This is a genomic window from Aeromonas sp. Prich7-2, from assembly GCF_017939255.1.
Classification (GTDB): Bacteria; Pseudomonadota; Gammaproteobacteria; order Enterobacterales; family Aeromonadaceae; genus Aeromonas; species Aeromonas caviae.
Genome location: NZ_JAGKRI010000220.1, coordinates 1 through 44,973 on the forward strand (window position 1 = coordinate 1; position 44,973 = coordinate 44,973).

General features: G+C 63.7%; 39 protein-coding genes and 1 pseudogene. 18 read left to right on the forward strand and 22 right to left on the reverse strand.

The window, feature by feature from the left end; translation table 11 throughout:
* Window positions 1-139: transposase (locus J9892_RS21050; RefSeq protein WP_210537942.1), on the forward strand; the 139-nt coding region annotated here is incomplete at its 5' end.
* An 86-nt stretch (window positions 140-225) separates the two neighbouring features.
* Window positions 226-1,506 (forward strand): L-methionine/branched-chain amino acid transporter, encoded by a 1,281-nt coding sequence (yjeH, locus tag J9892_RS21055; protein WP_041211297.1) that lies wholly within the window; start codon window positions 226-228, stop codon window positions 1,504-1,506.
* A gap of 260 nt (window positions 1,507-1,766) precedes the next feature.
* Here yjeH and J9892_RS21060 read toward each other — a convergent pair whose 3' ends face one another.
* The 4 genes from J9892_RS21060 to J9892_RS21075 form a co-directional block, all read right to left on the reverse strand.
* Window positions 1,767-2,303 (reverse strand): GNAT family N-acetyltransferase, encoded by a 537-nt coding sequence (locus J9892_RS21060; protein WP_113069825.1) that lies wholly within the window; start codon window positions 2,301-2,303, stop codon window positions 1,767-1,769.
* A 72-nt stretch (window positions 2,304-2,375) separates the two neighbouring features.
* Window positions 2,376-4,103, reverse strand: coding sequence for an ABC-F family ATP-binding cassette domain-containing protein (locus tag J9892_RS21065; protein ID WP_171865023.1), 1,728 nt, complete (start codon window positions 4,101-4,103; stop codon window positions 2,376-2,378).
* Between the two features lie 349 nt (window positions 4,104-4,452).
* The gene (locus J9892_RS21070) at window positions 4,453-4,890 is read right to left on the reverse strand and encodes a PliI family lysozyme inhibitor of I-type lysozyme (protein ID WP_200164400.1); all 438 of its coding nucleotides are present in this window, start codon (window positions 4,888-4,890) and stop codon (window positions 4,453-4,455) included.
* A 112-nt stretch (window positions 4,891-5,002) separates the two neighbouring features.
* On the reverse strand, window positions 5,003-7,033 hold the full coding sequence (locus J9892_RS21075; RefSeq protein ID WP_210538896.1) for a M13 family metallopeptidase: 2,031 nt from the start codon (window positions 7,031-7,033) through the stop codon (window positions 5,003-5,005).
* A 129-nt stretch (window positions 7,034-7,162) separates the two neighbouring features.
* On the opposite strand from J9892_RS21075, the gene tilS reads away from it, so the two are divergent.
* Window positions 7,163-8,497 carry a tRNA lysidine(34) synthetase TilS gene (gene tilS / locus J9892_RS21080; RefSeq protein ID WP_113977723.1) on the forward strand — a complete coding sequence of 445 codons (1,335 nt, stop codon included), beginning with the start codon at window positions 7,163-7,165 and terminating at the stop codon, window positions 8,495-8,497.
* Between the two features lie 42 nt (window positions 8,498-8,539).
* Here the strand turns inward: tilS and J9892_RS21085 are convergent, their stop codons facing one another.
* Complete coding sequence (locus tag J9892_RS21085; protein WP_039039444.1) at window positions 8,540-9,466, reverse strand: GGDEF domain-containing protein; 927 nt, start codon at window positions 9,464-9,466, stop codon at window positions 8,540-8,542.
* 187 nt (window positions 9,467-9,653) lie between these two features.
* Between J9892_RS21085 and J9892_RS21090 the strand changes: the two genes are divergently transcribed.
* A complete protein-coding gene (locus J9892_RS21090) occupies window positions 9,654-11,606 on the forward strand; it encodes a monovalent cation:proton antiporter family protein (RefSeq protein WP_210538898.1) in 1,953 nt (650 codons plus the stop codon).
* A gap of 27 nt (window positions 11,607-11,633) precedes the next feature.
* Here the strand turns inward: J9892_RS21090 and J9892_RS21095 are convergent, their stop codons facing one another.
* From J9892_RS21095 to J9892_RS21110, 5 genes and pseudogenes are all read right to left on the reverse strand, one after another.
* Window positions 11,634-12,794 (reverse strand): patatin-like phospholipase family protein, encoded by a 1,161-nt coding sequence (locus J9892_RS21095; RefSeq protein ID WP_201996187.1) that lies wholly within the window; start codon window positions 12,792-12,794, stop codon window positions 11,634-11,636.
* Between the two features lie 116 nt (window positions 12,795-12,910).
* On the reverse strand, window positions 12,911-13,768 hold the full coding sequence (locus J9892_RS21100) for an alpha/beta fold hydrolase (protein ID WP_210538900.1): 858 nt from the start codon (window positions 13,766-13,768) through the stop codon (window positions 12,911-12,913).
* A 72-nt stretch (window positions 13,769-13,840) separates the two neighbouring features.
* Complete coding sequence (locus tag J9892_RS21105) at window positions 13,841-14,422, reverse strand: helix-turn-helix domain-containing protein (protein WP_048208163.1); 582 nt, start codon at window positions 14,420-14,422, stop codon at window positions 13,841-13,843.
* A 264-nt stretch (window positions 14,423-14,686) separates the two neighbouring features.
* Window positions 14,687-14,767 (reverse strand): annotated as a pseudogene (locus J9892_RS25225) (DNA-binding response regulator); the annotation flags it as partial.
* 30 nt (window positions 14,768-14,797) lie between these two features.
* Window positions 14,798-15,442: a response regulator transcription factor gene (locus J9892_RS21110; protein ID WP_041214700.1), complete on the reverse strand. Its 645-nt coding sequence runs from the start codon at window positions 15,440-15,442 to the stop codon at window positions 14,798-14,800.
* 158 nt (window positions 15,443-15,600) lie between these two features.
* On the opposite strand from J9892_RS21110, the gene J9892_RS21115 reads away from it, so the two are divergent.
* Window positions 15,601-16,227 (forward strand): glutathione S-transferase, encoded by a 627-nt coding sequence (locus tag J9892_RS21115; RefSeq protein ID WP_049636285.1) that lies wholly within the window; start codon window positions 15,601-15,603, stop codon window positions 16,225-16,227.
* Window positions 16,228-16,290: 63 nt separating this feature from the next.
* Here J9892_RS21115 and J9892_RS21120 read toward each other — a convergent pair whose 3' ends face one another.
* The 5 genes from J9892_RS21120 to J9892_RS21140 all read right to left on the reverse strand — a co-directional run bounded on the left by J9892_RS21120 (window position 16,291) and on the right by J9892_RS21140 (window position 21,817).
* Complete coding sequence (locus tag J9892_RS21120) at window positions 16,291-18,414, reverse strand: alpha-amylase (RefSeq protein ID WP_052814339.1); 2,124 nt, start codon at window positions 18,412-18,414, stop codon at window positions 16,291-16,293.
* Window positions 18,415-18,621: 207 nt separating this feature from the next.
* Complete coding sequence (locus J9892_RS21125) at window positions 18,622-19,788, reverse strand: membrane protein (protein ID WP_029313951.1); 1,167 nt, start codon at window positions 19,786-19,788, stop codon at window positions 18,622-18,624.
* Complete coding sequence (locus tag J9892_RS21130; RefSeq protein WP_010673439.1) at window positions 19,788-20,159, reverse strand: GtrA family protein; 372 nt, start codon at window positions 20,157-20,159, stop codon at window positions 19,788-19,790. Before J9892_RS21130 ends, J9892_RS21125 begins: the two co-directional genes overlap by 1 nt.
* Window positions 20,156-21,214: a glycosyltransferase family 2 protein gene (locus J9892_RS21135; protein ID WP_041214702.1), complete on the reverse strand. Its 1,059-nt coding sequence runs from the start codon at window positions 21,212-21,214 to the stop codon at window positions 20,156-20,158. The genes J9892_RS21130 and J9892_RS21135 overlap by 4 nt, the downstream gene beginning before the upstream one ends.
* Before the next feature lie 57 nt (window positions 21,215-21,271).
* Window positions 21,272-21,817, reverse strand: a complete 546-nt coding sequence (locus J9892_RS21140; protein ID WP_104454569.1) for a hypothetical protein — start codon at window positions 21,815-21,817, stop codon at window positions 21,272-21,274.
* A 309-nt stretch (window positions 21,818-22,126) separates the two neighbouring features.
* Between J9892_RS21140 and J9892_RS21145 the strand changes: the two genes are divergently transcribed.
* From J9892_RS21145 to J9892_RS21160, 4 genes are all read left to right on the forward strand, one after another.
* Complete coding sequence (locus J9892_RS21145) at window positions 22,127-22,894, forward strand: transporter substrate-binding domain-containing protein (protein WP_052814336.1); 768 nt, start codon at window positions 22,127-22,129, stop codon at window positions 22,892-22,894.
* Between the two features lie 91 nt (window positions 22,895-22,985).
* Window positions 22,986-24,467 carry a L,D-transpeptidase family protein gene (locus tag J9892_RS21150; protein ID WP_052814335.1) on the forward strand — a complete coding sequence of 494 codons (1,482 nt, stop codon included), beginning with the start codon at window positions 22,986-22,988 and terminating at the stop codon, window positions 24,465-24,467.
* Between the two features lie 366 nt (window positions 24,468-24,833).
* Window positions 24,834-25,379, forward strand: a complete 546-nt coding sequence (locus tag J9892_RS21155) for a DUF882 domain-containing protein (RefSeq protein WP_052814334.1) — start codon at window positions 24,834-24,836, stop codon at window positions 25,377-25,379.
* 103 nt (window positions 25,380-25,482) lie between these two features.
* Window positions 25,483-25,734 carry a hypothetical protein gene (locus tag J9892_RS21160; RefSeq protein WP_010673445.1) on the forward strand — a complete coding sequence of 84 codons (252 nt, stop codon included), beginning with the start codon at window positions 25,483-25,485 and terminating at the stop codon, window positions 25,732-25,734.
* A 102-nt stretch (window positions 25,735-25,836) separates the two neighbouring features.
* Here the strand turns inward: J9892_RS21160 and J9892_RS21165 are convergent, their stop codons facing one another.
* Both J9892_RS21165 and cysZ read right to left on the reverse strand, forming a co-directional pair.
* On the reverse strand, window positions 25,837-26,451 hold the full coding sequence (locus J9892_RS21165) for a trimeric intracellular cation channel family protein (RefSeq protein ID WP_010673446.1): 615 nt from the start codon (window positions 26,449-26,451) through the stop codon (window positions 25,837-25,839).
* Between the two features lie 134 nt (window positions 26,452-26,585).
* The gene (gene cysZ / locus J9892_RS21170) at window positions 26,586-27,350 is read right to left on the reverse strand and encodes a sulfate transporter CysZ (RefSeq protein WP_052814897.1); all 765 of its coding nucleotides are present in this window, start codon (window positions 27,348-27,350) and stop codon (window positions 26,586-26,588) included.
* A gap of 110 nt (window positions 27,351-27,460) precedes the next feature.
* Between cysZ and J9892_RS21175 the strand changes: the two genes are divergently transcribed.
* From J9892_RS21175 to ligA, 3 genes are all read left to right on the forward strand, one after another.
* A complete protein-coding gene (locus J9892_RS21175; protein WP_113977727.1) occupies window positions 27,461-30,835 on the forward strand; it encodes an AAA family ATPase in 3,375 nt (1,124 codons plus the stop codon).
* Window positions 30,836-30,850: 15 nt separating this feature from the next.
* Window positions 30,851-31,981, forward strand: coding sequence for a cell division protein ZipA (zipA, locus tag J9892_RS21180; protein ID WP_210538902.1), 1,131 nt, complete (start codon window positions 30,851-30,853; stop codon window positions 31,979-31,981).
* A 99-nt stretch (window positions 31,982-32,080) separates the two neighbouring features.
* A complete protein-coding gene (ligA, locus tag J9892_RS21185; protein ID WP_210538904.1) occupies window positions 32,081-34,087 on the forward strand; it encodes an NAD-dependent DNA ligase LigA in 2,007 nt (668 codons plus the stop codon).
* A 57-nt stretch (window positions 34,088-34,144) separates the two neighbouring features.
* Here ligA and J9892_RS21190 read toward each other — a convergent pair whose 3' ends face one another.
* Window positions 34,145-35,113, reverse strand: a complete 969-nt coding sequence (locus J9892_RS21190) for an ABC transporter substrate binding protein (RefSeq protein WP_124814191.1) — start codon at window positions 35,111-35,113, stop codon at window positions 34,145-34,147.
* Between the two features lie 439 nt (window positions 35,114-35,552).
* Between J9892_RS21190 and nrdD the strand changes: the two genes are divergently transcribed.
* From nrdD to J9892_RS21210, 4 genes are all read left to right on the forward strand, one after another.
* Window positions 35,553-37,670 (forward strand): anaerobic ribonucleoside-triphosphate reductase, encoded by a 2,118-nt coding sequence (gene nrdD / locus J9892_RS21195; RefSeq protein ID WP_210538906.1) that lies wholly within the window; start codon window positions 35,553-35,555, stop codon window positions 37,668-37,670.
* A gap of 113 nt (window positions 37,671-37,783) precedes the next feature.
* Window positions 37,784-38,293, forward strand: coding sequence for an anaerobic ribonucleoside-triphosphate reductase-activating protein (gene nrdG, locus J9892_RS21200; RefSeq protein ID WP_052815464.1), 510 nt, complete (start codon window positions 37,784-37,786; stop codon window positions 38,291-38,293).
* Window positions 38,294-38,350: 57 nt separating this feature from the next.
* Window positions 38,351-38,521, forward strand: a complete 171-nt coding sequence (locus J9892_RS21205; protein ID WP_010673454.1) for a YqaE/Pmp3 family membrane protein — start codon at window positions 38,351-38,353, stop codon at window positions 38,519-38,521.
* Window positions 38,522-38,667: 146 nt separating this feature from the next.
* Window positions 38,668-39,048: an energy transducer TonB gene (locus J9892_RS21210; protein WP_349237054.1), complete on the forward strand. Its 381-nt coding sequence runs from the start codon at window positions 38,668-38,670 to the stop codon at window positions 39,046-39,048.
* Window positions 39,049-39,106: 58 nt separating this feature from the next.
* Here J9892_RS21210 and J9892_RS21215 read toward each other — a convergent pair whose 3' ends face one another.
* The 4 genes from J9892_RS21215 to slyA all read right to left on the reverse strand — a co-directional run bounded on the left by J9892_RS21215 (window position 39,107) and on the right by slyA (window position 42,219).
* The gene (locus tag J9892_RS21215) at window positions 39,107-39,466 is read right to left on the reverse strand and encodes an MliC family protein (protein WP_010673456.1); all 360 of its coding nucleotides are present in this window, start codon (window positions 39,464-39,466) and stop codon (window positions 39,107-39,109) included.
* A 183-nt stretch (window positions 39,467-39,649) separates the two neighbouring features.
* Entirely contained in the window at window positions 39,650-40,678 is a 1,029-nt protein-coding gene (locus J9892_RS21220) for a DUF2955 domain-containing protein (protein WP_010673457.1), read from the reverse strand.
* 10 nt (window positions 40,679-40,688) lie between these two features.
* On the reverse strand, window positions 40,689-41,744 hold the full coding sequence (locus J9892_RS21225; RefSeq protein WP_103857897.1) for an HlyD family secretion protein: 1,056 nt from the start codon (window positions 41,742-41,744) through the stop codon (window positions 40,689-40,691).
* Between the two features lies 1 nt (window position 41,745).
* On the reverse strand, window positions 41,746-42,219 hold the full coding sequence (gene slyA, locus J9892_RS21230) for a transcriptional regulator SlyA (RefSeq protein WP_010673459.1): 474 nt from the start codon (window positions 42,217-42,219) through the stop codon (window positions 41,746-41,748).
* A gap of 258 nt (window positions 42,220-42,477) precedes the next feature.
* Between slyA and J9892_RS21235 the strand changes: the two genes are divergently transcribed.
* Together J9892_RS21235 and J9892_RS21240 are read left to right on the forward strand one after the other, a co-directional pair.
* The gene (locus J9892_RS21235) at window positions 42,478-44,043 is read left to right on the forward strand and encodes a sensor histidine kinase (protein WP_010673460.1); all 1,566 of its coding nucleotides are present in this window, start codon (window positions 42,478-42,480) and stop codon (window positions 44,041-44,043) included.
* Between the two features lie 3 nt (window positions 44,044-44,046).
* Entirely contained in the window at window positions 44,047-44,739 is a 693-nt protein-coding gene (locus J9892_RS21240; RefSeq protein ID WP_010673461.1) for a response regulator, read from the forward strand.
* The last annotated feature ends 234 nt before the right edge of the window (window positions 44,740-44,973 follow it).

The window sequence follows — 44,973 nt, forward strand, 5'->3', positions numbered from 1 at the left end:
AAACTACCCGATGCACACGAGTGTGCTGGAAGGGGTGAACAACAAGATCAAAGTGATAAAGCGCATGGCATATGGATTTAGGGACTCAGAATACTTTTTTCTGAAAATCAAGGCGGCCTTCCCCGGAAAGCCGCGATGAACCTTTTTTTATGGGCACAAATGCTTAACAAAGCGGTGGTGGCGGCCTAACATGGCGGGATGTTTTTCTAGACGGGACAACAGGATATGTCTGGGTTGAAAAAGGATCTCGGGCTCTGGCAGGGGATGGGGCTGCTCGCCACCTCCCTGCTCGGTACCGGGATCTTCGTGGTACCGGCCACCGCCGCCTCGCTGGCGGGAGGGGCGTCGCTGTGGGCCTGGCTGCTGCTGATTGCCCTGGTGCTGCCCATCGCCTTTACCTTCGCCCGCCTTGGGCGGCGTTATCCCCACGCGGGGGGCGCCCCCCATCTGATTGGCCTCGCTTTTGGCAACGGCGCCGAGCGCTTCTCCGCTTTCCTGTTTCTGGCGGTGCTGCCGGTGGGCCTGCCTGCCGCCCTCACCATCGCCGCCGGTTTCTGGCACGCCCTGTTCGACATGGGGGAGTGGACCCTCTGGGGCATCCAGCTGCTTACCCTGCTCGGGGTCTTTCTGCTGGGGCTGCGGGGAGCGCGCTCCTCCGGCAATCTGCAACTGCTCATTGCCCTGGCTATCCTGGGGCTCACCCTGCTTATCTGGGTCAAGGGGGATCTCAGCTGGCGCGATGCCGCCCAGCCTCTGCCAACGGCGAGCGAGTGGCCCGCCATGGGCTCGGCGCTGGCGGTGATGTTCTGGTGTTTCGTGGGGCTCGAGGCCTTCGCTCACATGGGGGAGGAGTTCAAGCGGCCAGAGCGGGACTACCCCCTTGCCCTGCTGGGGGGCGTGCTGCTGGCGGGGCTCATCTACTGGGTTCACTCGCTGGTGGTGCTCAAATATGACCTCTACGGGGACGAGGCGACCAATGCCACCGCCATTCCGGCCCTGCTCTCCCTGCTGTTCGGCCCCACCGCCAAGTGGCTGGTGGCGGTGCTGGGCTATCTCTCCTGCTTCGCCAGCATCAACATCTACCTGCAAGGTTTTGCGCGCCTTATCTGGAGCATGGCGCGGGAGGGCAAACTGCCGGTCTCCCTCTCTCGCCTCTCGGCCCGGGGCGCTCCCCTGCATGCCCTTGCCTGGGTGCTCGCCATCTGTTTCGTCTCCATCACCCTGATCCTCTGGCTGCGTCTGCCCCTCGATGCGCTGATCCGCTACGCCAATGGCAACTTCGTGCTGGTCTATCTGCTCTGCATGGCGGCCGGCTGGCGCTTGCTGTCGGGGACCGGCAAGGGGCTGGCGGGCCTCAGCGTGCTGCTCTGCACCCTGGTGCTGCTGGCCCTCGCTACCCAGGTGCTCTATGCCGTCGTGCTGAGCTTGGGGTATGGCGGCTTCTCCCTGTGGCGGCGCAGACGCCGCCGCTCGGCGTCCGATGAGGGTGTCTGCGCCATCAAGTAACTCCCGAAAAAAAGCCCCGCAGTGCGGCAATGCTGTTCACTTAAGAGAATTTGAGTTCCAGTCTACGTAGTATCAGGACAAAAAATCGAGGGAGGCATGATGCCTCCCTCTTTCTATTGCAAGCCCCGCTGGATAAAGGCTGGAGGAAGATCGACTGGACACAGCCTTGCCCCCTCAACTCAAATCCAATTTATGAATAATCAGTCAAAAAAGTGCTTATCTGAACAGCATTGCCGCAGTGCGGGGCTTGTTGTTGCGGGTCACAGGCTGGCGGGCAGGTCGCTGCGCAAGATGGCGTAGTGGCGCAGGGAGATGAAGCCATCCCCCTTGCGCTCGCACTCACGCGCCGTGCCCTCGTAGTGAAAACCGGCCCGCTCCAGCAGGCGGGCGGAGGGGAGGTTGGGCTCCTCCACCACCGCCAGCAGCCGGTGCAGGTCGGTGGTGCGGTAAGTGAGCGGGAGCCAGAGTTGCAGCGCCGCGCTCATCACCCCCTTGCCCCAGTGTTCGGGATAGAGCCAGTAGCCCAGCTCGGCACACCGGTGAGTCGGGTCGGCATCGTTGTAGCCGATGGCCCCCAGCGGCTCGCCCGTGTGCCGGTCGCGAATGAGGTGCCAGGCGCCACGGCCGGTACGGGTCAGCTCGGCATACCAATCCATCTGTGCCCGGCATGCCGCCAGGCTGTCGTAGCTGACGCCGTAGTAGGCGACGACCCGGGGATCGGAGAGGCCGCGATAGATGTGAGGCAGGTCGGTGTCGGTGACGGGATCCAGCCTGATGTGGGGTGGTGCTGATGTCATGATGACTCCTTGCGGCCAGCCGTGGCTGGCCGCGTGTGTTGCGTCATAAGAGATGGATGAGCCGGGCTGGCGTCAGGCAAACCCGAGCCGCTCGGCAAGGCGCGCCAGCTCGTCACGCCACTGCTGCTGCAGGCGCGGGGTCTGGTGCCTGGGCTTGCGGGCCAGATCGGCGGCGAGCAGGGCATCGAGCTCATACCAGCGCGCCAGCAGCGCCTCTTCGTCATCCCCCGTGGCGGCCGCGGTCTGCGGGTCACCTGATCGAGCCGGGCTGCCCGCCTGCGGCAAGGGGGCATCGCCCAGCAGCTCGGCATAGGCCCGCTCGGCACTGTGGGCCTCCTGGATGCGCCCGTCCTGTATCAGCCAGAAGCGGTTGCAACTGCGCTCGATCAGCTCCCGGTCGTGGGAGACCAGCAGCACGCCCCCGGGGAAGGCCGCAATGGCGTCGGCCAGCTCCTCCTTGCCCGCCAGATCCAGGTGATTGGTGGGTTCGTCGAGCCAGAGCATGTGGTGGCTGCCGAGGGACAGGGCGAGGAACAGCAACCGTGCCCGCTCGCCCCCGCTCAGGGTGTGCACCTGCTGGCCGTGGCGGGCATAGGGGAAGCCCGCCCGGATCAGCGCCTGTCGCCGCGTCACCTCAGGCAGAGGGGCCAGGGGGTACAGCGCGTCGCTCAGGGTGGCGTCGTCAGCCAGCTGCTGCAGGGACTGATCGTAATAGGCGATGCTGGCGCCGGGGTGGCAGTACCAGCCCGCCTGCGGACTCTGCATGGTCAGTTCGCGCCAGCACTGGCGCAGCAGGGAGGACTTGCCGGTGCCGTTGGCACCGAGTAGGGCAACCCTGTCCCCCGCTCGCAGCCAGAGCCCCTCGGCACGCAGCAGCGGCGGCAGTGCCGGTGCCGGCGATACGTCGAGGGCCTCCAGTCGCAGCAGGGTGTCGGCAGGCAGGCTCACTCCGCGCAGCTCGAGCCGCCAGGGGGCCAGCGCCGCCACCTGGCTCTGCTCCTCCTGCAGGCGGGCGATGCGCTTTTCCATGGACTTGGCCTGGCGCACCAGCTTCTCGTTGTCATGCTCCCGCCCCCAGATGGCGAGGCGCTTGCTGCTGGCGCTCAGGCGGTCGATCTCCTTTTGCTCATCCGCCCGGCGCAGGCGGGCCTGCTCATCCTCGGCAGCCAGCGCCGCCCTGGCCTGGCTGCAGGGCAGGGCGAAGCGGTGCAACTGGCCATCTCGCAGGATCAGGGTCTGATCCGTAACGCGGTCCAGCAGGCGAGCGTCGTGGGAGACCAGCACGAAGGCGCCGCGCCAGCCCAGCAGAAACTGCTCGAGCCAGAGCAGGGCGGGCAAGTCCAGGTGGTTGCTGGGCTCATCGAGCAGCAGCAGGTTGGGTTGGCGCAGCAGGGCGTGGCCTATCTGCAGCCGGCTGTGCTGGCCACCGCTCAGCGCACTGACCGGCAACGTGGCCTGAGCCTCCAGCTGCAGATAGGCCAGCAACTTGTCCACCTGCCATTCGGCGGCGGGGTCGTTGCCCAGGGCATCCAGCAGCACGGCGCGGGTGCTGAGGGTGGAAAGCCCGGCGGGCAGTTGCTGGGCCACGAACTCGCAGCGGCAGGCGGCGGCCTGCACGACCCGGCCGGCCTGAGGCGTGCGCTCGCCCGCCAGCAGCGCGAGCAATGTGCTCTTGCCGCAGCCGTTGGCGCCAATCAGGCCGAGCCGGTCGCCTGCGCGAATGCCGAGTTCGAGATGGTCAAATAAGGGAAGGTGCCCCGCACTCATCTGCAGGGAATGGGTACTCATCAGGGTTGTCATGCTCTTGCTCTCTTAAATCGCGGGATGGGAAATCCCTGTCATCAGGAGCGCTGGCGACAACGGCAGAGTCGAGAAAGGTCTCGGTATGGAAGGGAGTCGGCTTTGCTCGAACCCGCTATCGCAGCGCGATGGTATGCAGGCAAGAGCACTTGAATGTGCCGAACAGGCGAGCCGAGAACATCGGACACGCTTGGATAACCATTTTTTACCTCCTTGTGTTTCGTTATGGCAGGGTGCGGCGATTATAGGCACAGAAAAAAACAGTCGTCCATCCGCCCTGTGGGGGGCCGTGGGCACCGCATCGGGAAGCGCGGGGTAAAAAACGCCCCGTGATACGGGGCGTGGGGGGTCAGTCGCGGGGGGTCTTGAGGGCCTCAATCACATCGTCACTGGGGGCCAGCCCCTCCACGTGGTTGAAGCTCTCCAGCCCCTCCTGGGGATTGATGGTGAGGGCGTCGGCGCTCAGGTAGCTGCCGCTGCCGACGCTCTCTACCACGACGATGACTTCAGGCTGCTTGTCGCCGTTGAGATCCAGCAACTTGATCTCCTTGATACTGCCATCGCGCGGCAGCACCTTGCCGTCGATGAACTGATCCAGCGGAAACTGGGGGTTGGCGCCGGAGTAGAGGCGCACGTCGTAGCTGCCGGTGGAGGCGGGCTCGCCGCGCCCTTCGCTGACGGTCACCACCTGGCCGGAGGGGAGCGTCAGCTGCTTGAAGAAGCCGTCCGCCGCCTGGCTGGCGAGGGGCAGGGTGAGCAGGCCGAGAGTAAGGAATAAGGCTTTCATGGAGAGGACCCTTGTTGCTGCTTGTGTGTCTGTGACGGGCAGGGGACGCTTCCCTGCCACGTCGGAAGCGGGCAGGGGGCCGCTGGTCGGCCGCCCCCTGCCCGGGTTGTCATCACCATATCTTGACCCGTTTGGCCGGGTCCAGATAGAGCTTGTCGCCGGGCTGGATCTTGAATGCCTCGTAGAAGGCGGGGATGTTCGGTACCACGCCGTTGACCCGGTATTCCGGCGGCGAGTGGGGATCCGAGGCGAGCAGCATCTGCATCAGCTCGGGGCGATACATGCCCTTCCACACCTGGGCCCAGCCGAGGAAGAAGCGCTGCTCGCCGGTAAAACCGTCCAGCACCGGGGCCTCCTTGCCATCCAGGGAGAGCAGGTAGGCCTTGTGGGCGATGGTGAGGCCGCCGAGATCGCCGATGTTCTCCCCCAGGGTAAACTGGCCGTTGACGTACTGGCCCTTGATGGGCTCGAAGCGGTTGTACTGGGCCACCAGCCGGCTGGTGCGGAAGCGAAACTCCTTGAGATCCGCCGGCGTCCACCAGTCGCGCATCACGCCGTCACCGTCGGATTTGGCCCCCTGATCATCAAAACCGTGGCCCATCTCGTGGCCGATCACCCCGCCGATGGCGCCGTAGTTGACCGCATCGTCCGCCGTCATGTCGAAGAAGGGGGGCTGCAAAATGGCGGCCGGGAAGACGATCTCGTTGTTGCTCGGGTTGTAGTAGGCGTTCACCGTCTGGGGTGACATGTGCCACTCGTCCCGATCGACCGGCTTGCCGAGGCGAGCCAGGTTGTCGGCGTATTCGAAGGCGCGGGCCCGCTGCATGTTGCCCACCAGATCGTCGGGGCGAATGGTGATGGCGCTGTAGTCCTTCCATTTGTCCGGGTAGCCGATCTTGGGTCTGAACTTGGCGAGCTTCTCGAGGGCCTGGGTCTTGGTGGCCGGGGACATCCAGTCCAGCTCCTGGATGCTCTGGCCGTAGGCGGTGCGCAGGTTCTCCACCAGCTGCTCCATACGGGCCTTGGCCGCTGGCGGGAAGTAGCGCTCGACATAGAGCTTGCCCACCGCCTCCCCCAGGTTGTTGTCCAGTACCCCGAGGGCCCGCTCCCAGGGGGCGCGCTGCTTGGGCGTGCCGCTCAGGGCGGTGCCGAAGAAGGCAAAATTCTGGGCATCGGTCTGGCTGTCGAGGTAGGGGGCGTAATCGGTGATGAGCTGCCACTTGAGGTAGGCCTGCCAGTCAGCGACCGGGGTCTGCTGCATCACCTCGTTCAGGGCCGAGAGATAGGTGGGCTGGCCGATGACCAGGCTCTGCTGCTCCGCAAGGCCGGCCTGGGCCAGGTAGGCGTCCCAGTCGATGGCGGGGGCGAGGCGCCCCAGCTCGCTCACCGGTCCCTTGTTGTAGTTCTTCTCTCTGTCCCGCAGGGCCACGTTGTCCCACTGGATCTGGGCGAGCCTGGTCTCGAGGGCCAGGATGCGTTTCGCCTTGGCCTGGGCATCCGTCTCACCGAAGCGGGTCAGCATGGCGGCGATGTGTTGCTCGTACTTGTGCAGCAGCGCCTGGCTGTTGGGGTCGCGCTTGAGGTAGTAGTCCCGATCCGGCAGGCCGAGGCCGGCCTGGTAGAGGTAGACGGCATAGCTGTCAGGGGCCTTGGCGTCGGCGTCTATCCAGAAACCGAAGGGGGAGCCGCCACCGGTGCGGGCGCTCTGGGCGAAGGCGCGGGCGAGATCCTGCGGCGTGCTGATCTGCTCTATCTCGCTCAGCATCGGCAGCAGGGGCGTGGTGCCCTTGGCGTTGCGGGCGGCCTGATCCAGATAGCTCTGGTAGAGGTCGTGGATCTGCTGGGCAGGGGTGCCGGCGGCGGCCTTGCCATCCAGCCCCTCCACCAGCACCCGCACGTCCGCCAGGGATTTGTCCCGTAGCAGGTAGAAGGCGCCGTCGGCGGGCCTGTCATCGGGGATCTTGGCAGTGGCGAGCCAGTGGCCGTTCACGTAGCGGAAGAAGTCGTCACCAGGCTTGACGCTGGTGTCCATGTTGGCCAGCGCAAGGCCGGAGTGTTTGTCCGGTTGGTTCGGTGCCTGACTGCAACCGGCCAGCAGGGCCAGCCCGACGAGGGTGGCCAGGATGTGTTTCTTGTTGTTCATTATGGTTTTATTCCAATTCGGGTTATATGGCTTCCTTGCCCACGCAGGGAGCGATTCACTCTAGCAGCCGGGTTAGCGCTTGATAAGCCCGACTCTGCTAAGATCGGCCTGGTCGTATTGGGGAAGCCTATGATTTCTCGTATTTATTCTCGTTTTTGTCAGACCCTGCCCGCGCCGGAAGGTTCCCGCGGTCTGCTGGTGGCTTTCAGCGGCGGGCTCGACTCCACCGTCTTGCTGGTGCTGGCGGCCCGTTTTGCCCGCGCCCACGGCCTCGCCCTGAACGCCCTGCACGTTCATCACGGCCTGAGCCCACATGCCGACGACTGGGTGGCTCACTGCGAAGGGGTGTGCCGGCAACTGGCGGTGCCCCTCATCGTGGAGCGGGTGCAGCTCTGTCGAGGCAACGGGGAGAGCATGGAGGCCCAGGCGCGGGCGGCGCGTTATGAGCGACTCGCCGCCCACCTGGGGGAAGGGGAGTGGCTGCTCACCGCTCACCATCAGGACGATCAGCTGGAGACCCTGCTGCTGGCGCTCAAGCGGGGTGCCGGTCTGCGCGGGCTGGCGGGCATGGTGGCGAGCCAGCCTTTTGCCGCAGGCCATCTGTTGCGCCCCTTGCTCGACATGAGCCGGGCCGAGCTGGCGGAAGCCGCGCAGTCACTTCCTTATGGCTGGGTTGAGGATGAGAGCAACGAGGACCCGAGCTATGACCGCAACTTCCTGCGCCAGCAGATCATCCCCCTGCTCAAGGACCGCTGGCCCGCCATGGCCCGGACGACGGCGCGCACCATGGCCCTGTGCGCCGAGCAGGAGGCGCTCATCAGCGAGCTGGCCGAGGCGGACTGGCAGGCGGTGGGTGAGGGAGAAGGGCTGCGCATTGACGGACTCCTCTCCCTCTCCCCCGTGCGGCGCAACAACCTGCTGCGCCACTGGATCCGCCGTCAGGGGGGAGAGATGCCCTCCCGCGAGCTGCTGGGCCTGCTGTGGCAGGAGGTGGCGCTGGCGCGCGATGACGCCAACCCCAGGCTGAGCCTGCAAGGGTTGGCGTGTCGCCGCTATCAGGGGCGCCTCTACCTGGTGGCGCCGGATCTCGCCCCCCGCGAGGAGGTGCTGCCCATCCGGATGGAAGAGACGCTCACCCTGCCGGACGGGCTCGGGCAGTTCAGGCTCTGGAGAACGGATGGCGAAGGGTTGCGGACACCGAGGGGGGACGAGCCGCTCTCGGTGCGTTTTCAGGTCGCCCCTGGCGTCATGCTGAAACCGGTGGGGCGGGTGGGCAGCCGGCGGCTCAAGAAGCTGCTGCAAGAGTACGGGGTGCCCTCCTGGCAGCGGGGGCGCATTCCCATCCTCTACTACGGTGAACAGGTGGCACTGGTGGCCGGGCTCTTTGTCTGCGACGGATTTCTGGCGCCAGAAGAGGGGGTGGCGTGGGAGTGGCGGCCCCCCGTCACCCCGGATGCAGATTGACATCGCAGAGTGACAGGGGGCCGGGAGGGGAAGGGTGATGCCCTATTCGGGCAGGCCGGAGCCCCCGGCTTTCTTGCGGGCGTAAAGATGAGTATCGGCCGTCTCGTAGAGGCGCTGCACATCCATGCCCGACTGCCAGCTGGCGGCTCCCAGGCTGCACCCCACCGAGAAGGCGCTGAGCTCCTTGTGGCTGTGGAGCACATGTTGCAACCGCAGCCAGACCGGGCGCCAGGCCTCGGGGTCCGCGGGTTGCAGCAGCAGGGCAAACTCGTCCCCGCCGAGGCGAAACGCCTGATCCGTCCCGCGAATGCACCCCTGCAGCAACTGGGCGAAGCGGCTTAGCACCAGGTCGCCCACCGGGTGGCCCCAGGTGTCATTGACCTGCTTGAATCTGTCGAGATCCAGCAGCACCAGCACCAGGCCGTGGGGTTCCCGGCTGTGTTGCTCCACCGCCCGGCCGATGGCCTCGTCGAAGTAGGCGCGATTGCCAAGCCCGGTCAGGTGGTCGAGCCGCACCTGCTGTTCCAGCCGATCCAGCCGCAGATAGAGGGGCAGGGGGAGACTGAACAGCTGATGATATTGCTCAAGCAACCGCCTCTGGCCGTCGCTCAGAGGGTGCTCCAGCTCGTAGTGCAACTGGCCGAGCAACTGCTCGTGTCGTCCCCGCAGCTCGAAGCGATAGGCATGCAGGGTCAGCCTGGCCTGGGGCGGGTGCGAGATGAGGGGATGGGGCTGGCCACAGTCGAACTGGAGCGAGTGGATCCGGACAATGTTTGCCACCCGCTCGGCAAAGATTGCCAGCAGGGCGTCAAGATCCCGTTGCCCCAGCAACTGCTCTATCTGCTGATAGCGGTCCTGCCCGGTCAAGGGCGCAAGCCGCTCCATCTGCTGTACCCACTGCTCTATGCCATGTCCGAAGCCGTTCAATGACGATGTGTTTTCCACGTTACAGCCCTTACACCTCTCCATTCATTGCGCAGGCTCCTGCAAGCCCTGTGCCTAAAATATGTCCGATGAAAAACAAGGGGGCTGGCTAGGCTTAACGGGATGAAACGGGAGGGGAAATTCCTGCCGCTGAGCGAGTGCCGTGCCATATGGGGAGCGGGTGCTGTGCTTGCAGGGAAGAGGGTGCCGGGCAGATGAAGGAGAGGGATGGGTGTACGCCGATGTGTTGATCCTGCTGATCTTCGCCGTTGTGCTGGTGGCCATTTTCCGGCGCCTCGGCCAGCCGGTGATCCTTGCCTATCTGTTTGCCGGCATGCTGCTCGGCCCCCACGGCGTGGCCATCGTCACGGGTCAGGCCATGATGCAGACCATAGGAGAGCTTGGCATCGTGTTCCTGATGTTCTCCCTCGGGCTCGAGTTCTCCCTGCCGCGTCTGCTCGCCATGCGCAAGCTGGTGTTGGGGGTCGGCAGCCTGCAGGTGCTGTTCACCTCACTGCTGTTTTTCGGGCTCGGCTGGTGGTGGGGGCTGAGCCTGGCCCAGGCGCTGGTGGTATCAGGCACCCTGGCGCTCTCCTCCACCGCCGTGGTGATCAAGCAGCTCGGCGAGCTCAAGCAGCTCCATACCCGGCGAGCCCAGCTCGGGGTGAGCGTGCTGCTGTTCCAGGATCTCGCCGTGGTGCCCCTGCTGGTGATGATCCCCATCCTGGCCCAGCCTGAGGTGCAGGGCAGCGCCCTGCTGGCGGAGGTCGCCTGGGCCTCCCTCAAGGGGTTGTTTGCGCTCTCCGTGCTGCTGGCAGTGGGGAAGTGGCTGCTGCCCATGCTGTTTTTCGAGGTGGCGCGCGCACGTTCAGACGAACTCTTCGTACTGAGTGCCCTGCTGGTGGCATTGCTGGCGGCCTACCTGACCCAGTGGATGGGGCTCTCCATGGCGCTCGGTGCCTTCCTGGCGGGCATGATGCTGGGGGAGTCCCACTATCGTCATCAGCTCGAGGTGGACATCAAGCCGTTTCGCGACGTGTTGATGGGGCTCTTCTTCATTACCATCGGCATGACCATGGACTGGGCGCTGGTGGCGGACGCCTGGTGGCAGGTGCTGGCCTGTGTGACGGGGCTCATCCTGTGCAAGTCGCTGCTCATATTGCTGGCGGGCCGCCTGATGGGGGAGCGCAAGCGCGACGCCATGGCCGCCGGCATCATGTTGAGCCAGGTCGGGGAGTTCGGTTTTGTGCTGCTGGCGCTGGCGAGTCATCACGGCTTGCTGGATCACCAGCTGGTCTCTCTGCTCATCGGCATCGGTGTCATCTCCATCGCCCTCACCCCCTGGCTGGTGTTGCGGGCGCTGGGACTTGCCCACTCCCTCACCGACAGTGCCCTGCTCTCTCGCGCCGAGGTGGCCCAGTCGGGCCTGAGCAAACACCAGCACGTCATCATCGCCGGGTTCGGACGCACCGGCCAAACCTGTGCCCGCTTTCTCAAGCTCGAAGAGATCCCCTTCCTGGCCCTGGATCTCGATCCCGAGCGGGTGAGCGAGGCCAAGCTGGCGGGGGAGCAGGTGGCGTTCGGCGATGCCAGTCGGCGCGACATCCTGCTGGCGGCCGGTCTGCTGCGGGCGCGGCTGGTGATCATCACCTTCGACGATCGCAAGCGGGTCGATGCCATGCTGACGCTGATCCGGGAGCTGGCGGGGGAGATCAAGGTGCTGGTGCGTACCCGGGATGACAGCTTCCTTGAACACTACAAGCAGGCCGGCGCCTTCGAGGTGATCCCCGAATCCCAGGAGGGAGCCCTGATGCTGGTCTCCCACCTGCTGCTCAACTGCGACATTCCCATCGGCCGGGTGATCCGGCGCATGGAGCACGAGCGCAGCAGCCAGTATCGCTTTCTGCACGGTTTCTACTGGGGCGGCAAGAGTGCGGGCAATCTGGAGACGGATCAACTGCTCGAGCGGCTGCATCCCGTGCTGCTGCACGACCAGGCCTGGGCGGTGGGACACAGGGTACGGGATCTCGCCCTGGGAGAGGTGCGCATCAAGGCGATTCATCGCGGGGAGCGCAGCCTGGATCCCAGGCGCGAGCTGGTGCTGGCGGTGGGAGATACCCTGGTGCTCTTCGGCACGGCCGTGGCCATGGAACAGGCCGAGCAGCGCCTGCTGGAGGGACGCTAGGATCTCCTTGCCATGGGAGAAGGCCCCTCAGGCCTCTTCGCGAAACTGCTCCTGCCTCCCGCTGCCCGGCAGGTCGAGGAAGGCCTCGATGCGCTGGCGGTGATCCAGCGCGTCCTGGTATCCCAGCTTGATGAGCCGCTGGCAATAGCCGGGGTCAAACATCAGGAAGCTGGCCAGGCTGCTGCTCTCTTCGCCGTTGACCCCGAGCACTCGCAACAGACGGCGCAGCTGGGTCGGCAACCGTGGGAGGTATTCGAGGGCGATGAGGTCGAGATCCTGGCTGGGGCGGACCACGCAGGTCTCCACCTGGCGCAGTTTCAGCCGACTGCGCTCCCGCGCCGGAATGAGGGAAAGGGTCTGGTTGATGCGCCCGAGCCGTTCCAGATCCGAATTGAGGGTGTCGGAGAAGACGGTGTTGAGCAGATGGCTCGCGATGTTGGAGCTGGTCAGGTGCCCCTGGCGGGGAGTCGGGTTCTCCCTGTGAGGGGAGTCCAGGGTCACCAGCAGGATCCGCTCCGCCCCCAGATGGATGGCGGGGCTGAGCGGACTCAGCTGGTGGATGGAACCATCCCCGTAGACGCGATCGCCGATGGGGGTGGCGGGAAAGACAAAGGGCAGCGCCGACGAAGCCAGCAGATGATCCGAGGTGAGCAGGGTTCGCAGGCCACGTCGTCTGGCGCGCTCCCAGGGCTGATGTTCGGCCCGCCCCTGGAAGAAGGTGGTGGAGAGGCCGTCATCGTAGTCGGAGGCCGTGATGGCGATGGCCTCCAGGCTGCCGTAGAGGATGTTGTCATCGATGCGGTGATAGTCGATGAGCTGATCCAGCAGACGGCGCAGGGGGGCGTTGTCGAACAGGTGGAAGGCACGGTTGCTCTGGGGGGTGATGAGGCCGGCCGAGCCCTGATAGAGGGTGCGCCACAGCAGCTGGCAGGGGTGGAAGTCGAAGATGTGGTGGGTCTCGAAACGTCGCCAGACCCACTCCAGCTTGCGCACCCCCAGATGGAAGCAGGAGGCGTAGCACGCCAGCGCCGTGATGTTGAGAGCCCCCGCCGAGGTGCCGCACAAAATGGGGAAGGGGATGCCGATGTTGCGGGGGTAGAGTTCGGCCACCGCCTTGAGTGCGCCGACCTGATAGGCGGCGCGGGCACCACCACCGGTCAGCAGAAGAGCAGTATTGGGTCTGGCCATGAGGGTGCGCCTTATCGTGATCGCCAGGGCGGGTTGCCACCGCGCAATTCAACTATAAGACGTTGTATACCGGATAAAATGGGCCGCACGCTCAATTTTTGCGGCCCGTTTCATTTTCAGTTTGCCAAGGGCGTCTGGCTCAGTTGATCGAAGGCGGCGAAGGCTGGAGGGCTTGCCAGAATACGGCCATGGCCGAGCCCCCGGGTGCTCACCAGTCGGGTTCTGCCATCCTGGGCCGCGCGTAGGGAGTCCCGGTGGGGGGCGAAGCGGTCTTCCTCGTCGTGAACGATGAGGGCGGCGCCGCTGCGCCGGGCGAGCCGGCCAAGGGGGTCAACCGTGCTGAGCGGGTGCTGGTATTTGTGTTCTATCTCCTTGACCACCGCATCGAACAGCCGGATGGAGTAGCCGGAGCGCGCCACCATGCCGTAGAGCTGGGGCACGTAGTCGAGCACCGGGGAGATGAGCAGCAGCGGCAACGCATCCATGGCAGGGTGACGGCTGCTGAGGGTGACGGCGCCCCCCATGCTGTGGGTGACGACGCCCTGGACGGGGCCGACCCGCTCGAGGATCTCGTCGAAAGCGCGCACGAAGCGGGGCAGGTGGCCCCTGTTCCCTTCACTCCGGCCGTGGGCGGGGTGATCGTAGGCGAGGGCCGTATAGCCCTGGGCGGCGATATGGCTCATCAGCGGATAGAACTGGCTGGCACTGCCTGACCAGCCGTGCATCAGCAGCCAGACCGGCCCCTGCCCGAGCCGGTAGCTCATCAGGGTCCCTTCACTGGTGTGGATGGCCTGCTCGACCAGGCCGGCCGGGGCTGCGACGTCCCGGGTCGCCCGCTGCGGGGTGAGCAGCAGCTTGCTGGCGGTGCGCTTGGCGTGGGTGGGCGCGAGCACGTGATGCAGGCGGGTGCCGAGGCCCAGCAGCAACTTGCTCGGGCTGAAGCGGCGTGTGTTGAAATAGATCTTGCTGCTCATGGTCATCCTGTGTCTTTTGTGTGCGAACGGTCGTGCTTTTTTGCGGGTTTTTAAAAAGAAGAGCCCGTCGGGTCAGCGCCAGCTGGCCAGCAATTGTTCCACCTCGGGCCAGAAGTGGCGGGCCGGATCCTCGCTGAGCCCCAGGGCATGGAACACCTGATCCCCGAGATAGAGGCCATAGAGACGATAGACGGCGCGCCAGGGATCGAGATCGCTGCGCCACTCCCCTCTGGTCTGCCCCTGCACTACCTGGCGTGCCAGGTAGTCGAGCCAGAAACGGACCAGCTCGCGTGCCGCCTGCTGGACCTCACCCTCCTGGGCGGAGGTCCAGGCATCGAGGAACATGCAGCGGCCGGCAAAACTCTGGTTCCAGGCCAGCCAGGCCTGCAACAGGGCGAGCAGTTTCTCCTGCTGGGTGGCGTGCCCCTGTTGGCGCACCGGCTGGATCACCCGCTCACGAAATACCTCGGCGGAATAGGTGAGCACGGCGATTTGGAGGTTGTCGCGGGACTGGAAGTGGGCGAATAGACCGCTTTTTGACATCTCGCAGGCCGTTGCGAGGGAGCCTATGGTGAGGCTCTCCAGCCCCTGCTGGCTCGCCTGCTCGAATGCAGTCTGCAAAATGGTGTCGCGGGTCAGACGTCCCTTGCTCATCCGGCTCTCCTCTCTCTGGGCTGGCAGCATAAAGTACGACCGTGCTAATTGTCGAGCCGCAAATGGTGCAGGGAGGCCGTTTCCGGCTGCCGCGGGGTGCCAGAGAGTCTGTTGGAGGGGGGCTGGCTCGATACAAGCCAGCCGGGGACGAGCTCAGTCGTCCTTGATGCCCATTTGCTGCAGGGCGATGACTGCCTGGGTGCGGTGCTTGACCCCAAGTTTGCGGAAGGCGGAGTGATATGGGCTCTGATGGTGACAAGGTGCTCAACTGTCCTTGATATCCATCTGCTGGAGGGCGATGACCGCCTGGGTGCGGTGCTTGACCCCGAGTTTGCGGAAGGCGGAGTGATATGGGCTCTGATGGTGGCAAGGGGCTCAACTGTCCTTGATATCCATCTGCTGGAGGGCGATGACCGCCTGGGTGCGGTTCTTGACCCCGAGTTTGCGGAAAATCGCGGTGATATGGGCCTTGATGGTCGCCTCGGAGACGTTGAGCTCCCAGGCGATCTGTTTGTTGAGGCTGCCATCCCGCAACATGATGAGCACCTTGTATTGCTGGGGGGTGAGGCTGGCCAGCTTGGTGGCGAAATCGGGCCCTTCGCCGGGCTCGGGATGGAGGGAGATGCCTTCCGGCACCCAGTTGTCCCCCCCGATCACCGTATTGAGGGCGCTGACCAGCTCTTTCATGGGGACGGACTTGGGAATGAAGCCGAGCGCGCCCAGGCGCAGCACCTGCTGGATGATGGCGGGATCCTCGGAGGCCGAGACCACGACGATGGGGAGATCCGGGTGATGTCCGCGCAGATAGGCCAGCCCCTCGAAGCCGTTGGCCCCCGGCATCTTGAGATCCAGCAGCAGCAGGTCGACGTCGGGATGTTCGTCGAGCAGGTGGCTCAGGCTGTCGATGGAGTCAGCCTCCAGCAATCTGGCGTCGTCGATGGCCATGTGCACCGCTTGATAGAGGGCGCCCCGAAACAGGGGGTGGTCATCTGCGATGACGATGGTAAATTGGCTGTCCATAGCTCACATTGTTGCTAACTGATTGTTTTGAAAAATCAAACTAGCACTGCTACCCAAGTGGGTCAAACCCGCCAGTACGCAAATGTGAGGTGGTCATCGGATGTCGTGCCACGGGGCCGGCGGGATGGCCAGTAAACAACCCATGCAGGAGGCAATCGATGGGATCCCTGGTTTTGACGGTGGGCACGGGCTCCACCTGGGCAATGAGAACGGCGCTGGTGCTTGCCATGAGCGGGCTCAAGTGGCAGGAGCAGGTCTTCGATCTGGAAGATGCCAAGGAGCTGCAACGGCTCAAGCGCACGGCCCCCGCCGGCCTGGTGCCCTGGCTCGACGACGGTGAGCTGCGTATTCACGACTCTCTGGCCATCGCCGAATATATCCACGAGTGTTGCCCGGAGCGCCACCTTTATCCGGTGGACAAGGCCGAACGGGCCCTGGCCCGCAGCCTGTGCGCCGAGCTGCACGCCGGTTTTCGTCAGATCCGCACCCTGCTGCCCTTCTTCCTGGGGGCGCCCACCCAGAGTGAACCGCCGGTGGAGGTCATCGACGAGCTGGCCCGGTTGCAGACTCTCTGGTCCCAGGCGCGGGGGCCCTTCTATTTCGACGAGGCGAGCATTCTGGATGCCTTCTATGCGGTGATGGCCTATCGACTGGCAAGCTATGGCATTTCGCTGCCCGGTCAGGCTGGCGCCTATCAGCAGGCCTTGCTGGCCTGGCCCCTGTGGCAGGAAACCCTGCTCAGGGCGAGGTTGCAGTGGCCAAAGGCGGCCCGCCAGTCTGATTGATGCGGGCGTCGGCAAGACAAAAAAGGGGAGCCATCGGCTCCCCTTTTTATTCAGGCCAGGTCGCTATTTCTGCCGACCCGCGAAGACCACGACCACTTTGTCTTCTCCTTTCTCCCGCACGAAGCCATAGGGGACATCGGAAATCTTCTTGTGGCTGCCCGCCGCGATGGCAGGGTGGGCGGCACGGAACTGGCCGAGCCGTTGCCAGTGCTTGACCAGCTCCGCCTTCTCGCCACTCGCCAGCTCCTGCCAGTTCATGTCCGAGCGCACGCTCTGATCGAACACGCCGCCATCCTTGGCCAGTCCCCGGCCGGACTCGTCGCCATAGTAGATCTGGATGCCCCCCGGCAGCAGCATGAAGCTGTTGGCCACCCGCCGTTGCAGCGCCACGTCCTGATAGTCGCCGAAGAAGAGCTTGGTGTCGTGGGAGCTGATGTAGCTCAGCACGTTGAACTCGGGATCCTGGTTGATGCGGCTGGCATAGCTCGCATAGGTGGGCTCTGCCCCTGCCATGCACTGGGCCTGGGGCAGGGCGAATTCACGCTGGTAGTCGAAGTTGATCAGGGAATCGAAGCCGTGCTGGTACCAGAAGTCCTTGGCGACCCCGTGATCCCACACCTCGCCCACCATGTAGAAGGGAAGGTCATCGAGGGCCTTGCCCGGGTTGGCGGCCTTCCACTCCTTGAGCGCGTCGGTGCCCGCCTGCTTGAGCCTGGCCCAGACCGCGGGCTCCAGGTGTTTGACGGTGTCGGCACGGAAGCCGTCGATGCCGAAGCGGCGCACCCAGTCGGTGTGCCAAGCAATGAGGTAATCGCTCACGGTGGCGTTGGGCAGGGCCTTGGCCCTGGTGTCTTTTTTGGCAGCGAGCAGCGGTGGCAGCCCCACCGATCTGGTGGATTCGGTCAGGAAGTCCGGCAGTCCCGCCACCGAACCGGTGACGTCGTCGGTGCCGGGTTGCGGGTAGCCGGGCAGGCCGGCCCGCACCCAGTCAGGGCCCCACCACTTGTCCCAGTGGGATGACTGGTAGTCGATGAACTGGTTGTAGCCATGCCAGTTGAGGCCGCCGCTCGGGCGCCATTCGTTCCAGCGACTCGGCAGCTTGCCGGTGTTCTGGGTGAGATCGGTGAGCCCCAGATCCTGCAAGTCGGCGAGGGTGGCGTAGCCTGCGTGGTTCATCACCACGTCGAGGATGATCCGCATGCCGCGCTTGTGGGCCTCGTCCACCAGGGTTTTCAGGCTCTCTTCGTCGCCGTAGTTGGGATCTATCTTGGTGAAGTCGAGCGCCCAGTAGCCGTGGTAGGCGTAGAAGGGGAAGTTCCCCTGTTCGCCACCGCCGATGAAGCCGTGGACCTGTTCCACCATGGGGGTGATCCAGATGGCGTTGATGCCGAGTTGCTTGATGTAGTCGAGCTTCTCGGTCAGTCCCTTGAAGTCACCGCCATGCCAGGTGGCCACTTCGTCCTGACCATCCTTCTGACGACCGAAGCTGTGATCATTGGCGGGATCGCCGTTGTGGAAGCGGTCGGTCAGCAGAAAATAGACGCTCGCCTGATCCCAGCTGAAGGGAGCAGGCTTGGCGGCCTTGACCGGCTCGAGCAGCAGCAGGCCGCCGCTCTCCTTGCTCGGTGTCAGGGTGATCTTGCCGCCCTTGACCACGGCTTCCTGTCCCGAGTAGGCATCCCGCAACCGGGTGCCGTCGGGCCAGACTCCCTTGAGTGATGTCGTGACCGGGCCGCCATCCCAGCTGATGCAGGGCTCTTCCGGAGGCTGGCGTTTGAACTCGCTCTTTTTGGTTGCCCGCAACACCTTGAGGCTGGGGGTATCGGGGTTGAAGGTGAACTCGTAGTCCCCCGCCAGCATCACCCTCAGATTGAAGTCTGTCCCCTTGCTGCACTTGTCCATGGGCTGGGCGGTGCCGAAGGGAAGGGGCTTGGCCTCGGTTGGCCCGAAGCTGGTGCCGCAGCTGTTGCCCGCATCGCTGATGCGGATCTGGTGACTCCCCTTGTCCAGTCTGTGGGTCAGGGTGACGGTGCCCTTGTCCAGCGTCAGCGCCTCGGCCACCGGTTTGCCATCCACATGGAGATAGACCTCGGGGGCCGCCATCGCCTGACCGATGAACAGCGGTGTGGCGAGCACGGCCAGCCACAGGGGTGATGGGCGAAGAGCGGGGCGCGAAGAGAGACGCATAAGCCATTCCTTGAGCAGAGTGTGAGGAGCAGGGTCCGTTGAGGCACTCATTCTAGGGCGCGCTGGGGCAGGCTTGGACCGGTAAAATACCGATTTGTGACGTCAGTTCAAATGGTTACGTTTTCAAGAATGGAAAAGTGTGAACTGGGTGTCGCGGCCATGAAAAAAGCCGGTCAGTTGACCGGCTTGTAGGCATTCGGGGTGGCGTCACACGGTGAAGAACTTGAAGTTGACGAAGGCCACCGCAATGAAGGAGGCAACCATGCCGCTGATGCAGAGCACCGCAGGGCGGATGGCAGGCCAGCGATGGGCCAGCAGCACGATGGCCAGCAGGGTCGGATAGAGGCCGAACATGTAGCGGGGCATGGCGTTGAGGCCGGTCATCAGGGGGATGGTGCAGCAGATGAACATCAGGGTCGCTTCGGCCCAGCGTTTCTGGCTGAACAGGTAGCCATTCAGGCACCAGCCGAAGATCACCATGATGGAGAGATAGGCCTTGCGCCCCCCCAGCTCGAAGCCGCTCAGCCACCAGTCCAGGGGGCTGTCCATATAGCGGCCCCAGGCCACCTGGATGTGCTTGAAGGCCAGGGCATCCCCGGTGAGGTGATAGAGATAGACCATGTAGGAGAAGAGGCCGAGGGGAATGAGCCAGAGGGTGAACACCACCTTGAAGGCCCGCTCGGTGAAGCGGAAGAACTCGCGCCAGCCGTAGGCCTGCAGGGCCAGGATCAACACCGGGAATACCATCATCACCCCCAGGTTGCGGGTGGCGGAGATGAAGATGCCGAGGAAGGCGACCATAAGCCACTGTTCGCGGTAGGCGAACAGGAACATTCCCAGCATCAAGGCCATGAACATGGGCTCGGTATAGCCGGAGACGAAATAGGCGGAGAAGGGGGAGAAGGCCAGCAGCCAGACCCCGAAGCGGGCGGTGTCGTCCCCCAGCTTGAGCTGGCGCAGCACCAGCAGCATCAGGGGCAGGCTGATGAAGAAGGCGATGTTGGCCACCAGCATCAGACCGATGAGGCTCTCCATGTCAAACAGGCTGGAGAGACCGCCGGCCAGCATGGGATAGAGGGGCATGAAGGCCCAGTTCGCCGCATTGCCCTTGCTCAGCCAGCGTGGATAGAGGTCGTAGCCATTCTCGATGATGCGCTGGAACCAGACGCAGTCGAACTGGCAGTAGGCTTGCAGCGGCCCGATGTCGGTGGCGCCATAGAGCTGGACGCCGAAATAGCCCATGCCATAGAGCGCCACCCGGCTCAGTACGAAGGCGGCGACGATCATCAGCCAGTCGCGGCCGCTGATGCGCAGTGACGGGCGATAGGGGAGTGCAGCCCCGGTTGACGGGGCGGTATTGGTCATATCATTCATCAGGCAAAAACCCAGATACGGGAGAGAACGTAGGTGAGCACGGTGACGGTCAGGGTAGCGATCACCACCGGCAACAGGCCGGAGAGACCGGCAAACAGCAAACCGCTCAGGATGAGATTACGCACCGCCAGAGAGAAGAGGGCAACCAGCAGGAACTTGCTGGCGGCACCTTGTTTCTGGAAGGTGATGTAGCGATGGCCGAAGAACGAGAACCAGAACGCCACGGCAAAGGCCAGGGTCGTGACCAGGTGCTCGGAGATGGCCGGCCAGGTATGAAACAGGGCGATGGAGGTACCCAGATCGACGAGGGTGGCCCCCCCGCCGACAAAACCGAAGCGAACCAGCCGCCAGAATTCCTCGCGGGAGATCATTGAGACGCCTGCTCCTGCTGATCATCAGCGGCTTTCGCGGCGGCCTTCTTGCCAGCGCCCTTCTTGCTGGTGGTGGGCACTTCCTGCTTCTGCTCTTCATCCTGCTTGGCGTACTGGCCGTAGACCCCTTCGATGAGGTAGACGGGGCGCTGTTTCACCTCGACGAACATGCGGCCGATGTACTCGCCGATGATGCCCAGCGACAGCAGCTGGATGCCGCCGAGGAACAGCATGACCGACATCAGGGAGGCGTAACCGGGCACGTCGATACCGAAGAAGAGCACCTGGGTGATGATCTTGAGGATATAGAGGAAGGCGATGAAGGAGACACCGACCCCGATGTAGCTCCACACCCGCAGCGGCCAGCTGGAGAAGCTCATCAGGCCGTCAAGGGCGAAGTTCCACAGCTTCCAGTAGTTGAACTTGGTTTCGCCGGCATGGCGGGCCGGGCGCTCGTAGGGAACGCCGACGGCGCGAAAACCGGCCCAGGCGAACAGCCCCTTCATGAAGCGGTTGCGCTCCGGCAACTGCTTGATGGCCTCGACCACCTTGCGATCGATGAGGCGGAAGTCACCGGCGTTCTCCGGCAGCTTGGTGCTGGTGGAGAGGGCGTTGAAGAAGCGGTAGAAGCCACCGGCGGTCAGGCGTTTCATCGGGGTATCGGCGCTGCGATCCACCCGGATGCCGTAGACGGTGTCATAGTCGCCGGTCTGCCACAGCTTGACGAACTCCAGAATGAGAGAGGGGGGATCCTGCAGGTCCACGTCCATGGGGACGATGGCGTCGCCCTTGGCCTGGTGCAGGCCGGCGGTCATGGCCGCTTCCTTGCCGAAGTTGCGGGCCAGGTTGACCAGGGTCACACGGGGATCCCGGGCGATGGCCTGCTCGACCACCTCACGGGTGCGGTCACGGCTGCCATCGTTGACGAACACGATTTCAAGCTGGTCTTTGAGCGGGGCCAGTTCGGTATCTATCGCGCTGATGAAGGCGTCTATGCTCTCTTCCTCGTTGTAAACGGGAACGACCAGAGAGAGTCGAAAATCGGCACGGGACATGGGAACTTCCTTATTGAAAGAATTATTTTACGGAACAGATACTTGGGGCATTCCGCTTCACTGAGCCACGGTCAGTCGCACGGACTGGACGTTGAGCGGTGTCGGGGCGGAGAGCGCCAGGAAGTTGGGACGCTTGGGATCGGCGGTCAGGGAGTCGCCCGGCAGGCTGAGGCGGATCTCGTTGATGCCCGCCTTGGCCAGCTTGACCGTGGTGGTGAAATCATGACCCAGCGCCACCTTGAGCAGGGTGCCAGCCTGAGGGCTGTTGATCCTGGCCTGGATGGTGAGCTGCTCCGGCTGGGCCTGCTGCTTGGGCAGCACGAAATAGAGACCGCCCTGACCGCTCAGCTCGGTGCCTTGCTCGCTGGGCTTCTTGGCCCAGCCTTCGCTTGAGAGGAAGCGGCTCGGCTTGGTCAGGTTGAGTTCGTTGCCAGGCTGGAGGGTCATGCTGGAGTTGTGCTCCCAGAAACGGGTCTTGCCTTCCAGGTAATAGAGCTTGTAAGCCAGGCTCACGTTGGGGTGAGCGGCCAGATAGAGGGTATAAAGGTAGAAACCGCTCAGTGCCAGGATGGCAGCCAGAAAACCGAACTTTTTGTAGGTCATATTACTCACTCGACGCCCGACAGATTGATAGGCAGATTTCGCGCATATGCTAATCCAATTGCAAAAAAAGCATAGTGGATCACAAAAATATATTTGCTCACATATTAACCCTCAATCACCCTGCTTACCAAGGGGCTTTGGGGTCGTTTGCTTCCTCTTCTTGATTGTGGCTTTTTCGGCGCCAACCTGTCTGCCGCCACCTGGGGCGCATCAGGCAAACGGCTGATATTGTGCTTTGTTGTGGCAGGATCTGTCGCCATTTCACCCGGGCAGAATTAAGATGGCCTGTCCCGTTGTCAAGGATGACCCATGAGACTCTTCTCTCTGTGTGTGCTCTGCTGTCTGCCCCTCCAACCGTTGTGGGCGCAATCGTTCTGCTCCTCCCCCCTTCGCGTCGGTTTCGATGACTGGCCCCCATACCACTATTACCAGCAAGAGGGAGCACGTCGGGAACTGCGTGGATTTGCGGTCGACTACCTCAATGCCGTGTCGAATCGGCTGGGTTGTCATCTGGTCTATGTGGAGCGTCCCTGGAAGCGGGGGTTGCACGATCTTGAGCGGGGTCGGCTGGACATCGTGATGGAGGCGTATTTTGCCGATGACAGGGCGCGTTATGCCTGGTTCTCCATCCCCTACAACCCGGGCCGGACATCGCTCTGGGTACGCAAATCCGGTACCGGGGAGGAGTCGGATCTGGCGAGCTGGCTGGCCCACGGGCATCGCCTCGGTGTGACCAGGGACTACTATTACGGCCCGGAAATCACCAAGGTTCTGCAGCGATACCGCAACCAGGTGAGCGAGGTCAACGATGTGCAAAACTATCGCAAGCTGCTGCTTGGGCGGATAGACGGTTTTCTCGGGGATAGTCTGGCCACGCCCTGGGGTCTGAAGAGAGAGGGGCTGTCGGATGCGGTCGTCCCCCACACCATGGCGATCCATGAGACGCCCACCTTTTTCATGTTGAGCAAGAAGACCCTGTCCGGGGAATTCGTAGCGCGGTTCAACGAGGCGATAGTGGCCGTCGGCGACAGCGGGGAGCAGGAACTCATCTGGCGTCGTTACACCTCCGTCCGCTAGCAAAGTCGTCGGCATTCACGCATCATGGGGTCCTGACCGTCGCGCCTGACAGGCCGAAATGAACCGATTTGAGGCAAGCGTGGTAAGAAGCATGGGTAAGAAGTATTGGTTGGCATTGGCGAATCTCATCTGGCTGGGCTGCTGGCCGGCCAGCATGGTTCATGCCAGCACGGAACAGGCGGTAGTGGCCAGTCCCAGCATCCAGCATGACTGGTATCAGAACGAGGTGGCCGAGCAGGCTCGTCATGAGCTTGAACAGCAGTTGCAGGAAGCGGTGTTGGCCCAGCTGCATCCGGATTTCTACCGCCTCTGGCAGCAGTTGCAAAAGACCCCGGCGGATCGGCGCGGTGCCCTCTACGATGAGGCCTTTGGCAAGCTGGCCCGGTTCCAGCAGGCCTGGCGAGGGATGGATCTGGTCGCGCGCGAACAGATGCAGACCCTCAAGCTGGATCTGAACCGCCCCCTGGCCCATGCTCCCCAGGGAGACAATCTGCTGGAGCAGGTCAGGCAACTCAGGCCACAGGTGGCGGAATACGACGCCGTGCGCGAAGAAGTGCGCAAGCTGCTGGCCATGCCCATGGCCAAGCACTGGCCCATCCTCTCCATGCCGACCCTGAGGGCGGGGGAGAGCTCGACCGAGCTCGGCCAGATCCGCTCCATCCTGAACGAACTGGGGGACAGTGCCCCGACTCACCAGGACAGCCTCTACGATCCCGAGACCGAACAGGCCATCAAGCAGTTCCAGCGCCGCCACGGCCTGACCGCCGACGGCATCATCGGCCGTCAGACCCGCAGCTGGCTCAATACCGGCCCCGAGGTGCGCGCCAGCCTGCTGGTTCGCAACCTGTGGCGCCGTGATCTGGTGGATCACCTTGCCGGTCGCTATGTGCTGGTCAACATTCCGGACTACCGCCTGAGCGTGGTGGAGTCGGGCAGCGAGGTCTTCACTAGTCGGGTCATCGTCGGCAAGGAGCAGCGGGCAACCCCCATCCTCGCCAGCGAGATCCGCTCCATCGTGCTGAACCCGGCCTGGCACGTGCCGCGCTCCATCCTGAGCAAGGACATTCTGCCCAAGCTCGGGCGCGATCCTGCCTACCTGGATCGCGAACAGTTCGAGGTGATCGACGGCGAGGGCAATCCGGTGCAGTTCAGCGAAGATGGCTGGCACCATGCGCTGGCCTCCGGTTTCCCTTACCGGTTGCGGCAAAAGCCGGGGGATCACAATGCCCTGGGTCGCTACAAGTTCTATCTGCCTAACAACGATGCCATCTATCTCCACTCCACCCCGCGCAAGGCGCTGTTCGAGCAGGGGGCCCGTGCCTTCAGCTCGGGTTGCATCCGGGTGGAACACGCCGACGATCTGGCAGAGCTGCTGCTGGCGGACTCCCGCTATCAGCCGGACAAGGTAGCCAGCATCCTGAAAGAGACCCAGACCAAGTGGCTGCCCCTGAGCAACCCTATCCCGGTGTTTACCGTCTACTGGAGCAGCTGGATTGATGAAGAGGGACGTCAGCAACTGCGCAACGATATCTACGGATTCGACAGAGTCAGCTATCAAAGCCGCTTGCTGTGATCCTCGCCACAGAGTGACAAGCCCGGCCCGTGCCGCAATGCTGTTCAGATAAGCACTTTTTTGACTGATTATTCATAAATTGGATTTGAGTTGAGGGGGCAAGGCTGTGTCCAGTCGATCTTCCTCCAGCCTTTATCCAGCGGGGCTTGCAATAGAAAGAGGGAGGCATCATGCCTCCCTCGATTTTTTGTCCTGATACTACGTAGACTGGAACTCAAATTCTCTTAAGTGAACAGCATTGCGGCCCGTGCCGGGCTTTTTCATGGGTGAATGGGGTTTGACAGCGCTTTTTCTGGCAGGTAGTTTCGGCCCTTGTATCAAATTCATTCACCTGTGTGACTTCACCATGAGATGGACGGACAACGGATGCTGGGACAAGAGATAAGCCGACGCCGTCTGCTGCTGGGGGCGGGTTGCCTGATGGGGACCAGCCTGCTGTCGTTCCCTGCGCTTGCGAGCCGCAGCACTTCGGGACGGGAACTGAGTTTCTTCAACCTCAATACCGGCGAGCGGGTACGCGCCAGTTATTGGGAAGATGGCCACTATCTGAGTGACGGGTTGGCGGAGCTCAACCATATTTTCCGTGACTACCGTCGCAACGAAGTGTTCAACATCGACAGAAAGCTGTTCGATCAGCTCTTTCTGCTGCAACACAAGCTGGGGCGCCACGGCGAAATCCAGCTCATCTCGGGTTATCGCTCCCCGACCACCAATCAGCAGAAGCGGCGCAAGAGTCGCGGTGTTGCCAAGCACAGCTACCACACCCTGGGGCAGGCGGTTGACGTGCGCATCCCCGGCGTGCAGCTGGCGCACCTGCGCAAGGCCGCCCTGAACCTCAAGGTGGGCGGTGTGGGTTATTACCCTTCCGACAACTTCGTGCACCTGGACACAGGCCCCGTTCGTAGCTGGTGAGTCGGGATTTCCTCAAGGGTTGAGTGCCGATTGTGTCTTTTTGCCGCTGGCATTGAGGGGGACCAAGCTGCTAGGCTCTGGACTCCAGCCAGAGGAGAGAAAGATGAAGCAGATTGTGATCGGGGGGCTCATCGCCCTGTTGTTGACTGGTTGCGGCAAGCTCAACCGCGAGAGCTACGACAAGCTGAAAGTCGGGATGAGCTATGCCGAAGCGAGCGCCATCCTCGGCAAGGCCGAGCGTTGCGACGATGCTCTCGGCACCACGAGCTGTGTCTGGGGAGGGGAAGGCAAGAACATCAAGGTGCGTTTCATCGCCGACAAGGCGACCTTCTTCAGCTCGGAAGGGATCAACTGACCTTTTACTCTCTTGCCGATTTGCCGATGCCCAACAAAAAAGCGCCGTATGGCGCTTTTTTGTTGCTCGTTATCCGTGCGATATGGCCAGGAACTGGCGTGTTCAATGGGTGGCGTACTGATAGTTGAAGGTGGGCAGTCCCCATTTGAAGCGTACCGCCAGGAGCCGCAGCACGAAACCGATGCCGATGGCACCGAAAGCGGCCCAGTCGTTGGGCAGCCCATGGTGCAGCGCAAAGCAGTAGAGCGCGGCGGTGATCAGCGAGACGGCGGCATAGAGCTCGCGCTTGAACACCAGCGGGATACGCTGGCACAGCAAGTCCCGCAGTACCCCCCCGAACACGCCGGTCACCACGGCCATGATGCAGGCGATGCCGGCCCCGTGGCCCATCTCGAGCGCCCGGGCAGCCCCGAAGATGGAGAAGACCACGAGCCCCAGGGCATCGAGCGCCAGGAACAGCTTGCCAAGGTAGCGCATCAGCGGGGCCGAGATGACCCCGGCCATGGCGGCGCCCGCCACCAGCAGCACGTATTCGGGGTGCTCGACCCAGAGCAGGGGATAGTGGCCCAGCAGCACATCCCGAATGGTACCGCCACCGATGGCCGTCGCCGAGGCGATGATCACGACGCCAAACAGATCCATCCGTCGCCGACCCGCTGCCAGCGCGCCAGTCATCCCTTCGGCCACCAGGCCGAGCAAGAAGAGTGCATGTAACATGAGATATCCCAGGGTGCGAGAAAGGCCCGCATCCTAACAACCCTGCGCTGGGGCGACAAGCTATCTTGGCTATGCATTAGATTAAGTAATGAAAAGGGGGCTTTCGCCCCCTCTTTTGATCATGATGACGCGGTTCAGCGTCCAAGTTGCTCGCTGCGGTATTGGTCTACCCACATGGCGGTGGCGCCACAGATGGCCACCGGCATCACGAAGAGATTCACCACCGGGATGGCGGAGAAGAGGGTCACCAGGGCGCCGAAGCTCAGGCACTTTCCACGACGTTGCTTGAGGGCGTCGCGCATGGTGATGAAGCCGATCTTGTGGTTGTCGAACGGATAATCGACATACTGGATCGCCATCATCCAGGCGCTGAGCAGGAACCAGAGCACGGGTGCCAGGGTCTGGCCCACTACCGGGATCAGGAAGAGGATCAGGCAGCCGATGGCCTTGGGCAGATAGTATTTCAGCTTGGTCCATTCGCGGCCGAAGGTACGGGGCACATCTTTCACCACATCCAGCATGCCGGTGTCATTCATGGCTTCACCGGTGAGGATCTGTTCCACCTTCTCTGCCAGCAGGCCGTTGAAAGGGGCAGCTATCCAGTTGGCCACCGAGCTGAAGATGAAGGAGAAGACCACCAGTATGGTGATGAGGGCGATGGGCCAGAGCAGGTAATCAAGCCAGGAGAGCCAGCTCGGGATCTGCTGGTGCAGCCAGGCGAACAGGCCGTCCAGTTGTAGCAACAGGGCGTAGAAGGCACCGACAAAGAGCACGAAGTTGACCAGCAGGGGGATCAGCACGAAGGTGCGGATGCCGGGCTGGCGGATGAGTGAGAAGCCGCGCAGGAAGTAGTCTGCACCGCTGACCGAATCTTTGACCATGTGGGGTGATTGGCTCATGTGAGATCCATCAGTGAATGGGGAAAGTGCCAGCATATTACAAACAAGCCTTTGATTTGGTAAAGTCGCCTGCCCGCCTCCTCTTTATTTCGTTACCCACATAGGCCGCCATGCGTCTGAAATTGATCAAACTCGCCGGTTTCAAGTCGTTTGTCGAGCCGACCCGCATCGAACTCAACGCCGACATGACTGCCGTGGTGGGCCCCAACGGCTGCGGCAAATCCAACGTCATCGACGCCGTGCGCTGGGTGCTGGGGGAGAGCTCCGCCCGCCATCTGCGCGGCGAGAACATGACCGACGTCATCTTCAACGGCTCCATCAACCGCAGCGCCCATGGCCGCGCCTCGGTGGAGCTGGTGTTCGACAATCCCCACAACCGGGTACCCGGCGAGTTCGGCCGCTTTACCGAGATCTCGGTGCGCCGCGAAGTGCTGCGCGACGGCTCCAATCACTACCAGATCAACGGCCAGAAGTGCCGCCGCAAGGACGTGACCGACCTCTTCCTCGGCACCGGCCTTGGGCCCCGCAGTTACGCCATCATCGAACAGGGCACCGTCAGCCGGCTGGTGGAGTCCCGCCCCGCCGATCTCAAGCTGTTCATGGAAGAGGCCGCCGGGGTCTCCCGCTACAAGGAGCGGCGCCGCGAGACCGAGCAGCGTATCCGCCATACCCAGGAGAACCTGGAACGCCTTGGCGATATCCGTGGCGAACTGGGCTCACGCCTCGAGCACCTCAAGGCCCAGGCTGAGACCGCCGAGCGCTACAAGCAGCTCAAGAGTCGCAGTCGCGCGGCCCGCAGCGAACTGATCGGCTCTGAACTGTGGGCGCTGGAGACGCGTCTTGGCGAAGCCAAGACCGAACTGGCCCAGACTGAACAGGCGCTGGCGGCCCTCGATGCCAAGCGCACCGCCGACGAGGGGCGTCACGTCACCCTGTCGGTGGCCCGCCAGGAGGCGCAGGCCGAGCAGGCGAGCCGCCAGCAACAGATTTTTCTCGGTGGGCAGGCTATCGCTCGCCTTGAGCAGCAGCAACTGCACCAGAGCGAGCTGGGCCGCGACTGGCAGGCGAGGCGGCAGTCCCTCGGCGAGCGTATCGACGGCCTCAAGGCCCAGCTGGCCGGCCAGCTAGAGCAACTGGGCGACAGCACGTTGCAGGGGGAGGTGGCGTCGGCGCGCCTCGAGCAGTGTGAGCAGTTGCTTACCGACCAGCAGAGCGTGCGTGCGGCTGCGGGCGATCGGCTCGAGCAGGCGCGCCAGCGTCAGCAGCTGTGGCAGCAGCAGCTGGGCCAGTTGCAGGGGCGGCTCAACCAGACCCGCGCCGAGGTGAATGGCCTGCAGGAGCTGCAGGCCAAGACCCGGCTTGCCCGCCTCAAGCTGGAAGACGAACAGGCCGGGCCCCTTGGCGGGGAGGGGGAGAACCTGCAACCGGCGCTCGATGCCCTGGCGGCGGAACTCTCGCTCTCCCGCGCCCGCCATGAGGAAGCCGATGCAGCGTGGCAGGCCGGTGTGTCGCGCCATGAAGAGCTCAAGGCAGAGCAGGGTCGCCAGCAGGGCCTGCTGCGCGAGCTGGAGGCGCGCCTCGCCACCCTGGATCAGATCCTGGGGGAGCAGATGGCGGGCGCGACCCTGGCGGATCGGTTGCAGGTTCCCCCCGAGTGGGCCCGGGGGCTGGACAAGGTGCTCGGCCGCTGGCTCACCGCAATCCCGGCGGACGAGTGCAACCTGGCGCAACCCGGACTCTGGATTGGCCCGGTCCAGCCAGCCAGGGCCGGTACCCTGGCGGCGCAACTGGGGGGCGAGCACATTCCGGCTTTCCTCAATGCCATCTGGCTGGCAGAGAGCAGGGAGGAGGCGCTGTCCCGCCTGCACAGCCTCTCTGCCGGTGAGTCGCTGCTCACTCCCGCCGGCGACTGGTTCGGCCCCAACTGGGCGGATCTGGGGGAGGGCATGGCCCTCGGTACGCTGGCGCTGCTCGGTGAGCGTGAGCGGCTGCACACCGAGCTGGCCGCGGGTCGGGAGGCGCTGCACAGACTCGACGAGCAGCTTGCCGCCGCCGATGCAGCGCGGGCCCAGCTGCACAGTGCCCATGAGCTGGCTCAGCACACCCTGCGCGAGCAGGAGCTGCGGTGGCAGCAACTGCGCGAAGCCTGGAGTCTGCGCGAGGGGCAGCGCCAGGAGCGCTTGCAGCGCCTGGGCCAGCTGGGGGAAGAGCTGGCCCGGCTCGACAAGGAGCAGGCTGAGGAGGCGCAGCGGCTGGCGTCGGCCGGGGAGCGGCTTGAGCAGGATGAAGCGGCCCTTGGCGAGCTGCAGGAGCAGGGGGAGGTACTCGCCGAGGCGCTGCTGCTCGCCCAGGAGCAGGTGAGCGGGGCGGAGCGGGCGCTGGAAGAGGTGCGCCTTCGCCGGGAGCAGCAGCAGGCGGCCTGCCAGCGGTTGCAACTGGAACAGCAGAACCAGCGCCAGCTCATCACGCTGCGCGAGCAGGAGCTGGCCCGTCTCGGCCTGGAGCTGGCGGAACTCAAGGAGCCAGGGGCCGCTCCGAGTCAGGATCTGTCGCCCCTGCTGGTCGAACAGCGCAATCTTGAGGCGCAGCAACTGGCCTGTCACCAGCGGCTCGCGGAGCTGGATCGTCAGCTGACCGAGCTGGAGCAGGCCAGAAGCGCCGATCACAAGCAGCTGGTGAAAATTCAGGAGAAGCTGGCGACCCTGCGGCTCGAGCGCGAGCGCAACCTGACGCGCAGGCAGGGACTGCACGAGCAGTTCGAAGAGTTGGGCGTGCGCCTGGTGGACCTCGATCAGGCGGTGCTGATTGCCGCTGATCGCGGCAAGCTGCGCCAGGAGATCCAGACTCTGGAGGCGCAGGTGGAGGCGCTTGGCGCCATCAACCTGGCGGCACTGGAGGAGTATGAGGAGGCGAAAACCCGTTCAAGCTACCTGGAAAATCAGTGCCAGGATCTGGAGCAGGCCCTCGACACCTTGAGCCAAGCCATTAAAAGAATTGATAAAGAAACACAAATACGCTTCCGCGACACTTTCGATAAGGTCAATGAAGATTTAAAATCCCTGTTCCCAAAAGTGTTCGGGGGGGGCAGTGCCTGGCTTGAGCTGACCTCGGATGATCTTTTGGAGGCCGGAGTGAGCATCATGGCAAGACCTCCGGGCAAGAAGAATGCTACCATTGCCCTGCTTTCCGGGGGGGAGAAGGCGCTAACCGCCCTTGCGCTGGTTTTTGCCATCTTCAGACTCAATCCAGCACCATTTTGTCTGCTGGATGAGGTGGATGCACCGCTCGATGAAGTGAACGTCGGTCGCTTCTGTTCTCTTGTCAAAGAGATGTCGAGCACAGTACAGTTCGTTTACATCAGTCATAATAAGGTCTCCATGGAGATGGCCGAGCAGCTGGTTGGCGTCACGATGCAAGAGCCCGGGGTTTCGCGCATAGTGTCGGTCGATATCGGTGAAGCCGTCGCTTTGGCTGAGCAAAACTAGAAAGAGAAGCAGCTAATGCAGGAATTGCGTTACATCTTGGTTGCCCTGGGCGGTATTGCCATCGCGGCATTGCTCATTCACGGGTTGTGGAGCAACAGAAAGAATCGTCAGGCACCGATCAAGGAGAAACCCCTGGGTCGGATGGAGTCCAAGTCCCGTGAGCGTGACAACGACGCCTTCGACAGCGATGGTATCGGTCAGGTGCGTGTGGTGAGCGGTGGCCGTCGTGCCGAGCCCAAACTGCGCAGCGACGAGGCCCGTCAGCCCGAACCCCGCCGTGTCGCCCCCGTTCCCGCCTTCGATGATGAAGATGACGACGCCGATCTGCCGCCTCCCGTGGTGCGCAAGCCTGCCGCTCGCCCTGTCCCCCCTCAGCCTGTGTATGAGGAAGAAGAGGACTATGACGAGCCGGTTGCCGCCCCTGTTGAAGAGGCCCCTGCCGCGCCGGTGCGCAAACCTGCACAGGTGATCCGCCGTACGCCGGTACACCGTTCCCGTCCGCAGCGCGAGCCCATGATGCAGCCGCTGGACGAAGAGCCGCTGGTGGAGCCGGCCTATGCCCAGGCGCCGACCTTCGGTGCACGCGAGCCGGCACCGGTTGCCCAGCAGGCTCCCCGCTACGCCCAGCCGGCTTATGAAGAGCCCGCTTACGATGACGAGCCAGCCTATGAAGAGCCGGTTCACGCAGCCGAGCCAGAACCCGCTCCGGCCCCGGTCGAGAAGATCTGGCAGGATGTCTATGTCATCAACTTGATGGGCCGTCCGGGTCATGATCTGCAAGGGGCCACCCTGCTCTCTTCCCTGCTGGCGCTGGGCTTCAAGTTTGGCGAGATGGATATTTTCCACCGTCACGAAGATCCGAACGGCAAGGGTGAAGTGCTCTTCTCCATGATCAACATGGTCAAGCCGGGCACCTTCAACCCCTATCGCATGGAGCAGTTCAGCACCCCGGGTGTGTCCCTCTTCATGCAACTGCCCCTTCGCAGCAATGCCGCCTTCGCCTTCGAGCACATGTTGCAGGCCGCCGATCAGCTGGCGAGCGATCTCGATGCCATGCTGACGGATATGGATCGCAGCCCGCTGAGCGACGAGACCATCGCCCGTTACCGGCATGAGCTGGCCGCCTACGAGGCCAGTCGCGACTAATACGCCATGCGGGTCGAATGAATAAAAAGTGCGGTACCCAGGTGCCGCATTTTTATTGGTCCACTGGCCGGTTTTTCCATCACACTTCGAGACTTTTTCATGAGCGATATCCTCTCCCGCCACCGTCAACTGTGTGAGCTGCTGATCGAGTACGGTCATCAGTACTATGTGCTGGACAACCCCACGGTGCCGGACGCCGAATACGATCGGCTGATGCGCGAGCTGATCGCGCTGGAAGCCGAACACCCCGAGCTGAAGACGCCGGCCTCGCCGAGCGTGCGGGTGGGAGGCCAGCCGCTGACCGCCTTCAAGCAGGTACGCCACGAGATCCCCATGCTGAGTCTGGACAACGTGTTTAGCGGCGAGGAGTTGCAGGCCTTCGAGCAGCGCATGCGCGATCGCCTCAAGCGGGAGGTGAGCTTTACCTTCTGCTGCGAGCCCAAGCTGGACGGTCTGGCGGTGAGCCTGCTCTATGTGGATGGCCAGCTGGTACAGGCCGCCACTCGCGGGGACGGCACCACGGGGGAGGAGATCACCGAGAACGTGCGCACCATCAAGGCCATTCCCCTGACCCTGCGCGGCCAGGGGTGGCCTGCGCGGCTGGAGGTGCGTGGGGAGGTCTTCATGCCCAAGGCGGGGTTCGAGGCGATGAACCGCGATGCGCTGGCGGCGGGGGAGAAGGTGTTCGTCAACCCGCGCAACGCCGCTGCCGGCAGCCTACGCCAGCTCGATTCACGCATCACCGCCAGCCGCCCCCTCAGCTTCTATGCCTACGGCGTGGGAGTCGGTGGCGACGAGCTGGGGGAGTCCCACTTCGGTCGCCTCAATCAGCTCAAGGCCTGGGGTCTGCCGCTCAGCCCGGAAGTGAAGCTCAAAGAGGGTGCCGCCGGCTGCCAGGCGTTTCACGACGACATTCTGGCGCGCCGTAGCGAGCTCCCCTACGAGATCGACGGCGTGGTCTACAAGGTGGACGACATAGCACTGCAACAGGAGCTCGGTTTCGTGGCCCGTGCGCCGCGCTGGGCCACCGCCCACAAGTTCCCGGCAGAAGAGGAGATGACGGCGCTTGAGAACGTCGAGTTCCAGGTGGGCCGCACCGGTGCCATCACCCCGGTAGCCAAGCTCAAGCCGGTGTTTGTCGGCGGCGTCACCGTTTCCAACGCTACCCTGCACAATGCGGACGAGATCGCGCGCCTTGGCGTCATGATCGGCGACACCGTGATCGTGCGCCGGGCCGGGGACGTGATCCCCCAGGTCGTGGCTGTGGTGGAGGCGCAGCGCCCGGCGGATGCCCGCGCGATCCTCTTCCCGACCGAGTGCCCGGTGTGCGGCTCGGCGGTGGAGCGGCTGGAAGGGGAGGCCGTGGCCCGCTGTTCCGGCGGTCTCTTCTGCGAGGCCCAGCGGGCGGCCGCCATCAAGCACTTCGCGGCGCGTCGCGCCATGGATGTGGATGGCCTTGGCGACAAGATAGTGGAGCAACTGGTGGACAAGGGGCTGGTGAAGACCCCGGCGGACCTGTTCAGTCTCAACGCCATCCAGCTGGCCGGTCTCGAGCGGATGGGGCAAAAATCGGCCCTCAATCTGGTGGCGGCCATCGATGCCGCCCGCAGCACCACGCTGCCCCGCTTCCTGTTTGCCCTGGGGATCCGCGAAGTAGGGGAGGCGACCGCCTTGAACCTCGCCAACCACTTCCTTACCCTGGATGCCCTGCGCGCCGCCTCGGTGGAGCAGTTGCTGGAAGTGGCCGACGTGGGGGACATAGTGGCCAAGCACGTCTACTACTTCCTGCGTCAGCCCCACAACATCGAGGTGCTCGACGCCCTGTTGGCCGCCGGGATCCACTGGCCGGCCATCGAGAAGAAGGAGGCAAGCGATCAACCTTTTGCCGGCAAGACCTTCGTGCTGACTGGCACCCTCACCGCTTTGTCCCGCAACGACGCTAAGGCGGCGCTGCAGGCCCTGGGGGCCAAGGTGGCGGGCTCGGTGTCGGCCAAGACCGACGTGCTGGTAGCGGGGGAGGCGGCAGGCTCCAAGCTGGCCAAGGCCCAGGAGCTGGGGATCACCATCTGGACCGAAGCCGAGTTGCAGGCGGCCATTCAGCCCTGAGGATGCACGTTTGAGCAGACAAACCCGGCCCACTGGCCGGGTTTGTCGTTGGTGGGCTCACTCGATGTAGCTCACCTTGTCCTGCCAGGCATCGGGAGCCGTCAGGTGCCAGCGTGCCAGTTCGCTCTTGCTGAACAGGTATTCCCCGCGGGATGCGGCGCGGGGGGAGAGGGCGCCGGGCGCCGTGCCCGAGAGGATGGCATTGGCCAGTTCGGCGGCTCTCTCTCCCTGACTGTGGCCGTCGAGCACCAGGCCGCCGATGGCGGCTCCCCTGCCCACCGCAAAGGCCCAGAAGCAGAACAGTGGCACCGGGCTGTTGGCGCTGGTCCATGCCAGTACCTGTTGCTCGCTTACATGCTGGCCCTGAGCGTCGGTGAGAGTGTGGTAGAGGCCGAGGAAGAGCGCCTGATAGCCATTTTCCCGGCTGGCGAGCACTGCCTCCTGCCAGCGTCCGTAGTCGGTGAACTGGCGGCTGCTGACCCGGGTCTGACCGATCGTCAGCTCGCCTCGCCCCTTGAACTCGTGGGCGACGGCGGTGCGGGACACCTCGCTTTCGTCAAACAGCACCAGGGCACGCTCCAGCCCTCCCATCAACTGACTCATCTCGCTGATGCTGCGCTTGAGCAGGGGGCGTTCCAGTACGCCGGTGATCAGGGGGTGGCCGACCAGCCCCTTGGGGCGCGGATTCTCGTTCATCCCGAGAAACACCACGGGCGTTCCCCGGGCGGCGATGGGTCGGGCGAGGGCGTTGATGGCGTTGTCATCCCCCAGGATCACCAGCGCCGGCTGGTGGGTCCGGTAGGCGGCCATTCCCTTGGCGAGCAGTTCGTCACGGGTCTGGCCGGGCTGGCGCTTGGTGTCCAGATAGAGATAGCCTAGGTGATGCGCCTGCTTGAGGTGTTGCTCGAGGCCGGCACTGTAGCTCTGATCCCACTGGTTGCTCTGGTGATAGCTGCTGATCACCAGGATCTCGGCGGCCAGCAGCGGGAGGGAGAGGAGGGAGAGCAGGAGCAAGACCTTGGTCACGTGTTTTTTCCGCAAGGGACAGACTGTTCCCCAGTATGTGCTCTCCCGCTCTCTGGCGCCTCGGTCAATTGTTGTCGGAAGGCGTGTCCCTCTCTTTTTATCCCTTGCCGGGCGGGAGCCCGCATCCCGTCTGGGGTGAGCAAAAAGAGCGCCTTTTGGCACTGGTTGTGAACTGCCCCACTCCTTCCAAAACCTGTTCTGGATCAAGAAACAGGGTACCGCTTTGGTGCCTAATAGACCCCACATATAGGGGTGAACATGAAAAAAACACCCATATATAGTGTCATAAAGCTGTGCATAAGTGGTCGCCCTCTCAGTGTCAGCCCAGGTGTTTCAAGCCTTGGCTGACCTTGTTTGCGCCGGGGACGGGCGTGGAGAAGGGGACTCAACGAGGGTGAGCCGAGGGTGGCCACCAGGTCTTTCAATACGGGGAAAATCGATGAAACCGGTAGTGATCAAACGCGATGGATGTCGTGCACCATTCAATGGCCAACTGATCCGCGATGCGGTCAGCCGGGCGGCGGCAGCGGTCAATCAGGCCAGTCCGGCGCTGGCAGAGCGCATTGCCGCCGCTGTCAGCCAGGAGCTGGAGGGGCGAGGGGAGGTAGATATCCACGAGATCCAGAACCGGGTCGAGAACCACCTGATGGCCTCCGACGACAAGGCCATCGCCCGTGCCTACATCGAATACCGTCACGACCGGGATCAGGCCCGCGAGGCCAGGGGTCGCCTGGCCCAGGAGATCCGCGGCCTGGTGGAGCAGACCAACGCGGCCCTGCTCAACGAGAACGCCAACAAGGACTCCAAGGTGATCCCGACCCAGCGTGACCTGCTGGCGGGCATCGTCGCCAAGCATTACGCCATCAGTCACATGCTGCCCCGTGACGTGGTGCAGGCCCACGAGAGCGGCGACCTGCACTTCCACGATCTCGACTACTCCCCCTTCTTCCCCATGTTCAACTGCATGCTGATCGATCTGCAGGGGATGCTGACCCACGGCTTCAAGATGGGCAACGCGGAGATAGACACTCCCAAATCCATCAGCACCGCCACCGCGGTGACCGCCCAGATCATCGCCCAGGTGGCGAGCCATATCTATGGCGGCACCACCATCAACCGCATCGACGAAGTGCTGGCACCCTATGTGGCCATCAGCTGGCACAAGCACCGGGAGGTGGCCGAGGAGTGGGGGATCAGGGACGTGGATGCCTACGCCATGGCTCGCACCGAGAAGGAGTGCCACGACGCCTTCCAGTCCCTCGAATACGAGGTCAATACCCTGCACACCGCCAACGGTCAGACGCCGTTCGTCACCTTCGGCTTTGGCCTGGGGGACAGTTGGGAATCGCGCCTCATCCAGCGCGCCATCCTAGGCAACCGCATCGCCGGCCTTGGCAAGAACAGGAAGACCGCCGTCTTCCCGAAACTGGTGTTCGCCATCAAGGATGGCCTGAACCACAAACCGGGGGATCCCAACTACGACATCAAGCAGCTGGCGCTGGAGTGCGCCTCCAAGCGGATGTACCCGGACATCCTCAACCACGACCAGGTGGTCAAGGTCACCGGCTCCTTCAAGACCCCCATGGGGTGCCGTTCCTTCCTCGGTGCCTACGAGGAGAATGGCGAGCTGGTCCACGAGGGGCGCAACAACTTGGGGGTCGTGAGCCTCAACCTGCCGCGCATTGCCCTGAAATCCCGCGATGAAGCGGACTTCTGGGACAAGCTGGACGCCGCCCTGCGGGTGGCCAAGACAGCGCTCATGTACCGCATCAAGCGCCTCGACGGGGTCAAGGCCCGGGTCGCTCCCATCCTCTACATGGAGGGGGCCTGCGGGGTGCGCCTCAAGGCCGATGACAACATCAGCGAGATCTTCAAACATGGCCGCGCCTCCATTTCGCTGGGTTACATCGGGGTACACGAGACCATCAACGCCCTCTATGGCACAGACGTCCACCTGTTCGACAGCGAGACCCTGCGCCAGAAGGCCATCGCCATCATCGCGCGGCTCAAGGCGGCCACCGACGAGTGGAAGGAGGAGACCGGCTACGGCTTCAGTCTCTACTCCACCCCGAGCGAGAACCTCTGCACCCGTTTCTGCCGCATCGACGCCAAGGAGTTTGGCGTGGTGGCCGGGGTGACCGACAAGGGCTACTACACCAACAGCTTCCACCTGGACGTGGAGAAGCAGGTGAACCCCTACGACAAGCTGGACTTCGAGGCGCCCTATCCGCCCATCGCCAGCGGCGGCTTCATCTGCTACGGCGAGTACCCCAACATCCAGCACAACCTGGAGGCGCTGGAGAATGTCTGGGACTACAGCTATGACAAGGTGCCCTACTACGGCACCAACACCCCCATCGACGAGTGCTACGACTGCGGCTTCACCGGCGAGTTCGAGTGCACCTCCAAGGGCTTCACCTGCCCGCGCTGCGGCAACCACGACCCGGCCAAGGTGTCGGTGACCCGCCGGGTGTGCGGCTATCTCGGCAGCCCGGATGCGCGCCCCTTCAACGCGGGCAAGCAGGAAGAGGTGAAGCGCCGCGTCAAGCATATGTAAGCGGGCAGACCCCACCCCAGCCCTCCCCTTGGCAGGGGAGGGGGCAAAGAAGCTCCTCCCCCTTTCGAAGGGGGAGGTTGGGAGGGGGTTGGCCGTTAACCCGGAGAACTCGAATGCACTACCACCAGTACTACCCGGTCGATGTGATCAACGGCCCCGGCACCCGCGCCACCCTGTTCGTGTCGGGTTGCGAGCACCAGTGCCCCGGTTGCTACAACCAGAGCACCTGGCGGCTCGATGGGGGCAAGCCGTTCGATGAGGCGATGAGCGATCGCATCATTCACGATCTCAACGACAGCCGCATCAAGCGGCGCGGACTGTCGCTCTCCGGCGGCGATCCGCTCCACCCCGCCAACGTGCCGCATGTGCTGGCGCTGGTGAAGCGGGTGCGGGCCGAGTGCCCCGGCAAGGACATCTGGTGCTGGACCGGTTATCTGCTGGCCGATCTCAGCCCGGCCCAGCGGGAGCTGGTGGCCTTGCTGGACGTGCTGGTGGATGGCAGGTTCGAGAAGGCCCTGGCGGATCCCGGTCTGCTCTGGCGTGGCAGCCGCAATCAGATGGTTCACGACCTCAACGCCTGGCGGAAAGGAGGAGAGCGGATCCCCTGTCTGGTTTGCAGTTGAGGCTTTGGGTGTTTATGGTTAGGCCAACCCCAAGCGCTGTTTACACGAGGAATCCCGATGAACAATCTGCTCAAGATCCTGCTGGCCATCTTTCTCCCCCCGGTCTGCGCCTTTATCCAGGTAGGCTTCAGCCTCCATTTCCTCATCAACATAGTGCTGACCCTGCTGGGCGGTCTGCCCGGCATGGTCCATGCCCTCTGGCTGGTGGTAAGCGACAAGCGCGCCTGAGTCGTGAGAGATCACAAGGCCAGCCCTCCGGGGTTGGCTTTTTTTTGCCTGCCAGATGGGGGCTTCCAGGATGAGCCCCTTTGCCTGACACTGGCGCGTCGCTCATGGAGTCGAGCGATACAACGAAGAGGGAATGTCGAGTGCGAGTGAAAGGGTTGTTGCTGTGGGCCGCCCTGGCCCTGCTCGGGGGCTGTGCCAGCCCCACCGCCAAGCTGAATCAGCCTCCGGTGGATGTCACCTGGGAAACGCTGCCCGAATACTGGGTGCTGGTGGGGGATGCCATCAGGTTTAACCCGGTCGGGGGGCTGCCGGCGAAGAGGCCGGTCAAGGGGTATGTGACCCTTCGCTACCTCATCGATTCCAATGGCACGCTGTTCAGCCCAGAGGTACTGGAGTCCCAGCCTCCCGGCGTGCTGGATCTCATCGCCATCTCCGGGCTGGCGCAGCTGCGCTACCGGCCATCGGATCAGAATCTGCAAGCCATTCCGGCTCGGGTTGTGGCCCGATTCGAAGTGGAAGTGAAATGACAAACACCCCGGCCAGGCCGGGGTGTTTCGTGTGGGCTGTGTGCCATGACGGCGCGGATCACTGCTCCTTGCAGTCGTTGTAGCGGCTCTGCCACTCCCCGGCGTCATCGCGCATCTCGACGAACCCCTCCTTGCCCTTGTTCCACCAGACCACCTCGTGATCGTCGGTATAGCGGGCGCCGGAGGCGGAAACCGCCTGGGGCAGGGTGTAATCCTTGCCATCGGGGAGGGAGAGCTTGACGAAGTTCAGGCTCTCGTCCGAGAGGGAGAAGTAGCGAACCTGCACTTTCTGGTTCTGTTCACACAGATAGGTGACGGGATCGCCGCCGGTCACTCCCAGCTTGCCGCTGCCCAGATCGCAGCCGCCGAGCAGGGTGATGGCGCCCGCCCCCAGTAGAAAGAGCTTGGCGTGTTTCATGTTTGATCCTCACAACGGTGTCATATGGCCTTGAGCCTAACAGGATGAGGCACAACTGCAACCTCGTGGCGGGAGCCCTGCGTCGGGATGCGTCCGTCTCCCTCTGGTCCGTGGGGCAGGCAAAAAAACGCCCCGGCAGGCAAGCGGGGCGAAAGGGAGCCATCCAATGGCTGCAGAAAAGGGTCAGTGGCCGAACCGTGTCGCCTCGAAGCGATTGAGCAGCCGGTGGATGAGGTAGCAGGCGAGCAGGGTGACCACGATGGCAAAGAGGATGCTGCTCACCCGATAGAGGGCGCTGAAGACCAGGTCGTTGCCCGGGGTCAGGTACTGGCCGAACAGGATGCCGAGGGTGGTGAGGGCACCGAAGCCGACTCCGGAGCCGCTCGCCTCCTTCACATGGGCATAGCTGAACAGCATGGCACCGAGCCAGAGCACCGGGGTCACCAGCAGCAGCAAGCCGGACCAGTCATAGAGCACCAGCTGCCCCAGGATGCCGAAACTCACCCCCAGCAGGGTGCCCATGGCCCGCTTGCGGGCATAGTCCAGGGCGCCGTTCCAGTGCATGGGGAAGAGCAGCAGCAGGGTGGTGGCCTGGGCGGACATGGAGTCGCGCAGATCGAAGATCTGGAACACCAGGAACGAGAGGGTCGCGATGGATGCCCCCAGCAGGGCTTCGTGGCGCATCCGGTGCGGCGCCTTGGGGGAGGGGGCCGGCCTGGGGCGCTCCTCCACGTCCGGAATGAGGGCCGTCATCAGATAGGCGATGAGCACCGACAGGACGCTGGCCCAGAGGTTGCTGAAGATGAGGTCGTTCAGATCAATCCCGGGGTAGCTGGCAAAGTGCAGCATGATGCTGAGGCTGAGTACCCCGTTGGCACCGAACAGGAACAGGCTGCCCCGGGACATGGCGGCGAAACGGTAGAGGAAGAGCAAAAAGACCAGGGGGGTCATGAGCCCCGGGTGGCCGCCGAACAGGCCGCCGAGCAGCCCCACTTCCAGACCGCACATGGCGGCGGAGGCGATGAGCTGGCGGGCGGCGTGACCGTTCATCACCGGCACCAGGCCGAGCAGCAGCACCGGGGTGACGGTGAAGAAGACCCCGTTGCTCCAGCCGAAGATCTTGCACAGCACAAACCCCAGGGTACAGCCAAAGGCGATGCGCAGACACTGGCGCAGTTCGTTGGGGGTGAGGGGTCTGTGCCACAGGTTCATGGTCGTCATCTCAATAGATGTAGTGCAGCAGGCTGAGCAGACGGATCTGGCCGCGGGCCAGCAGCCCGGTCAGGGTGTTGTCCGGCAGCAGCTGCACCGTGGCGCGGGCCCCGGCCGGCAGGTGAGTGGGCAGTTGCTCCAGGGTCAGGTGCAGGCGCAGGCGCTGGGCATCCCGCACCCAGCGATCGGACTCGACAGGGTTCGCAAGCTGGCCGTTTGCGTCAAACTGGCCGGCGCTGACCCCGGCATCCAGGCTGGCGACGCGGGCCGGATAGAGACGACCGGGCTCGCCGTCGAAGGCGACGAGGGCCTGACTGCCGGCGCTGACATGGCGCAGGCTCTTCTCGCGAAAATCGGCGATCACGTCCACCTGCTCGGAGACCAGGGCCAGCAGGGGGGAGCCCGCATTGGCCACGCTGCCAGGCTTGAGCTGCAAATTGGTGATGATGCCGTCCTGGCTCGCATGAACCCGGCTGTAGGCGAGGTTGAGCTCGGCCTGGGCGAGGCGGTTGCGGGCCTGGCGCAGCAGCAGGTTGTCTTCCCCTGGCAAGCCGCGGTTAACGCGGGCCTGCTCTACCCGGGCCTGGCTGCCGAGCAGGTTGGCACGGGCGGTGCGGGCGGCGCTGTCGGCGTCATCTTTCTGTTGTTCAGAGACCATGTGACGGCGGTAGAGGGCGTCGATGCGCGCCGCTTCCCGCTGTTTCTGGTCGGCCTGGGTGCGCAGCGAGCTGTACTCCGCCTCATAGGCGGTCAGGGTCGCGTCCAGCTGGCGGTTCTGCTGCCTGGCCTGATCCAGGGCGAGCCTGGCCTGATCCACGGCGAGCTGGAAGGGTTCCGGGTCGAGGGCGAACAGCAGATCCCCCTGCTTGACGTGCTGGTTGTTGGCGACGGCGACTTCGACCACCTTGCCGCTGACCTGGGGGGCCATCCGGGTGACGACCCGGGTGGCCATGGCCTGGGGGGTCAGGGGCATCTTGATGTCGGCCAGCAGAAAGTAGCCAAACACCAGGACGAAGCAGACGATTGCCCACTTTATCCAGCGCTTGAATTGTTGATCCGGTGTCATCTTATTCTCTCTCTTCGTGCTGTGCGGCTATCTTGCCGAGGGCGTTGGCGGAGATGCGGTGCACAATGTCTTCAAACTGGGCCAGCTCCTGCTGGCTGATGCCGGTGAGCAGCTCCCGGCGCACGGCGATGATGCGGCCCTCGATCTGATCGAGCAGCGCCTTGCCCGCCGGGGTCAGGGTGACGATGCGGGCCCGCTTGTCCTGGCTGCAGCAATGGCGCTCGATCAGCCCCTGCTCCTCGAGCTGACCCAGGGTCCGCATCAGGGAGGGGAGCTCTATCTCCAGGGCCTCGGCCAGGGTCTTCTGGCTGAGGTGGCCGCCGAGGCGGCTGAGTTTCCACAGGGCGGTCCAGCGGGGATGGGTGAGCCCTAGAGGTGCCAGCTCGAGATCGGCCACGGTGCGCCAGAGCCGGTGCAATCGCCCCAGCTGCTCGGCGAGGGAGAGTTCTCGCAACATCTCCAGATCCTTTTTCATGACGGGCACCTCAATTACTTAGCTTGCGAAGCATTATATTTATTTCGCAGGCTAAGTAAATAGTGTGATACAGCTCACGTTCAGGTTTTTTGCCCGGGCCGTGGTGTTTAAGTTTTTATATGGCTTTGCGGGCCAGCTAACCGACAACGGCCGGGGGAGGCGCTAGAGTGGCCACCTTTGAGGTGCGCCAGGCTGGCCACTGACCCGGCCGGGGGACACCCTCACCCTGGGCTTTCCTGTCCGCTGCAAGGTTGAACGATGAAACTGCGCCACCAGCTAGTCACCCTCTCGCTTGGCTTGTCACTGCTGCTGATCCTGATCCTGGGCTGTCTGCTCGCCCTCTTCATGCGCCACCTGCTGGAGAACAACCTGAAGGAGAAGGGGAGCGATCTGGCCCGGGTGCTGGCGGCGGACAGCCGGGTGGTCCGGGCCCTGGAGAAGGGGAGCGATCCCGGGCTGCGGGATTATGTGCAGGGGATCTGCAGCCGCACCGATGCCGCCTACATGGTGGTGACCGACGAACATGCCAGGCGCCTGAGCCACCCCTCCCCCGAGCTGGTGGGCCAGACCTTCCGGGGGGAGGACATCTGGCCTGCGCTCCAGTCGCGCGAGAGCTACTGCTCCCGGGACGTGGGCACCCTGGGCCCCGCCATCCGCTGCTTCGCTCCCGTGGTGGGGCCCGATGGCCAGGCCATCGGCGCGGTGGCGGTGGGTTATCTGATGCGCACCGTGGAGGGCACCTATCAGGAGCGGATCGCCCTGCTGGTCGGCGCCATCGCAGCGGTGCTGGGGTGCGGTCTGCTGCTGGCGCTCTGGGTACAGCACTTGCTGCGCCGAACCCTGCTGGATCTGGAGCCGGAAACCATCGCCAATCGCTTCGCCCAGCAGGATCTGGTGCTGGAGGGGATCTCGGAGGGGATAGTGGCCCTGGACAACCAGCACAGGATCACCATGCTCAACAGCGCCGCCTTCTATCAGTTGCGACTGCCCGGCACCGGGCGCCACGCCCTGCTGGGCCGCTCCCTGGCGGAGCTGGCCCCCGGCCTCGTGCCCACGTTGCAGCAAGGGGGGGCGGTCAGGTTCACCGTGCAGGGGGATGACTTCGTCGGCCACTGGCAGGAGCTCAGCGGTCGCGAGCCGGGGCGCATGCTCATCTTCAGCCGGCCAGACGGCACCGGCAGCCTGGGCATGCAGGTGACCCACCTGCGCCAGTACGGCGAGATGCTGCGCATCCAGACCCATGAATTCGCCAACAAGCTCAGCAGCCTCTCCGGTCTGCTCCAGCTCGGCCACGTGGATCAGGCGGTAGACCTCATCCAGCAGGAGAACGAAGCCTGCCAGAACATGTTGCAGGATCTGCTGCGGGTCATCGAGAACAAGCCGGTGGCCGGGCTCATCCTCGGCAAGTTCAGCCGGGCGCGGGAGCTGGGGGTGGAGCTGGTGCTGGATGCGGGGTCGGCCCTCGGGGAGTATCCGGCCGAGGTGTCGGCGGATCTCATCACCTGCATCGGCAACCTGCTGGACAACGGCATTCGCGCCGCCTGGGGGAACCGCGAGCACGCCGCGCCCAGGGTGCTGCTCTCCCTCGATGATCTGGGGCGGCGGCTGGTGATCGAGGTGGAGGACAGTGGCGAGGGGGTGGACGAGGCGCTGGCGGATCACCTGTTCGACTACGGTGTCAGCCGCCAGACCGGGGATCACGGGGTCGGCCTCTTCCTGGTCAAGAAGACGGTGGCCAGGCGGGGGGGCGTGATAGAATGGCGTCGCACCGCCGAGCAGACGACCCTGTTTGGTATCTATTTGAATAAAAACCAATTGGTGTAAGTCATGAAGCCAATTTTCACGCTGATTATCGAGGATGACGAGCGGATAGGCGCCATGTTGGGGGAGCTGGTCTCCTCCACGGCCGGGTTCTCCCTGATGGGGCGGGCCGGCACCCTGGCCGAGGCGGATCGCCTGATGGCGGGGAGCGAGCCCCGCTTGCTGATGGTCGACATCTCCCTGCCCGATGGCTCGGGCCTGGAGTGGGTGAGCCGGCTGCGCAGCTACAACCGGGAGGTGATGGTGATGATGGTGACCGCCTCCTGCGACGTGGAGACCATACAGCAGGCCCTCAACCTGGGCGTGCAGGACTACGTCATCAAGCCGCTGCGGCTGTTTCGCATCCAGCAGAGCCTGGAGGAGATCCTGGTCCTGCATCGCCGCCTGTGCGAGCCGGGGGAGCTGGCCCAGAGCGACCTGGACCGCCTGATGGGCAAGGCGCGCAACCAGGGTCGGGAGGCGCGGGAGACCCCCAAGGGGATCGACGCCATCACCCTGCGACAGGTGCTGGATCTGCTGGCGGGGGAGCCGGACAACACCTTCTCCACCGACACCGTGGCCCTGCGCCTCTCCCTGAGTCGCACCACGGCCCGCCGCTACCTGGAGTTTCTGGAGTCAGAAGATCGGCTGGACGTGGAGCTCAACTACGGCCAGCGTGGCCGCCCGGAGCGGCGCTACCACTGGCGCCGGGAGTCGTGACCCCGCCGCGGGCACAACGCCGAAGAGGCCGCGCACACCATGCTGCGCAGGCCGCGCAGATAAAAGGGAGCCTTTGAGCTCCCTTTTGTTTGGTTCTTCGCGGGATCTTGGGGAAGTGGAAGTTGACAGACAGGGTGCTGGTAAACTGGCTGTCTCCAAACACACCACCACCATCACCCTGCTGTCGCCGTGCATCATATTGATATTGCCTCCTTCTGGCCAGGTTATACCGTC

What these genes read in the sequence shown, in the direction of transcription:
- yjeH (WP_041211297.1), top strand. Translation starts at nt 226, where the DNA reads ATGTCTGGGTTGAAAAAGGATCTCGGGCTCTGGCAGGGGATGGGGCTG.
- J9892_RS21060 (WP_113069825.1), bottom strand. Translation starts at nt 2,303, where the DNA reads ATGACATCAGCACCACCCCACATCAGGCTGGATCCCGTCACCGACACC.
- J9892_RS21065 (WP_171865023.1), bottom strand. Translation starts at nt 4,103, where the DNA reads ATGACAACCCTGATGAGTACCCATTCCCTGCAGATGAGTGCGGGGCAC.
- J9892_RS21070 (WP_200164400.1), bottom strand. Translation starts at nt 4,890, where the DNA reads ATGAAAGCCTTATTCCTTACTCTCGGCCTGCTCACCCTGCCCCTCGCC.
- J9892_RS21075 (WP_210538896.1), bottom strand. Translation starts at nt 7,033, where the DNA reads ATGAACAACAAGAAACACATCCTGGCCACCCTCGTCGGGCTGGCCCTG.
- tilS (WP_113977723.1), top strand. Translation starts at nt 7,163, where the DNA reads ATGATTTCTCGTATTTATTCTCGTTTTTGTCAGACCCTGCCCGCGCCG.
- J9892_RS21085 (WP_039039444.1), bottom strand. Translation starts at nt 9,466, where the DNA reads ATGGAGAGGTGTAAGGGCTGTAACGTGGAAAACACATCGTCATTGAAC.
- J9892_RS21095 (WP_201996187.1), bottom strand. Translation starts at nt 12,794, where the DNA reads ATGGCCAGACCCAATACTGCTCTTCTGCTGACCGGTGGTGGTGCCCGC.
- J9892_RS21100 (WP_210538900.1), bottom strand. Translation starts at nt 13,768, where the DNA reads ATGAGCAGCAAGATCTATTTCAACACACGCCGCTTCAGCCCGAGCAAG.
- J9892_RS21105 (WP_048208163.1), bottom strand. Translation starts at nt 14,422, where the DNA reads ATGAGCAAGGGACGTCTGACCCGCGACACCATTTTGCAGACTGCATTC.
- J9892_RS21110 (WP_041214700.1), bottom strand. Translation starts at nt 15,442, where the DNA reads ATGGACAGCCAATTTACCATCGTCATCGCAGATGACCACCCCCTGTTT.
- J9892_RS21115 (WP_049636285.1), top strand. Translation starts at nt 15,601, where the DNA reads ATGGGATCCCTGGTTTTGACGGTGGGCACGGGCTCCACCTGGGCAATG.
- J9892_RS21120 (WP_052814339.1), bottom strand. Translation starts at nt 18,414, where the DNA reads ATGCGTCTCTCTTCGCGCCCCGCTCTTCGCCCATCACCCCTGTGGCTG.
- J9892_RS21125 (WP_029313951.1), bottom strand. Translation starts at nt 19,788, where the DNA reads ATGAATGATATGACCAATACCGCCCCGTCAACCGGGGCTGCACTCCCC.
- J9892_RS21130 (WP_010673439.1), bottom strand. Translation starts at nt 20,159, where the DNA reads ATGATCTCCCGCGAGGAATTCTGGCGGCTGGTTCGCTTCGGTTTTGTC.
- J9892_RS21135 (WP_041214702.1), bottom strand. Translation starts at nt 21,214, where the DNA reads ATGTCCCGTGCCGATTTTCGACTCTCTCTGGTCGTTCCCGTTTACAAC.
- J9892_RS21140 (WP_104454569.1), bottom strand. Translation starts at nt 21,817, where the DNA reads ATGACCTACAAAAAGTTCGGTTTTCTGGCTGCCATCCTGGCACTGAGC.
- J9892_RS21145 (WP_052814336.1), top strand. Translation starts at nt 22,127, where the DNA reads ATGAGACTCTTCTCTCTGTGTGTGCTCTGCTGTCTGCCCCTCCAACCG.
- J9892_RS21150 (WP_052814335.1), top strand. Translation starts at nt 22,986, where the DNA reads ATGGGTAAGAAGTATTGGTTGGCATTGGCGAATCTCATCTGGCTGGGC.
- J9892_RS21155 (WP_052814334.1), top strand. Translation starts at nt 24,834, where the DNA reads ATGCTGGGACAAGAGATAAGCCGACGCCGTCTGCTGCTGGGGGCGGGT.
- J9892_RS21160 (WP_010673445.1), top strand. Translation starts at nt 25,483, where the DNA reads ATGAAGCAGATTGTGATCGGGGGGCTCATCGCCCTGTTGTTGACTGGT.
- J9892_RS21165 (WP_010673446.1), bottom strand. Translation starts at nt 26,451, where the DNA reads ATGTTACATGCACTCTTCTTGCTCGGCCTGGTGGCCGAAGGGATGACT.
- cysZ (WP_052814897.1), bottom strand. Translation starts at nt 27,350, where the DNA reads ATGAGCCAATCACCCCACATGGTCAAAGATTCGGTCAGCGGTGCAGAC.
- J9892_RS21175 (WP_113977727.1), top strand. Translation starts at nt 27,461, where the DNA reads ATGCGTCTGAAATTGATCAAACTCGCCGGTTTCAAGTCGTTTGTCGAG.
- zipA (WP_210538902.1), top strand. Translation starts at nt 30,851, where the DNA reads ATGCAGGAATTGCGTTACATCTTGGTTGCCCTGGGCGGTATTGCCATC.
- ligA (WP_210538904.1), top strand. Translation starts at nt 32,081, where the DNA reads ATGAGCGATATCCTCTCCCGCCACCGTCAACTGTGTGAGCTGCTGATC.
- nrdD (WP_210538906.1), top strand. Translation starts at nt 35,553, where the DNA reads ATGAAACCGGTAGTGATCAAACGCGATGGATGTCGTGCACCATTCAAT.
- nrdG (WP_052815464.1), top strand. Translation starts at nt 37,784, where the DNA reads ATGCACTACCACCAGTACTACCCGGTCGATGTGATCAACGGCCCCGGC.
- J9892_RS21205 (WP_010673454.1), top strand. Translation starts at nt 38,351, where the DNA reads ATGAACAATCTGCTCAAGATCCTGCTGGCCATCTTTCTCCCCCCGGTC.
- J9892_RS21215 (WP_010673456.1), bottom strand. Translation starts at nt 39,466, where the DNA reads ATGAAACACGCCAAGCTCTTTCTACTGGGGGCGGGCGCCATCACCCTG.
- J9892_RS21220 (WP_010673457.1), bottom strand. Translation starts at nt 40,678, where the DNA reads ATGAACCTGTGGCACAGACCCCTCACCCCCAACGAACTGCGCCAGTGT.
- J9892_RS21225 (WP_103857897.1), bottom strand. Translation starts at nt 41,744, where the DNA reads ATGACACCGGATCAACAATTCAAGCGCTGGATAAAGTGGGCAATCGTC.
- slyA (WP_010673459.1), bottom strand. Translation starts at nt 42,219, where the DNA reads ATGAAAAAGGATCTGGAGATGTTGCGAGAACTCTCCCTCGCCGAGCAG.
- J9892_RS21235 (WP_010673460.1), top strand. Translation starts at nt 42,478, where the DNA reads ATGAAACTGCGCCACCAGCTAGTCACCCTCTCGCTTGGCTTGTCACTG.
- J9892_RS21240 (WP_010673461.1), top strand. Translation starts at nt 44,047, where the DNA reads ATGAAGCCAATTTTCACGCTGATTATCGAGGATGACGAGCGGATAGGC.